Origin of the sequence: Bradyrhizobium sp. HKCCYLS1011, from assembly GCF_051167795.1 — a bacterium.
Classification (GTDB): Bacteria; Pseudomonadota; Alphaproteobacteria; order Rhizobiales; family Xanthobacteraceae; genus Bradyrhizobium.
On the sequence record NZ_JBNPTT010000015.1, the window covers coordinates 114,189 to 170,896 of the forward strand.

Here is a 56,708-nt window from a genome sequence, read left to right on the forward strand (position 1 = left end):
GCTGACGGCGAGGCCGATATTGGAGAGGAAGGTGCCCGCGAGCATCGCGACATTCTCGCTCGACACCAGTTCGTTAGCCGCGGTCTGCGCATCCGCCGGCTTGCCGCCGTCATCCTTGGAGACAACGACGAGCTTCTTGCCGTTGATGCCGCCGGCCGCGTTGATCTCTTCGACCGCAAGCTGCCAGCCCTTGCGATAGGGCTCGGTGAAGGCCGGCAACAGCGAGTAGCTGTTGATCTCGCCGATCTTGATCACGTCCTCGGCGGCGGCCGTCCTTGCCATGCCGGCCGCGGCGATGGCCAGGCCCGCCGCAAGCAGAAATCTCCGTCGCATCCCTTCAGCCTCCAAATGTTGAACGATTATTCTTTTGAACACGCTCTGTTCGGAAAACCGGTGTCCGCTTTTCCGGAGCATGCTCTCACTTAGCGCAAACCATCGTCGCCCTTGATCTCGCCGACCGTGAGACCGCCAACCCGCGGCAGCGGCCGGCCGCTGTCGGTCACCGCCAGCGCCACCACGATCTCGTTGGCACGCGGCGCATCGTTGATCTGCACCTCCATGCCGTCGAAATGGCTGCGCACGAAGGCGGCATCCTTGTGCCCGAGCGGAATATCGAGCGTGCAGCCGACCCCGCCGCGCTTCTTTGACGACGGGATCAGGGCCGCGCCCTTGCCGAGCACGTTCCGCACCGGCGCGCCCATCTTGGGATGCAAGATCGCTGCCGCATGCTCCAATTCGCCGTCGGCGCCGACTGCGGCCGCCTTGCCGTAGCTATGCGCTGAGGGCCCCTCAATGCCGAGCGCCGCGACGGCCTTTTTCGCCAACAGCTCGCCGAGTTCCTCGCCGATCGCGATCAGCGGCGAGAGATCCTCGACATAGCGCCCGGCGAAGGGATTTTCGATCACGGCAACGGCTGCGGCGCGGCGGGTCGGCGGCGCCACCGCCTGCCCCATTTCGCGATGGGTCTCCTCGACCACGGTGACGATCTTGCGGATGATGGCGCCCATCGTTCGTTACCCTGTCCTTGAGCCCGGCTGCATCAAACCTTACGCCGCGCTCGCCTGCAACTGTTGCGGACGATTGATCTCGAGCGGCTTCGCACAGATCAGGCGGATTTCGCCACAAAGCTGCAGCACCGCCCCCTCGATCAGCTCGCCCTCGAGCAACTGCCTCGCCCGCGGAGCGCCCTGCGCCAACGCCTCGGCAACCTCATCGCCGCTCAGTGCGCCGACCTCGCAGGTGACAAGGCGGTGACCGAGATCGGAATCCGGCTGCAATTCGTTGGCGGGCCGACGGACGACCGCGGGATGGCCGGGCAGATCGACCGCATTGGCAATGATGGTTGCGGCGGCGTCGGCCTGCGACGCCGTGCGCGCCAGCACGGTGACGGCATCGGCAATGCCGAGCGAGAAGCTGCGGCCGTGGCGGCCGGAGGTCGCGACGCCGCGGACGGTGTGCTCGGCGCGAACAGTGATGCTGCGCATCACGCCTGTTCCATCCGGACGGTCCATCAGGCCGACACTGAAGCGCGAACGATCGGACAGATGCAGCGCGATGTCGCCGCCATTGTTGACATAGGCGCGCGTGAGCTTGGCGGCACCGCGCATCGCGCCGAGGATTTCCTCGGCGACGGAACCTGCAACGGCCGCCATGGGGGTAATGAAAGTGTCCGCAGCATAAGGCGCGACCGCGCCGTACATGCGGCGGGCCACGATGCCCCGCAATCCGCAATGATCGGGCGCAGCTGCCTGGCGCAGCTCCGGCAGCTCGGCACAGAGCTCGTCGAGCAGGCCGGTGAAGCGCTGCACCGCCGCCTGGTAGGCAGCGCGAATCTCACCATCCGCCCCATCTGCTCCGATGATCAGATCGATCGGCCCGTCCTGCAGATGCAGGCGTCGACTGTCAGAGAGCAATGCGATCTCCGGGCGTCTCATCCCGCGCTCCGCGCCGGCCACGGCAATTGACGGATGTCCTTGGACACATCTTTCAGCGAGCCAAGCGGCTGCACGTAATCCATATGGCCGCCGAGCGCCGCATAGTCGGACAGCCTCAGCGTGAATTCGATCGGCGCCACGATCGCCGGCGTCGGCACATAGCCGAAGGCGCCAGCGGGCATCTGCGTCACATCGACCATGAAGGTGATGCCGCCGCCCGGCCAGACATAAACCGGCGCTCCGCCTGATGTCACGCGCGTCAGCGCATCCTTGACCGAGCGCGTCAGCCGCACCGGATTGTCGGTGACGCCCGCGCGCAGCGATCCGCCGGCACCCGCCATGAACAACACCGTGCACAGCGCCGGCTCGCAATTCTCCTGGATGCGCTCGACCGAGAATTTCAGGTCCGGCGGCATGTCGTGCTCGACCGGCTGCAGGGCCTCATCGAGCACGTAATAGCCGGCATGCTCACCAGTGGTGGAAACCATCAAGATCGTCGTGCCCGGACGCGCGGTCTTCGGATCGAACGGCCCAAGAATCGCAAGCGGGTCGGAGATGTCGGTCCCGCCCCAGCCGGTGCCGGGCTGCGCCACCTGGAAGTAGCGGCCGGGTGTCGAGCGCCGTCCCTTCATCTTGATGCCGGTTGCGGGGATGTCGAGCAGCTTGCCGGCCTGATGCTCGGACAGGACGCCGGTGATGTGGTCGTCGACAACGACGACCTCGTCGACCTTGCCCTGCCATTGCTTGGCGAACATGCCGATCGTTGCCGAGCCGCAGCCGACCCGCATCCGTTCTTCCTTGACGCCGTTGACGATCGGCGGCGCACCCGCCTGCACGATCACGCTGGCGCCGCCATCGATGACGAGCTCGACCGGCTTGCGGTTGCTGAGATCCATCAGCGCGTCGCAGGTGACACGGCCCTCCTTCTTCGAGCCGCCGGTCAGATGATGCACCCCGCCGAGGGAGAGCATCTGCGAGCCATATTCGCTGGTTGTGACATGGCCGACGGCCTCGCCGTCGACGCGGACGGTTGCGGTCTCCGGGCCGAGAAAACGGTCGGTATCGATCTTCACCTTGACGCCGCAATAGCTGAAGATGCCCTCGGTCACGACCGTGACCATGTCCACGCCGTCCACCTCGGACGAGACGATGAACGGCGCCGGTTTGTAGTCGGGATAGGTGGTGCCGGCCCCGATCGCGGTGACGAACAGATCGGGCTGCTGCACGATCTTGCCATCCCAATCGCCGCTCGCCTGGAACGGCACCAGCCTGCCGCCATGCGAGACGGTGCGCTCCAGCAGGATATGCGGGTCGACGCGCACCAGCACGCCATCCTGATTGGCGTAGCGGTCACAGGCGCCGGCGGCGCCCGGCTTGATGTAGCACATCACCGGACAGGCATCGCAGCGGATCTTGTCGCCGGCACTCTCGCTCGCCGTATCAGTCGTCATGCGGTCGCTCAATCAAATCCGAAATCGCTTCCCAAGGCCTCGAACGAAGCGGCTCTTGCAATTCATTCGTACACGAATGATGCTGTCCGTCGCTCGGAACTGTCAAGCGCCGGCACGCAGGAAAAGCTGCACTGCCGGATAAACGATCAGTTTGCCTCGCACAATGACGAGAAATCATGCACGCGCTGCAGCGCGAAACGTGGCACTTGCATGTTAGTATACAAACGATACGCTTCCGGCGCCGGTTCGCGCCGCAACCTTTGTTAACGATAGCAGATATCGAGACCGCAGGGATGACCCCAGCAACGCTCCGCCTGACCGTCAACGGCCAAGCGCATGATGTGGCGGTCGGGCCCGACACGCCCCTGCTCTATGTGTTGCGCAACGACCTCGGGCTCAACGGGCCGAAATATGGCTGCGGTCTCGGCCAATGCGGCGCCTGCACCGTGCTGGTCGACGGCCAAGCGGCGCGCTCCTGCGTGTTTCCGGTCGGAGGCTGCCTAGGCCACGACATCACCACGCTCGAAGGTCTCGGCTCGCGGGAGCAGCCTGATGCCGTGCAGCAGGCCTTCATCATGGAACAGGCGGCGCAATGCGGCTATTGCCTCAACGGCATGATCATGACCACCAAGGCGCTGCTCGCCATCAATCCGCACCCGTCGGAGGAGGAGATCCGCGAAGCGTTGCGCTATAATCTGTGTCGCTGCGGCGCCCATGTCGAGATCGTGCGCGCTGCGATGCGGGCGGCCGGCCACACGCTCGAGGCGCTGGACTGATGACGGACGGAACCCTGGGAGCCAGCAAACCGCCTCGCGGCTGCCTCTCGGTGGTACGGCTGGCGGCCGCGAACGCTGAGACCTTCATCCGGATCACGGCCGCCGGCGAGGTCACGGCCTACAACGGACACGTCGATCTCGGCACCGGCATCCGCACTGCGCTCGGACAGATCGTGGCGGAGGAGCTCGACGTCTCCTTTGCGCGCGTGGTCGTCGTGCTCGGCGACACCGCTCGGGTGCCCAATCAGGGCGCGACCATTGCCAGCGAAACCATCCAGATCACGGCGGTGCCGCTGCGGAAGGCGGCGGCGCAGGCGCGGCAATTCCTGCTGGCGCGCGCCGCGGAGCGGCTTGGCATCGCATGCGCTGAGCTCAGTATCGAAGACGGCCTGATCCGTGGCCCCGACAACCGCACGCTCAGCTATGGCGAACTAATCGAGGACGAGACGATCCGGCTCGAGCTTGCGGATGACGCCCCGGTCAAGGCCGCAAGCAGCTACACACTCGTCGGCACCTCGGTGCCGCGGGTCGACCTGCCGGCGAAAGCCACCGGCGAGCTGACCTATGTGCATGATGTCCGTGTGCCCGGCATGCTGCATGGCCGCGTGATCCGCCCGCCTTACGCCGGCGTCGATGCCGGTCCGTTCATCGGCACCAGCCTGCTCGGAATCGACAGGGATTCGGTCCGAGACATTCCGGGCCTCGTCGATGTCGTCGTGATCGGCGACTTCGTCGGCGTCGTCGCCGAGCGCGAGGAGCATGCAGCGGCTGCCGCCGAACGGCTGAAGATCGACTGGAAGCCGATGCCGTCCTTGCGCAATCTCGACGACGTCGAGAACGCGCTGCGCGCCAATCCATCGCGCCCGCGCAAGCTGCTCGACAAGGGCGACGTCGAGGCTGCAATCGGCACCGCCGCGAAACCGATGCAGCGCAGCTATCTCTGGCCCTACCAGATGCACGGCTCGATCGGTCCCTCCTGCGCCGTCGCCGACTACCAGCCCAGCCACGTCCGGATCTATTCCGGCACGCAGAACCCGCACATTCTGCGCAGTGATCTGGCGCTGCTGATCGACCGTCCCGAGCATGAGATCGAGGTGATCCGGCTGGAAGCGGCCGGCTGCTACGGCCGCAACTGTGCCGACGACGTGACTGCGGATGCGCTGCTGCTGTCACGCGCGGTCGGCCGTCCCGTGCGCGTCCAGCTCACCCGCGAGCAGGAGCATCTCTGGGAGCCCAAGGGCACCGCACAGCTGATGGACGTCAATGGCGGCCTCAACGCGGACGGTTCGGTGGCGGCCTACGACTTTGCCACACGCTATCCATCGAACGGTGCGCCGACGCTGGCGCTGCTGTTGACCGGCCGCATCGCCCCGGAGGCGATCGTGTGGGAGATGGGCGACCGCACCGCGATCCCGCCCTATGATTACGACCATATGCGCGTCACCGCACATGACATGCCGCCGATCGTCCGCGCCTCCTGGCTGCGCGGCGTCTCGGCGCTGCCGAATACGTTCGCTCATGAATCCTATATCGACGAGCTTGCCGCGGAGGCCGGCGTCGATCCGATCGCATATCGCCTGCGCTATCTGAAGGATGAGCGCGCCAGAGACCTGGTCAATGCGGTCGCCGAGCGCGCCGGCTGGGTGCCGCGGTCCGTCAGGCAGGAGAAGACGCCCCAAAACGACGTCGTGCGCGGCCGCGGCTTTGCCTATGCGCTGTACGTGCACAGCAAGTTTCCCGGCTATGGCGCGGCCTGGTCGGCCTGGATCGCCGATGTCGCGGTCAACACCGCAACCGGCGATGTCAGCGTCACGCGCGTGGTCGCCGGGCAGGATTCCGGCCTGATGATCAACCCGGATGGCGTGCGGCATCAGATCGAAGGCAATGTCATCCAGTCGACCAGCCGCGCGCTCATGGAGGAGGTCCCGTTCGCGCGCGGCAAGGTGGCGGCGCGGGAATGGGGCGCCTACCCCATCATCACCTTCCCCGACGTGCCCAAGATCGACGTCTTGATGCTGCCGCGGCCGGATCAGCCGCCGCTCGGGGTCGGCGAATCCGCCTCGGTGCCGAGCGCGGCTGCAATTGCGAACGCGATCTATGACGCGACCGGGGTCCGTTTCCGTGAGCCGCCCTTCACGCCCGAGCGCGTCCTGCAGGGCTTGCGCGGCGCGCAGGCGGAGGCGCCGCCGCCTAAGCCGCTCGCGCCTCCCGTTGCGGACAAGTCTCGCACCGCCTGGATCAAGCCGTTCGCCAAGCGCACCGGGCTTGTCGCAAGCGTCGCGGCCGCATGTACCGCCGCCATCGGCGTCGCCGCAGCCCTGCTACCCGGACGGGCCATCGCCCCGATTTCACGTCCCGATGCTTCCGTCTATTCCACCGCGACGATCGCGCGCGGCGAACAGCTCGCGGCGCTCGGCAATTGCGCGGTCTGCCACACCGCCGACGGCGGCATCGTCAATGCCGGCGGCCGCGCCCTGGAGACGCCGTTCGGCACCATCTTCAGCACCAACATCACGCCTGATGTCGAGACCGGCATCGGAGGGTGGTCATACCCTGCCTTCGAGCGCGCCATGCGCGAGGGCATCCACCGCGATGGCCGGCAGCTCTATCCAGCCTTTCCGTACCCGCATTTCGCGCGAACCCGCGATGCCGACCTGCAGGCGCTCTATGCCTATCTCATGGCACAGGCACCGGTGCGTCAGCAGGCGCCCGAGAACGAGCTGCGCTTTCCGTTCAACCTGCGCCCAGTGGTCGCCGGCTGGAACGCGCTCTTCCACAACGCCGGCGCGTTCAAGCCAGATCCGGCCAAGTCCGAACAATGGAATCGCGGCTTCTACCTGGTCGAGAGCCTCGGCCATTGCAGCGCCTGCCACTCGCCGCGCAACGCGCTCGGCGCCGAGCAACGCCAGGCTTATCTCGCCGGCGGCCTCGCCGAAGGCTGGGAGGCGCCCGCCCTCACCTCACTGTCATCGGCGCCGATTCCCTGGACGGAAGACGAGCTCTTTACGTATCTGCGCACAGGCCAGTCGCGCTTCCATGGCGTGGCGGCCGGCCCGATGGCGCCGATCGTGAATGACCTCGGCCGTTTGCCTGACGCTGATATCAGAGCGATGGCGATCTATCTCGCCTCGTTCCGGGACGCGCTGCCCGACGCCGCCACGCTGGAAGCAAAAGCGCAGCAGCTCGAGACCAGCACCAAGGTCACGTCCGCTTCGTCCCCGGCGGCACGGCTCTATCTCGGCGCCTGCGCGGTCTGCCATGAGGTCGGCGGCCTGCCGCTGTTCGGCAGCCGTCCCTCGCTGTCGCTGAACAGCAACATCCACAGCGCGATGCCCGACAATCTGATCCAGGTGATCCTGCACGGCATCGCCAGGCCGGCGTCACCTGACCTCGGCTATATGCCGGCATTTGCCGAACACCTCAGCGACGCGCAGGTCGTCGAACTCGTCTCTTATCTCCGCGGCCAATTCGCGCCCGATAAGCCGGCCTGGCACGGCATCGATTCCGCGGTCAGCCGGCTTCGCACCGCCGGACAGCACTGAGCCCTCCTCGCCCGCACGTTGATCGCTAGCGTTGCGCAATCGCGCATCAGTTGATGCTGGATATTTCGTCTTGCGGAGGGCGTGGGCCGATCTTAGAATTTGGTACCATGTTCCGAAATTTGGAACTAGAGGACCCAGCCATGAGCGCCCTGACCTCCGCTATCGACATCCTGCGCTGCTTTTCCACGACCCGGCCGGACCTCTCCTTCGCCGACGTCCAGGCGCTGACTGGCAAGCCCAAGAGCTCGACCTCGCGGCTGCTTCGCTCGTTGCGCGACTGTGGATTGTTGGAGCAGGACCCGAACAGCCGCCGCTACCGCCCTGGCCTGCTCACGTTCGAACTTGGCCGGCTGCACCGCGCCCATGACGACCTGATCGCCACCGCGGAGCGCGAGCTGCGCGAGGTCTGCACGCGCACCGGTCACACCGGCTACATCGCGGTGCTCGACGGCTATCAACAGGTCGTGCTGCGCATCGTGCCGGGGTCCAATCCGCTGCGCGTCGTCAATCCGCCGGGTCAGCGCACGCCGGCAATCATCACCTCGAACGGCCGCGCCATGCTGGCGCGCTTGTCCGACGCGGAGATCCGCGCCCGGGTGCCGCTCGACTACCCGAAGGTGCCGGCGAACTCGCCGCAGAATTTCGAGCAGCTGATCGCGCGCCTGAACGAGATTCGCCGCACCGGCGTCTCGGATGCCGCCGACGAAGCGATCGAGGGCGTCGGCTCGCAAGGCTTTGCGCTGGCGAACGGCGAGACCGGCGAGCTGATCGGCATCGCGATCTCCTATTCGGTGCAGGCGACGACCGAAATCGAGCGCGCCATCGTCCGTCGCGAGCTCGGCGCCATGGCCGAGAAGCTTCGGCGCATGACCGGCGATCCGCTCGGGCAGCCGGTCGAGCTCCGCGCCGGATTGGCATCCTGATGGGCCGGCCCGCCGGGTCTCATATCAATGGGCTCGCGCTACTCATCCTGCCCAGCGCGCTGCTGTTCGCGTTGTTCTTCTTCCTGCCGATCGGCCTGATGGCGGTGATGAGCCTGCTCACCGGCAATCCGGTGGTCATGCCGCACGTCGCCTTCACGACCAAGCACTATCAGAGGTTGGCCGACGACAGCTATTATCTCGAGGTGATCTGGACCACGATCCGAATCGGACTCTGGACCACGTTGATCGCGCTCCTGATAGGCTATCCGCTGGCGCATTGGATGGCGCGGATCAAGAGCCGGGCCGGCCACGCGCTGTTATTGATGGCGGTGCTGGCGCCGATGCTGACCGGCATCGTGGTGCGCACCTTTGCCTGGATGACGCTGCTGTCGGACAAGGGCGTCATCAATCAGATCCTGCTGTCGCTGGGGTTGATCGAAAAGCCATTGCAGCTGATGTACAATGAGACCGGTATCATCATCAGCCTCGTCCACATCTATGTGCCGTTCATGGTGCTGACTCTGACCGGCGTGATCGGCCGCATCGACGAGCGGCTGGAGCAGGCCGCGGAAAATCTCGGCGCGAGTCCCTTGCGCGCGTTCTTCGAGGTGACGTTGCCACTGAGCCTGCCGGGCATTCTCGCCGGCTCGCTGCTGGTGTTTGCGCTCGCGATCAGCGCCTATGTCACGCCGATCCTGCTCGGCGGCTTCCAGATCATGACATTGCCGATCCTGATCTATCAGCAGATCTCGGCGAACTTCAATATCGGCTTCGCCGCGGCACTCGGCATGGTGCTGCTCGTGATCTCGTTCATGCTCGTGGTCGCCTACAATCATATGCTCGGCCTGGTTTCCGGGCAGCGCGAGTTGCAGTGAAGGGGGCATCGATGGCGACGTCAGTCACGCCCTCACCAACCCTGGCGCGGCCGGAGCTCGCGGGCGCAAGCCATAGCACGGCTCAAGTGATAGCACATCGCTCGGCGCCCGGCCGCACCGGCCGCGCCATCTACCTCACGGCCAATATCGCCATCCTGGTATTCCTGCTGGCACCGATTGCGATCGTATTCGTGTTCGCTCTCAATCCGACGCCGTTCATCCAGTTTCCGCCCGTCGGCGTGTCGCTGCGCTGGTTCGAAAAGTTCTTCTCGGCGCGCGACTTCATGCATGCGCTGGTCTTCAGCCTGGAAGTGGCCGCATTGACGACGGTGGCGGCCACCGTGCTCGGCGCCTCCGCCGCGCTTGCGATCGCGCGCGGCAATATTCCGGGATCGCGGATCATCGTCGCGACCATGCTGTCGCCTTTGATGCTGCCGGCGATCCTGACCGGGCTTGCGCTGTTCCAGGCCTATGTGCTGCTCGACGTTGGCCGCCCGGTCTGGGGCTTGGTTGCCGGCCACACGCTGGTCACCATTCCCTATGTGGTTCGCACCACACTCGCCGTCCTACAAAATTTCGACGTCAGACTGGAGGAAGCTGCGCAAAATCTCGGTGCCAGTCCGGCGCGAACCTTCTTTGAGGTGACCCTGCCGCTGGTCAAGCCCGGCGTGCTCGCCGGCGCGATCTTCGCCTTCATCGTCTCCTTCGACCAATTTCCGGTATCGCTGTTCCTGGTCTCGCCCGGCAACGAGACCCTGCCGATCACGCTGTTCAACTATCTCAAATTCGATCTCGATGGCACCATCGGCGCCGCCTCCGTGATTTCGATCCTGCTCGCCGTCCTCGTCGTCATCGCGCTCGACCGCACCATGGGCCTGCGCTCCACTGTCAAACTCTAACGGAGATCCCACCATGACATCCGCATCGCGCGCGCATCTGACCCGCCGCCGGCTGCTGGCCGCCGGTGCCTCGCTCGGCCTCGGCGCGGTCGCTGCCCCCTATGTCGCACGTGCCGAGGAGCCGGTGCTCAACATCACCGGTTGGGGCGGCAAATGGGGCGACGTGATGAGCGCCGAGATCGGACCGGCGTTCGAGAAGGAGTTCAAGTGCAAGCTCAGGACCGATACCGCCCTGCCGTTCCTGCCGAAGCTGCAGGCGAGCTCGCGCTCGGCGCCGATCTATGACGTCCTGCATACCAACTCCAACGAACAATGGGCTGCGGCCGAGATGGGCCTGGTCGAGCCCAAGGTTGATCCCAAGCTGGTGCCGAACATCGCCGACCTCTATCCGTACGCTGCGAGCGACAAGATCGTCGGCATCTCGATCTTCACCAGCGCGATCGGGCTCGGCATGCGGACCGACAAGGGCTATGGCCCCATCACCTCCTGGAAGGAGCTGTGGGACGCGAAATACAATGGCGTGCGCGGTGGCTATGTGATCCCGGTCAACAGCCTCGGCCAAGCCTTCGTGATGATGTGTGGCACGCTGTTCGGCAAGGGACAGACCGACCTCGATGCGGCCTATGCGGCGCTCGAGAAGCTGAAGCCGATCAAGCTGGTCGACTTCACCGGCGCGATGGAGAAGCTGTTCCTCTCGGGCGAGGTCGGCCTCGGCGTCATCCACGATTCCGGCATCTACCGCTATGACGGCCAAAATCAGCCGATCGACTTTGTCACCCCGAGCGAGGGCGTGCTGTCGCTGGAGCAGGTGCTGACGATCACGCCTGGCAGCAAGATGAAGGAGCTCGCCAACGCCTACGTCAACTACATGCTGCGCCCCGAGGTGCAGAAGCGGCTGGCCGAAACCGTCTGGTACTCGCCGGCGAACGAGAAAGTTAAGCTCGAGGCCAAATACGACGCCAAGCTCCTGACCACGCCGGAGAAGGTCTCGAAGCTCATCCAGGTCGATTGGAAGTGGTACAATGCGCAGAAGGATGCGATCGACAGCCGCATCAACCGGATCTTCCGGGCATGAGCGCGGGCATTGAGATCGCCGAGGTCAGCAAGGTCTATGATGGCGGCGTCCGCGCGGTGGACTCGGTGGCGATGGAGATCAAGGCCGGCGAATTCTTCTCCCTGCTCGGCCCCTCCGGCTGCGGCAAGACGACCACCTTGCGGATGATCGCAGGTTTCGATACCCCGAGCTCGGGCGAGATCCGCATCGACGGCGCCGACATCACTCATGTGCCCGCGCACAAGCGCGACATGGCGATGGTGTTCCAGAACTACGCGCTGTTTCCGCACCGGACCGTCGCCGAGAATGTCGGCTTCGGCCTGCGCATGCGCAAGCTCGACAAGGCGACGATCGCAGCCAAGGTGAAGGCGGCATTGGCCATGGTCGAGCTGTCGGGCATGGACGATCGCCGGCCGGCCCAACTGTCCGGCGGCCAGCAGCAGCGCGTGGCACTGGCCCGCGCCATCGTGATCGAGCCGCGTGTGCTGCTCTGCGACGAGCCGCTCGGCGCACTCGACAAGAAGCTGCGCCAGCAGATGCAGTTCGAGCTGAAGCAGCTCCAGAAGAACTTGGGCCTCACACTCGTGTTCGTGACGCACGACCAGGAGGAGGCGCTGGCAATGTCGGACCGCATCGCGGTGATGAATGCAGGCCGCGTCGAGCAGGTCGGCACGCCGGTCGAGATCTACGACCGGCCGCAGACGCGCTTCGTCGCCGACTTCATCGGCGACACCAACATCTTTCGCGGCCAGCGCGTCACGGTCGACAACAACGGCACCGGGATTGCGGCCGGCAACGGCCTGGTGCTGGAATTGCCCGGCCCGCCTGCTGCCGCCGACGGCGCGGTGCTTTCGGTGGCGCTGCGTCCGGAGAAGATCCGACTCGCACCCAAGGTCGATACACTGCATCCGAAGCACGCGTCAGCCAACGGCACGGTCGAGAGCACCAACTTCCTTGGTGGCGCCGTGCTGTATCGCATTGCGCTCGATAGCGGCCATCGCGTGCTGGCGCAGCAGCCCAATGCGGGCGCTGGCCAACTCTATGCACCGGGCGCTCCGGTCATGCTCGGCTGGACGCCTGCCGATCTCGTCATCCTCAAGGATTAGTAACTGATATGAACAAGCCACTCCAACACCGACGCATGGGCGTCGTGGTGATCGGGCAAAGTCCCCGGCCCTCGATGCAGGCCGAGATCGCGGCGGTGCTGTCGCCTGCCGTTACAATCGAGCTGCGCGGTGCGCTCGACGGCATGAGCCGTAATGAGATCGATGCGATTCCGCCTCTCGACGGCGCCGACGCGCTGTTCACGCTGCTGCCCAATGGCGACAATGTCCGCATCAGCAAGAAGGCGGTCGAAGGCCGCGCCAATGCGCAGCTCGCCCGCTTCAAGCAGGAGGGCATCGACGTGGCGATGCTGGCCTGCACCGGCAAATTCCCCAACCTCGCAGCCGATGGCCTGGTTATCCTGCCCTCGGCGGTGCTGCATCGGATGGTCGAGGCCGTGTTGCCGAAGGGCCGGCTCGGCGTGTTCTCGCCGCTACCCGAGCAGACCGCGCTGATCGCCACCAAGTGGCAGCGCGAGGGTGTCGAGGTCATCGGCGTCACGCTGCAGCCGGGCTCAGACGATGCCACGGTCGATGCGGCCGCGCGCGAGATGGCAAGCAAGCAACCCGATCTCGTTGTGCTCGACTGCATGAGCTACACCAGCGCCAACAAGGCTCGCCTGCGTCAGCATTATTCCGGGCCGGTGATCCTGTCGATTGCGGCCGCTGCACGCGTGGTCGAGGAGCTGGTCTCGTGAGCGCGACCGAGTTGAAGACGATCAGCCTCGACGATATCGAGGCGCTGGCGGTCGGCGCCTGGATCCTCGGCACCGGCGGCGGCGGCAGCCCGTATCTCGGACTACTCAATCTGCGCAGGCTCTACGCCGAGGGCCATCGCGTGCAGCTGATGTCGCCGCTCGACCTCGACGACGACGATTGGGTCGCCGTGGTCTCCAACATGGGCGCGCCGTTGGTGGGCCAGGAGCGGCTCGCCGACAGCCGCAGCATCGCGCGCGCCGTGCGCATGCAGGAGGAGATCAACAACATCAAATTCCGCGCGGTGATGTCGGTTGAGATCGGCGGCGGCAATGGCGTACAGGCGCTGATGGCAGCCGCGCATCTCGGCATTCCCGTCGTCGATGCCGACTGCATGGGCCGCGCCTTCCCCGAAGCGCAAATGACGTCGGTCGCGATCGGCGACCTGCGCCCCTACCCCTGCACACTCTACGATCCTCGCGGTATCGAGGCTGTGGTCACCAAGGTGCCGAGCTGGAAATGGATGGAGCGGGCCAGCCGCAAGATCTGCGTCGAGATGGGTTCGATCGCCTCGACCAGCAAGGCGCCGCGCACCGGACGCGAGGTCAAGGACTGGGGCATTCATTTCACCACCACGAAGGCGATCAGCATCGGCCGCGCGGTGCAAGAGGCCAATCGCCGCCATGAAGATCCGATCGCGGCCATCCTCGCCTGCGAGGGCGGCCAAAGGCTCTTCACCGGCAAGATCGTCGATGTCGAGCGCCGCACCACCGAGGGGTTCTTGCGCGGCAGTGCAGTCATCGAAGGCAGCGACGCCGATCGCGGCACCAAGCTGAAGCTCTCGTTCCAGAACGAATGGATCGTGGCCTGGCGCGACGGCGAGGCGATCGCGATGTCGCCGGACCTGATCTGCGTGCTCGACAGCGTCAACGGCCACGGCATCGGCACTGAGACAGTGCGTTACGGTCAGCGGGTCACCGTCGTGGCGCTGCCCGCGCCGGCGGTGCTGACCAGCCCCCGCGGCCTCGAATTCGTCGGCCCTCGTGCATTTGGTTACGATCTCGATTTCCGGTCGCTTTTCGCGCCCGTAGGAGTTTGATTGATGAAGCGTATTGGTATCGATGTCGGTGGCACCAACACCGACGCCGTCCTGATTGCGGACGACAAGGTGGTTCATTCCGTCAAGTGCCCGACCACGGCCGACGTCACCTCCGGCATTCTTCAGGCGTTGAAGGCGTTGCGCACCAAGCCGGCGGCGGCCGTACCGGTCGATGCAGTCGTGATCGGCACCACGCATTTCATCAATGCGGTCGTGCAACGCCGTCATGTGCAGAAGATCGGTGCCGTCCGGATCGGCATGCCGGCCTCCGCTACACTGCCGCCGTTCTGCGACTGGCCGGCCGATCTCGCCGCGCTGGTCAGTGGCGAGGTGGTCATGCTGGAGGGCGGCCACGACTACGACGGCCGTCCGTTCATGCCGCTCGACCTCGCAGGACTGAAAGCGGCGGCGCGCAGCGTCAAGGACAAGGGCTTGCGCTCGGTGGCCGTGAGTTCGTCCTTCTCGCCGCTCGACCCGAGTTGCGAGATCATCGCGCGCGACATCTTTGCCGAGATCTGCCCGGACGTTGCGGTCACCTTGTCGCACGACCTCGGCCGCATCGGTCTGCTCGAGCGCGAGAATGCCGCGCTCTTGAATGCGGCACTCCATGATCTAGCGGTGACGACGGTCGCCGCCTTCCGCAAGGCGATTGCCGATTCCGGCATCGATGCGCCGCTGTTCCTGACCCAGAACGACGGCACCGTGATGCAGGCGGAGATCGCGACCGCATTTCCGGTGATGAGCTTCGCCTCGGGCGCGACCAATTCGATGCGCGGCGCAGCCTATCTCTCCGGTCTCGACGATGCGATGGTGGTCGATGTCGGCGGCACCACCAGCGACATCGGCCAGCTGCGCCACGGTTTTCCGCGCGAGGCTAATGCGGTGGTCGAGGTCGGCGGGGTCCGAACGCTGTTCCGGATGCCCGACCTGCTCTCGATCGGGCTCGGTGGCGGCAGCCATGTGGACGAGAATCCGGTCCGCGTCGGCCCGCTCAGCGTCGGCTATCGCTTAACGGAGGACGCGCTGGTGTTCGGCGGCAGCAGACTGACCGCAACCGATATCGCTGTCGCAGCAGGCCTCGTCGACATCGGCAACCGCTCGCGTGTGGCGCATCTGGGCAAGAGCCTGATCGAGGCGGCGCTGGCCGATGCCCATCGCAAGCTGGCCGACGACATCGACCGCATGAAGACCGAGGCCGGAGACGTGCCATTGCTCGCTGTCGGCGGCGGCGCGTTCCTGGTGCCCGATCGGCTGCCCGGCATTTCCGAGATCGTCCGCGTGCCCCATGGTGACTGCGCCAATGCGGTCGGCGCGGCCATCGCGCAGGTCAGCGGCGAGGCCGACCAAGTGTTCCGCGATCTTACCCGCGACGAGGCGATTGCGGCCGCACGTGCCATCGCCGAGGATCGCGCCGTGCAGGCCGGCGCCGAGCGCGAGAGCCTGAAGACGGTCGATGTCGAGGACATGCCGATCGCCTACCTGCCGGGCAATGCATTGCGGGTGCGCGTCCGTGTCGCCGGCGCGATCGCCGATCCGAACATCGATGCGGCGGCCTGAGATGCCTCGTCGGATTTCCATTCACGACGCAGAGGAGGAGCGGGTCGCCGTTCCTCGTCACTGATCCCCGGTCACAGCCCTCACCGCGTTGCTGACCTCAATCACGCGCTGTGCGGGGCCCGATTTTGCATCGGGCGCCTCATTGCCCATGCCCAGGCTGAGGACGATCGTTCTGCCCTGATATTCGATCGAGAGCTGATGAGCATTGACCGGCGGAATGTCGCCGATCTGGGACGGAAGGCTGTTGAGGCCCGCGGCGGCGAGCACCTTTGCAAGTTCGGCCTGCTGCTCTGGCGTCAATTGGCCGCGCCGATGTGGCGCGTTGATCTCTGCACCACGGAACTGCGCGACTTCATAGCTGCAGTCCCCATTGATGGTCCAGATCGTCCCGGTCTTCCCTGCAAATCCGTCCTGCGAATCCTTGACCGTAAGCATGGGACCACCCGCGCAGTTGGCGGCGCCCGACGGAACGGGCTGCATCATGATGGCCGCCAACGCCAGCAACACGACACGTGCTGCAGCCAGAGGCCTGATGCTGGTGTTCTGCCGTCTCATGACTTGAACATAGTGACCAAGATCGTTTGCGGAAGGGGCGGACGAACCGTCCGCCCCTTTGGCGCGCTCTATTGCAAGACCGTGATTGCTCGTCCTCCATCGTCTCGCGACAGCGAGATGTTGGGCAGGGGTGGACTGCGCGTCGGGTTCGTCGCGGAAATGCCGACCGTCACGCCGGACTCTTGGGTTTGTCCGAGCGCGACCGTCGTGAGCGCTGCCGGCCCGCCGGCCGCCTCGAAAGCCTCGATCGTCATCACGCCAGAGCTGAGGGAGAGCGATCCTCCGGCAATCCACACTTTCCAGTAGATCGTGTGGTCGCCAGCCGGGAGATCGATCGCGAACTTGGTCTCCATCGCTGCCCACTGATTGGCAGCTGGCAGGCTGAAGCTGCGATAGGAGTCGGTCCAGACGACATTCGGCTGCGCGCCGTTGTAGACGCCGCTCTCGAACTGAACCGGTCCGGTGCTGCTGGCGCTGGTATCAGCCGAGATGTGGACCTGACCCGGCTTGTCCAAATGAATGGTCGCCTGCAGGATATTGCTGTTCGCATTGACGGTCTTCACCGGCGTCCATGGGAACGAAGCCGATGCGCCAACCGATGGTCCACCGACAGGGGGATCGGCCGGCCGCGGAATCTTGCGGGAGTCGGCCGCGTTCGCGAGCGCACGGAAATGCGGCGTTCCATTCGCGAGGTTGCCGTCGTTGTCGTCGACGATAAAGCTCAGGCGAACGGCGTCGGCGACATCAGCCGGATTGGCGGCAGCTGCGCCGAGCACGAGGCGTGCTGCGATGGCATAGGCCTCGTCATCCGAAAACGTCTGCTTGAGTTGCTGCACGAGCTCCCAGGTGAAGCCCGCATAGGGCCGGCCGACCACGTGCGGGTCAGGACTTGCGGCAGGCCACAGCACGACGTCGCTCGCCGGCCTGAGGCAGGTGCCCGGTCCGAAGAAGTCGCGGCCGACGCAGGGTTGACGCGTCGCAAGGACCGCCATGGAATCGCCGAAGCCTTCGCTGTAGCCGGCGTGCACGATCCCGCCCTTTGCGGCATCGATTCCATGACCATACTCGTGCATCACGACGTCTGAATACGCCGTGTTCGGGCAGTTGTTGCCGGCCTTGAAGAAGTTGAGCGATGACCCGTTCCAGAAGGCATTGCAACTATTGTTGATGTTGGTGAGCACCGGCAGATTGGCGAGATCGGTCGGAGCAAGGATGTTGTGGGCGAGATCGCGCGCGAAATTCGCCCAGTAGAATGCGGATGTCTGAGCAAGCTGGTCATCTCCGCCGGCACCGAAATTTAGATTGATCGGCGGCGAAGACGGTCCGGTCTGCGCCGTCTCCATGCTGGGGCCGGACTGATTGTTGATGACGAAGAATGGACCACGCAGCTTGTCGCGAATTTCGGTACTGCCGGCAGCCGTGGTGAATCCGTAGCGCCCGTCGGCTCCCGTGATCTGCTTGGCATTGTCGGATTGACGTGTGACCTCAACCTCCGACATCGGCCGATTGGCGGTCGGCTGCGATGGGCTCGTCGCCCAGATGTTGCCGGTCACGATGCCGCTGTGCGTGTGATAGACCTCGCTCTCCCAGTTCAGGACACGCGGTTCACCAACCGCAGCGACCCAGTATTTGCGCACATTGGCGTCGCCGGGCGCGCCGGAGCTGAGTGTGAATGTCCAGCTCAGATTGCCCTTCTGCTGATCGTCGACCCAAATCTGCAGTTCGGGCCTCGGATCGGGACCCGCGAAGGCAGCGCCGGCATCACGGCGTGCCGCCTGGACCGCAGCAGCTGGTGCGACCGTCGGCTGCGTGGCGTCGAATGTGTTCGGCATGCCGCGCTTGCGCGTCACCAGAATACGGCCATCACCCGCGACGACAGTGAGATAGTCGCTTCCTTTCGACAAGGGCACGCCATGGTAAGCCAACGGAAACACCGTGATAAATTTTTCCGTTGCAGCCGCGGCAGCGGCGGTCGGGTTCGCCCCAGGCGCCACGCTAGCCTGCCGCTCGGTGGCGCCGATATGGCTCGCCGTCGCCGGCAACAGTGAATACCCGTCCGGAAGATCCGTCTGCACCGCGGCGGCAGACGCAAATCCTGCAGCCGCGGCGCGCACCGCGGCCGACGCCGCCGGCAGCGCGACCGACTGATTGACCGACTGATTGACCGACGCATACTGCGCCTGCAACCTGCTTCCATCGGGATAGCGATTGTCGGCGGGCGCCGCTGCCAGCGGGCTTGCGGGCACTTGCTGCGCGGAAGCCGGGACGACGGTCGTAGCAACGGCCGAAATCATTCCAAGGACCTTGACTGAGTCCCACATCAGATCACGTGGACACATTTTGGTCTCCCTCCGTGGATTTGGATTCGCATCGTGCATTGGCGCGACGGGCCTCGCTGACGGGATTCCCAAACGTCAGGCGACCGAGAGAACCTTGAAGTCCTATCGATGTCGGAAGCGATTGGAGTCCGACAGCGACGCTCTCGCGGATGCTCCAATAAACAGACCACTCAAGGTTGTCCTATGAACAGCTTCACAAGTTCGGCGTATTTGTCCCTGTCAGCCAACAACACCCAGATGTGGGTTGTGCAAAGCCCATTGCATTTTCATTTGCGACTTGAGGTAGAAAGCGCTCCACTACCCTGATGCGGCCTCGCAAGCTGGGACCGGACTGCGTCATTGCGCCGCGCTTTCTTCTGTGTGCGCCGTCCAAGCGATGCGCAGCCAGGCACGGGTCCGCATTGCCGGCGCGATTGCTGATCTCCGAACGTCCCCCGCTTACGGGAGATCCGCAATCCGCTGCACGCCGGCCTCCGCCATCTCGGCATAAGCGCGCGCCAGCGAACCTCCGAGATCGATCGCCCGGCAGCCGGCGTCGATCACGACGGCTTCGAAGCCGAGCCGCCGCGCATCCATTGCCGAATAGTGGACGCAGAAATCCGTGGCGAGCCCGACAAGGAACACACGCGTCAGACCACGCTCGCGCAAATAGCCGGCAAGCCCCGTCGGCGTCGTTTTGTCGTTCTCGAAGAATGCGGAATAGGAGTCGATCGCCCGGCGAAAGCCTTTGCGGATGATCAGCTGCGCCTTGTCGGTCTTTAGGCCGGAATGGAACGCCGCACCCGGCGTGCCCTGCACGCAGTGGTCCGGCCAAAGGGTCTGCGGGCCATACGGCATGGTCACCGTCTGGAATGGCTCGGCATCCGGATGGCTCGAGGCAAACGAGCTATGGCCGGCAGGATGCCAGTCCTGCGTCAGCGCCACCTGGTCGAATTTCGCAGCAAACCCGTTGACGACGGGCACCACCGCATCGCCATCGCCGACGGCGAGCGCGCCCCCGGCGCAGAAATCATTCTGCACATCGATAATGAGCAGCAGGTCTTCGCTCAGCTGTATCTGCATCAAGTCCAATGTCCGCGTTGCCCGACATCCGGCTGGTAGCATGGCGTCCTGCTGGCCTGATCTCAAGCGGGACCGCTTAATATTTCTGTCAAGTGGCGGTCATAAGACACTGCTGCACGACACGGGATGCGCCGCAGGCCGCAGCGTGCCGCTGTGAGCTCACCAAAGCATCGCTATGACCACCATCTCCTCTGATACCGACCGCAACTCGGCAGCGCCGCAGAGCATCACAGCGACTGGGCTCGCCACTGAGGCATCGGCGCGACACACAAGTCCGGCAAGCTGGGCGCTGATCCCGATCGTCACCGCCTCGGGCTTTGCCGGGCTCGGCTATGAGATCGTGTGGACGCGGCAGCTCAGCCTTGCGCTTGGCACCGAGATGATGGCCGTGCTCGGCTCCGTCGCAGGCTTTTTCGCCGGACTTGCGCTCGGCGCCTTCGCGCTCGATGGACTGATCCGCCGTACCCGCTCGCCTGCACGGGTCTATGCCGCGCTGGAAACCGTCATCGGGCTATGGGGCGTGTTCGCGGTCTGGCTGTTGCCGGCCGCAGGCCGCACCCTCGCCCCGCTGCTCGGCACTGAGCCGGCGCCGGTGCTGCTGTGGGCCGCGAGCTTCGCACTGCCGACGCTGGCGCTGCTGCCTGCGACCATCGCGATGGGTGGCACGCTTGCCGCGCTGGAGCGGATCACGCGCGAATGGCGCGGTGCGAGCCGCGTCAGTGCGGGCGTCTACGGCGCCAATACCGCGGGCGCAGTTGCGGGTACGCTGGCCTCCACCTTCCTGCTGATCCCTGCGCTCGGCTTCTCCGGCACCCTGCTCGCGCTCGCCTGCGTCAATCTGCTCTGCGCGCTCGGCGCGCTTGCGCTCGGTCGGACCATGCGGTCGACCAAGCCAGACGTCGAGAATTTGCCGCGCACGATCGATAGCCCGCGGCTTACGCTCACGCTGTTTGCCACCGGCTTTCTCGGTATTGCCTTCGAGATGCTGGTGGTGCGCCTCGCAGCCCAGGTGCTCGAGGATACGGTCTTCACCTTCGCCGGCCTGCTTGCGGCCTACCTGCTGGGCACCGCTGCAGGCGGTCTGATCTGGCAACGGATGCCCAGCCGCGCGCGCGAGAGCGGAGAAGGCTGGCTGCTGGGCGGGACGGCGTTGGCCTGTCTGGCCACGGCATTCCTCGTGCCCGCAATCCCTGACATTGCCGAGTTCGCGCGGGAGTCCGGCATCATCGGTGAACTTGCGGTGGCGATGGCGCTGTTCCTGGTGCCGTCAGCGGCGATGGGCGCGCTGTTCGGTCAGCTGGCTCAGCGCGTCCGCGATCAGCGCGGCTCGCTGGGCTGGGCGGTCGGCATCAACGGCGCGGGTGCCGCGCTGGCGCCGTTGGTCACAGCGCAAATCCTGATCCCTGGCTTCGGCGCCTGGACCGCTCTGTTGCCTGTCGCGCTCGCCTACCTGCTGCTTGTGCCGGTACGCCGGACCGCATTGGTGTGGTCTGCCGCCCCCTTGCTTGCGGCACTCGTGCTCTGGCTCCGCCCGACTCCGCAGCTGACCCGCGTTCCCGGCGGCGGCTCGCTGCTCGCAATGCGCGAAGGACCCATGGCCACCGCAAGCGTCGTCGATGATGTCGCCGGCACGCGCTATCTGGAGATCAACGGCCACTTCCGGATGGGCGGCACCAGTTCGGCTCGCTCCGACTATCGCCAGGCGACACTGCCGCTGCTGCTGCACCCGGCCCCGAAGCGCGCGCTGTTTCTCGGCATCGGCACCGGCGCCACCGTGATCGGGGCCGCGCACGTGCCTAACGTCAGCGTCCACGGCGTCGAGCTGTCGCGCGAGGTGGTCGCGCTGTTGCCCTACTTCGCCAATCCGGCCGCCAACGACCGCATGCCACCGATCACGGTCGCGGATGCGCGGCGCTATGTGGTTGCGGATCAGGCCTCTTACGACGTCATCGTCGCCGACCTGTTTCATCCGGCGCTCGACGGCAGCGGCGCGCTCTATACGACCGAGCATTTCGCGGCCGTGAAACGGCGGCTCGCGCCCGGGGGCATCTTCTGCCAATGGCTGCCGCTGTATCAGCTCGATCTGCCGTCCTTGCGCGCGATCATCCGGAGCTTCCTGGCGATTTATCCGAACGGATCGGCTTGGCTCAATCACTACAGCGTCCGCACCCCGATGCTGGCTCTGATCGGCCCTGGCGATGCGAGCGATCTCGATCTGAATGCGCTTGCCGCGCGGTTGCGCGATCCCACCACGCGCGCCGTCGTGGAACCGCTGGGATTCGAGGCTCCGATCGACCTGCTCGGGCAGTATGTCGGTGGTCCGCATGCTCTCGCCGCCTTCGCCGGCGAAGGTCCGCGCAACACCGACGACTATCCATTTGTGAGCTTCGACGCGCGCCGCAATGTCGTCGCGCTGACCGCGCCGCCCTGGTCGCTGCTGCTGTCGGTGATCAGAACCATGCAGCCGGATCCAGCCGAACTGCTGACCCAACCTGACGCTCTCTCCGAACGGCTACCTGCTTACTGGCGCGCCCGCGACCGATTTCTCGAGGCCGGCGCCGCGCTGCCGGGTGATCCCCGCGGCAAGGCGCTGATCGAGGCGGCCTCGCCCGGCCTGCTCGAGGCGCTGCGCGCGAGCCCTGAATTCGATCCTGCCTATGTGCCGCTGATGGGCATGGCGAAATCACTGCTTGGCTCCGACCGGGCTGCAGCACAACAGTTGCTGCAGGCGATCGCGGCGGCAGCGCCAGCGCGTCGTGAAGCCAGCGAGCTGCTGGCCCGTGAATTCGGCCGCTAAATCCCTTCGCGCCTAGGGAGCGAAGGTGACCCGATAGCCCCAGCAATCGAGATGATCCGGGATCGCGTTGAAGGCGATCGTGATCCGCTGCTCGCCCTGGTTTCGCGGTACCTCATGATAGAGATAGCTCGGGAACAGCACGAGGTCGCCCGGCTCGGCCTCCGGCAACATGTACTTGCCGGCGTTATACGGACCGACGGCAGCGCCACGCGTATGGTGGCGGAACGAGAAGTCATAGCCGCCCGGCGGGCGCACGAACACGGTGTTGCTCGCCGGATGCGACGGCGTCAAATAGAACACGCCGGAGATGAAGCTGTTGGCATGGGCGTGCAAAGTCTGGTTGCCGCCGGTCTCCAGCATGTTGGTCCACATCTCCTTGACGGTCCATTGCAGCTTCTCGCCGAACAGCAGCTCGCCGAAGTCCGCCAGCTTCGGCACCGCGAGCTCCGCGATCGCTTGAAACAGGTTGTTGTTGCGGGGATCGGCGACCTGGGTGTGGAATAGCTGGCCCGAGCGGAGATTGGTCTCGATCTTTGCGCTGCGGATCGCCGCGACGACCGCGTCCTTCAACTCCGTGTTCAAGAGACCAGGGGACCGCATCAGCGGAATCGGGAAAAGCGGCTCGATCGTATCCATGGCTCAAGGCATCCAGCGTGTCTGAAATCCGGCGGACAATGTGCCCAGGAGCATGACAGGCGAATGACAACACGGCGCTGGCGCCCGTCGGTACGTGGTCAGCGCGGCGGCAGCTCGTCGGCCTGCAGCACGTTGAGACGCTCGCCCGGCTTCAGGACATGGCGGTGCTCGCGTAGTTCCAGCGTGGCACGCTCGACCGCCTCCAGACAATCGTCGAACTCGCCGTTCCCCGCTTCGACCAGCGCCTGATGCAGGTGGCGCTCGGCGAAATAGCGCGAGGCGTCATCCGCAGGAAAGGTTGCGGCCAGCCCCCTGGCCTCAGCAACAGCGGCCTCGCAAGCCTCGCGCGTCGGCTCTTCGGCCGATGCCGGCAGCGCACCGCCAATTAGGACCATACTGCAAACACCGCCGAAGAGGAGGCGAAAGCCAAGACGATCATATCGACGCAAGACATACCTCCAAGAGAGAAGCACCGGTTTTAGAACCGGTGCTTCATAATCGTTGTCTTGGCGGGACACCGAACACGGTGCCCTGCATTGAGGATGCGACTCAATCAGTCGTTCCAGGCCCAGTGACCCCAGTGGCCCCAATGGCCCCAGTGATCCCAGTTGTTCCAGTGATTGTGCTCGAACGCCAGCTTGCGAGCGAGCTCCGCATTCTTCTCGACCAAAAGTTTCGGCGTGCCGAAAGGCCGCACAAAGATCGGGTTCGCGTAGAACCAGAGGTTCGAGTAGGCCTGGACGTCGTAGGTCACCTTCTTGACGCCATTGACCACATCGAGATGTGCCGGGCATGCCGCATCGGTGCAGCTGACGTTGGCGTTGTTGAGGTCCAGCAGCGGGTTGCCGGCGCTATCCGTCACGTTCGGCGTGGCAACAGGAATATTGGTGCCGCGCGCGCGGATGTAGAACGGCGTCCTGGTTGCAGTGAAGGTGGTCGTGAAGCTCAGCCGGACGGACCCGTCCTTCTGCTTCTCGCTCTTCATCTTGGTGGCGTTGATCTGCTTGGCGATCTTGGCCGACGTGTTGTAGACGATCGCCGCACCGGCAGTGCCGGCGGCGTTCGCCACCGCGTAGCCCGGAGCGCCCGGCTGGATCACGCCGGTGATGTCGCTGGTGATCAGGTCGACGTGGTCAAGCGACGGCTTGTTCAGCGGCTGATTGATGCCGACCTGCGCCAACAGCGGGTTGTTGAAGCTGTAGGGGCTGTTGTTCTTGGCTGGGATCGTCAGCTGCATCTCGACCACGATCTTCTCGCCCGGATAGACTTCGAGCGTTTCGCCCATGGTCTTCCAGTCGAAATCCCACTCGCCCTTGGCGCGGAACTTCAGGTCGGGTCCGATGATGTCGCCGTTGACCGAGTAGGAGTTGCCCGAACGCATGCCGTCGATGATCGACTGCGCGCGGAAATCATCCTTGTTCGGCACGTAGAGCTTGGTGTACTCGCCAGGGATGAAGTCACCGGTGGTCGCAGCGTCGCGCGCACCGAACGCACCGCGGTTATGCCAGTCGGAGCTGACATAGACGAAGGTGTTGCGGCCTTCGCCGAGCATGCCGTCCCACAGACCGCCGACCTTGGCGGTGTAGATGCCGGCCATGCCGTAGGTGCCGCCACCGACAGCGCCCGAGCCGTAAGATCCCGAACCGCCGCTCTTCGAACCCTGGGCCATGTGGCCGGGCGATTCGATGCCGAACGCCACGGTCGGGCCGGCATTGTTGAAGTCGCGGAAGTGCTCGATGTTGTAGCCGGCGGTGCCGCTGGCATTGAACGGACCCTGGCGCTCGGTGTGCGTCGGAATCGCGTAGGAGGTCAGCGGATAGTTCGCTTGCAGCCACTGGATACCGGCGACAGCCTTGCCGTGTCCGGCGGTACCGGAGTTGTTGACGTTGTCCTTGCCGGTCCAGATCTGGTTATTGCTGGCGTCGACAGGGCCGATCGCGTCGGTGTCGGCGCGGTCGAAGCGGAATTCATATTCGGCCATCTTGTCGGCATTGCCGTAGCCGCGCGGATTCTGGCCCGAGATCACGGCCACGTCGGTGTGCTCGTGACCGGGGACGATCCACTCCAGACCTTCGACCAGCACCTTGTCGTACATCGAGGTGCGGTTGACGATGATCGGGTATTCTACTTCCTTGATCGACTGCCAGCGCCACATCGCGGCGCTGCTGCCGGTGCCGTTGGGCGTGCCCTTCAGGCTGGTGATGGTGATGCCGTCGATGGTCTGGCCGAGCGTCTGATTCCAGGTGGTCGTGGTGTCGCCCGGAATATTCGCGCTGGTATCGCTGAAGCGGCAGTCGCGGTTGCCGGAACCGCCGTGGTTGCCAAGCGTGAACCAGTCGAGATTGAAGTTGTTACCGCCCGCAGCCGCCGTGCCGGTACCGACCGAACGATCGATCGAGTAGCCCGCGGCAACCGAGCCGTCGGTGCAGGTATTGTGATTGTGCATATCGCCAGCGACATAGGGATTGCCCCTATGCTTTTCGCCGAACCGCTCGTCGGCGGTGGCGCCCTGCGTCAATGCCAGCGACACCGAGGCCGCTGTCAGCAGGATCTTCTTGGAAGACGGAACCATGTAGTTGCCCCTACAGAATTTTCACGAGTGCAAAAATACGAAAATGCCCACCGCTGACGCGGCACGCCAATTTCTTCGCAGCTCGGACCAAATCAAATCTCGGAGACAGTTTGTTGAAGGTTTTATTAGGGATCACTGCTTTGGGGAAAAATGCACTGCCGCATCGGCGTGCGAAATTTTTGTGACAGCACGGATTGCCGGGTGACAACAGTAAGTTGGCCGTTGCATATACGCGCCGCACTTGCTGTCCCGCAGAATTGTAAGAAGTATGGCTTCGCCCGCGATGTCGAACGCGACACACACTCTTGATATTGCCTCCGCAATTCCTTCCGACCACGGCAGCAGCAAGCCGAGCGAGCGCGACGCGAGCAATGCACGCTCGCCGCTTTCCGCGCTGCGGAAGCTCGCTCGCGAGCCGCTCCTGCATTTCGCTGTGCTGGGCGGCCTGATCTTCGCGGGAGACCGGATTCTTCATCCGCCGGCGAAAGACGACAAGGTGATCGTGGTCACCAAGGCGATGCGGCAATCCTTCATCGACAATTTCGACGAGGACAAGGAGCGCAAGCCGACCGAGGCCGACATCCAGAAGATGATCGAGGCCTGGGTGGCGAGCGAAATTCTGTATCGCGAGGGCAAGGCGCTCGGCGTCGATCGCGGCGATGAGATGATCCGTGATCGCGTGGCGTTCAAGCTGCAACTCCTGATCTTCGACCAGGTTCGTGTGCCGCAGCCGACCGACGAGCAGCTCCAGACCTGGTTTGCAGAGAATCATGCCCGTTTCGACGCGCCGGAGCGTGTTGGCTTCTTTCTGACGCCCGCCACCGATCAGGCGACTGCGCAACAGCAGCTCGAAGACATCCGCGCGCAGCGCGAAGCCGAGGATCTGCGCGACCAGACCCGCGCCATTCTCGGCCGCCCGGTCGCAAGCCTCGCCGGTGCTTTCGGCCAGAGCTTCAGCGACGGGCTGTTGAAGCTGCCGCTCGGCGAATGGAGCCTGTTGCAGTCGAAGGACGGCTGGCACGTGGTGCGGCTCGATTCCCGCGAGGCGGGCACGCCCGCGAAATTCGAGGACGTGCGCGACGACGTCGCCAAGATGTGGCACACCGAAGAGACCCGCAAACAGGCGTGGGACGCCGTGACGCGGCTCAAGGCCAACTACAAAGTGCGGTACGAGCAGTGATCGACCTCCGTTATCTGCGGATCGCGCTGCTGCTTGTGACGGCGCTGATCCTTCCTCGCGCCCTGTTCGCTCATGAAGCGACGCTGGGGGTGCTCGAATTCCGTGAAGTGCGGCCCGGCGCCTTCATCGGGCTCTGGACCATGGAGCCCACGGTTGGGGCCGATCGCGTCGACCTCAAGGTCCCGCCGCATTGTTTTTTGCGTCTGCCGGAGCTGAACTGCGGTGAGAAGGGCCTGGTCGGCCAGATCACCATCGGCAATCTCGGCGCCGACATGTCGGCGGCGCTGATCAAGATCATTCCGCTCAAAGGCGAGCCGCGCAGCTACACGATCTCGACCGCCAACCCGGTCGTCACGGTGCTCGGCACCGATGCGCCGACGCTCGATACCTGGCTCGAGCTGGCCAAGACCTATATCAACTACGGCATCGACCACATCCTGCTCGGCGCCGATCATCTGTTGTTCGTACTGGGCCTGATCTGGATCGTGAACGGCGGCTGGCGGCTGGTGAAGACGATCACGGCTTTCACGGTCGGCCACTCGGCCTCGCTCGCTGCGACGGCCTTCGGCCTGATCGGCGTGCCGGAACGCCCGCTCAATGCCTGCATCGCGCTCAGCATCGTCTTCGTCGGCGTCGAGATCGTGAAGCAGCAGCGCGGCGAGATCGGATTGACTGCGCGCTATCCCTGGGCCGTCGCTCTTACCTTCGGCCTTGTGCATGGCATCGGCTTTGCGAGCGCACTCGCCGGCCTCGGGCTGGAGCGCCGCCTGCTGCCGCCGGCCCTTCTGTTCTTCAACGTCGGCGTCGAGATCGGTCAGCTCGCCTTCGTGCTCCTGGTCCTCGCATTGATCTGGGCGCATCGCCGGCTCGACGCGGTCCTGCCGCGCTGGGGCGAGGCGCTGCCGGCCTACGCCATCGGCTCGGTGGCTATGTTCTGGTTCATCGGCCGCCTCCTCATCGTTCTGTCCACATGACCCGCGATCGAACCATGTCATTGCGCTCCCTCCGCACCCTGCCGCTCGCCGCAGCCGCGATTCTGCTCGCGCAACCGGCGCTTGCCCATGAACAGGCCGATGTCGGCGGTGGCCTTGCTGCCGGGCTCTTGCACCCGCTGACCGGCGCCGATCATCTGATCGCGATGGTCGCGGTCGGCATCTGGGGCGCGCAGCTCGGCGCGCCTGCGATCTGGGTATTGCCGATCACGTTCCCGCTGGTGATGGCGTTCGGCGGCGTGCTCGGCATCCTGCACGTGCCGCTGCCGATGCCAGAGGTCGTGATCGCGCTGTCGGCGCTGGTGCTTGGCGGCGCGGTCGCGCTGCGGCTGAAGCTGCCCTTTGCCGCCGCTGCCGCGATCGTCGCGGTATTCGCCATCTTTCACGGTCACGCCCACGGCGCCGAGTTGCCCCGCTCCGCCAATCCGCTCGCCTATGGCATCGGCTTCGTCGTCGCCACCGGCCTGTTGCACCTCTGTGGCATCGTGATCGGCACGCTGACGCGCTGGCCGGCCGGTGAGCGCATCGTCCAGGGACTCGGCGCCATCATCGCATTGCTCGGCGGTTATTTCCTGCTTCATAGTTTGGGACCCTCCGCATGAGGCGCACGCTCAAGCACGGCCTGATCGCCACCGCGTTGCTGCTCGCGCAGGCGCCTGCGGCCGAGGCCCACATCGTCGCGATCCGGCTTGGCGACTTCTATGCCGGGGCGCTGCACCCGTTCACCGATCTCCAGGACGTCCTGCTCTGGCTGGCCATGGGCCTGCTTGCGGGATCGCTGGGCGCAATGAGGGGCCGCTGGCTGGTCGCGCTGTTTCCGCTCGGGCTGCTGGCCGGCCTGGCGCTCGGCGCAAAAGTTGGGGCCATTGCGGCCAATCCCGCGGTCGATGCTGTGATCGCGGTCGTGCTCGGCCTGCTGCTGGCCGCCGGTGCGCGCGTGCCGACCGCTTTGCTGTGCGTAATGGCTTTCGCGCTGGCCGCATTGCGGGGCGCCGCCAACGCCAGCGATCTTGCCCCCAACACCGACCGTCTGCTGTTCGCGGGCGGCCTCGCCTGTGCCGGCTACGCTGCGATCACCCTGATCATGGCGCTGACGCTCGCCTTCGGTGGGCCATCCGACAGCTCCAAAGATATTTCCAAGGATAGTTCGAAGGATTGGCGCGGCATCGCCTTGCGCGCGCTGGGCGGCTGGATTGCCGCGATCGGGCTGATGATGGCCGGCCTCGCCTTCGCGTCCTAGCGGAGGATCGTTCAGCCGCTCTGAAGGGGGACAGACGCAACACGGTCGCGGCCGTCCCGCCCTGCGGTGCAATCGCCGAGAAGCTTCGAACTCGCGGTAATCCGCAATACTCACATAAGTGATTCCACAAGCCAATCGCTCTCCCTTACCCTCCAAGACCGAGCGGGAGATGGAGCCTTGGCCAAGCCGTTCGAACTGCCACAACGCAAGCTATGCCCGACCTGCGGCAAGCCGCTTGCCGTGCGCGAGCGGACAGATGGACGGAAGGAGCTGACCTGTCCGACCTGCGATGGCCCCGATCCGCTGCACTCGCCAAAGGCGATCGGCTGGACCAAGAGCTCGCTGCAGCCGCCGAAGCGGCCGGAATGACTAGCCCCGCAGCTCTTACGCTCCCCTGCTCCGCACCGCGTGGCACCCTCCCCATCCGAGCCCGCTCCGAACTCACGCGATGTCGAACCTCACACCTTGCGCCAGCGGCAGCGTTCGGCCGTAATTCACCGTATTGGTGGCGCGGCGCATATAGGCCTTCCACGCATCCGAGCCGGACTCGCGGCCACCCCCGGTCTCCTTCTCACCGCCGAAGGCACCGCCGATCTCGGCACCCGACGGGCCGATATTGACGTTGGCGATGCCGCAATCGGAGCCGCGCGCCGACAGGAAGATCTCCGCCTCGCGCAGATCGTTGGTGAAGATCGACGACGACAGGCCCTGCGGCACCGCGTTGTGCAGCTCGATCGCGGAGTCGAGATCGCGATAGGGAATCACATAGAGAATGGGCGCAAAGGTCTCCTGCGCCACCGGCCCGGCCTGCGTTGCGAGCTCCACCAATGCCGGCCGCACATAATAGGCCTGCTCACAACCGCCGACCATGATGCGTTCGCCACCGGACACCACGCCGCCCTCGCCGCGCGCCGCGGCCAGCGCGGCCTGCATCGCCTGATGGGCCCGCCCATCGATCAGCGGTCCGACCAGCGTGCCGTTCTCCAAGGGATTGCCAACCGCGACCGAGGCATAGGCCTGCTTGAGCCGCGGCATGAAGCCTTGATAGATGTCCTCGTGCAGGAACAGGCGACGCAAGGTCGTGCAGCGCTGGCCGGCCGTGCCCATCGCGGCGAAGGCGACCGCGCGCAGGGTCAGATCGAGATCGGCGGACGGCGCGACGATCGCGGCGTTGTTGCCGCCGAGTTCGAGGATGGCGCGGGCAAAGCGGCCCGCGAGACGCGCGCCGACCGCGCGCCCCATCGCGGTCGAACCAGTCGCGGAGACCAGCGGCACGCTGGCGTGATCGACCAGCACCTCGCCGGCGTCGCGGCCGCCAAGCAGCAGTGCCGATAGCCCCTCCGGCGCCTGGCCGCCCTGATCCCGATAGCGGACAATCGCGCGCGCCAGCAAGGCATCGGTCGCGAGCGCCGTCAGCGGCGTCTTCTCGGATGGCTTCCAGACAATGCTGTTGCCGCAGACCAGCGCCAGCGCCGCGTTCCAGGCCCATACCGCGACCGGAAAATTGAACGCCGAGATGATGCCGGTCACGCCGAGCGGATGCCAGGTCTCCATCATGCGATGTTCGGCACGCTCGGTCGCGATGGTGAGACCATAGAGCTGACGCGACAGCCCGACCGCGAAGTCGCAGATGTCGATCATTTCCTGGACCTCGCCGAGCCCCTCCGAGACGATCTTGCCGGCCTCGATCGAGACCAGCCGGCCGAGATCGGCCTTGTTGGCGCGCAGCTCCTCGCCGAGCAGGCGCACCAGCTCGCCGCGCTGTGGCGCCGGCACCAGCCGCCAGCGCAGAAAGGCCGCGTGCGCCTGTTCGATCGCGGCGCGCGCCTCCGCGGCGCCGCTCTCGTGCACATGCCCCAGCACCTCGCCCGTGATCGGTGAATGCGCCGCCAAGGTGCCGCCCACGATGGACTGGGGCGCGACGCCGAGCACAGTCAGGATGCCCGCCGCCTCGCGCGCGAGATCGGGGACCAAAGATCGGGCTGACGTTTCCGACATGACAGACCTCCAAGCATAAGACCCAGCAGACGATGCGCTGCGGGAACCAGATCAATGCTGACATCGCACCGCTTCGATGCCGAAACAACATCGTTGGTGATCCCGCCCGGCCGATTTACCCCACCATTCGTTTCCGATAATTTTTGGCACAACCATAAATAACTATTCACAACGGGAGGAGTCATGGGCAAGCAGCGTCTGAAATGGATCCTGGTGTTCGGATGCGTCGCATCTCTCGCGGCGGTGGGGGCCGCACGTGCCAACGACATCATGAACGATCGCGGCGGTCGCGACTACGGCGACCGCGATGATCGCTTCCGGCAGTGCGATCCGCGCAGCTATGGCGCCGTGGGTGACGGCAAGACCGACAACACCACCGCGATCCAGACCGCGATCGATCGCTGCGCCCGCTCCGGCGGCGGCATCGTCCGGATCAGCGGCGGCGGCACCTATATCACCGGGCCGATCGAGCTGAAGAGCCGGGTCTATCTGCGCATCGATGCGCCGACCGTGCTGAAGAACACCACCGACCACAGCCGCTACCAGCCGGCCTTCATCGGCTATCCCTTCCGCTTCGCCAATGATCCCACTGTGAGCGGCACCGGCCCGACCCTGCCGGGCAAGCCCGAGGCGATGATATCGGCCGTCGACGTCGTCGAATCCGGCATCATTGGCGACGGCACCATCGACGGCTCCGGCGCCGACCCGGCGGCGGCCGCGACCAGCGACAATCCGAGCGCGCTGAGCTGGTGGCAGCTCGCCGCCAACGCCAAGACGCTGACCTCCTATCCCGGCTTTCCTGATATCCCGACCTCGAACGGCCTGCCACGCCCCTGGCTGGTCGAGTTCTACAATTCCAAGCACATCCGCATCGAGGGCGTGCTGCTGACCAACTCGCCGATGTGGGACCTCGGCCTGCGCTACGACACCGACGTGATGGTTGAGGGCTTGCGCGTCTACAACAACGCCAATGATACGACCGGCGCGCCCAACACCGACGGCGTCGACCTGGTCGGCTCGACCGACGTGCGGCTTACTCATCTCGACATCGACACCGGCGACGACGACGTCGCGATGAAGTCCGGCCTGCCCGGCATCGATCCTGCCGTTCCCGGCGTCCCGACCTTCGCCTACTACAAGCCACCCTATAATCTGCCGAAGCTCCCGCTGACCCACGTCCACATCGCGAATTCGACCTTCAAGCGCGGGCATGGCATGTCGGTCGGCAGCGAAACCGTCAACGGCGTCAGCCATATTCACGCCCATGACATCACCTTCCTCGGCACCGATAACGGCTTCCGCATCAAGACCGGACGCGACCGCGGCAACGATATCTCCGACATGAAGATCGAGCGGCTGACCATGACCGACGTGACGACGCCGATCTCGATCAGCGAATATTATCCGACCATCCCCACCGCAACCCAGGGCGATCTGAGCCAGCCGCACATTCCGGCGACGCAGCCGCATGTGCATGACATCACGATCTCCGATCTCACCGCCACCAATCCGAAGACGGCGCGCAATGTCGTCACCACCGGCGGCCTCATTATCGGCCTGCCGGAATCGCCGGTGCTGAAGATCGCGCTGAACCGAGTGAGCATCACCTCGGCCAACGCGAGTGGCATTTTCATGCGGCTGCGCAACATCACTGGGCTGACCTGCAATGCCGTCACGCTGACGCCGCTCAATCCCGCCGCGCCGGCCAGCGGCCACACGTTCGACAACGAAGGCGGCCTCTCCGACCTCAACGGCTGTGACGTGCCGCCGGCCTCGATGTAGCGACCAAGAGCGAGAGTCCAACCTGGCGCCGCCTTCCAAGGCGGCGCTTGTCTTTGAGCGCGCAACGTCGCGCCTGCGCATGCAACGTCTCGATCTTCTATCTGTCAGACACCAAAAGCGAAGGTCTGAACGACGGCCGCACGCACCGCAGCGATCTCGCGGCGCATCGGGCGTCCGAGCTTTGCACCTATCTTGAGACCCTCCGCAACGAGGGCGCAGGGAAGACCGGGAGCTCGCCGCCCCCATGGCCCGCCTGCAACAAGAAAAGCAGGCGGCAGTCACCACAGGTTCGGCCGAAACATCCCGGCCTTCCCCGCGCGGCAGGTTTAACGCTTATACGCGCTCTCCCTGGGGACCGGCTTTCTTGCCCCCATCATCAGCGCGATGCCCTCGCAACGCAAAGCGATGTCGAGTTGCATCGTCGCCAACTTGGCGCCAGCACCGGGGCACCAGGACCACACGCTTTCACGTCCGCAACAAACTGCGCTCGTCATCGCGCAATCCATCGCAGCCACCGCATCCCGCACTCCACGTATCGTGACGACGCGTACGCCCCTCTCGATGAGGCAGGACGGCGCATAATAAGCATGATTTCCGAAAAAACGAAAGAGAAAAATTCTGAAATTCGGCGGCATCGTCGCGATCGCGCTGAACGCGCAGGGGAAATCAGCCGGTCGGCGCGCAGTGGACAGCACCCGTGCGAGTGACTGCGCCGGTCAACTCGCATGCCCAACGGTATCGGCCACGGCGGCACCGCGCGTGCCGAGCGGTTTGGCGGCGCCGGTGGTGGTGTCTCGCGCGGTCTGATGCTCCAATTCCGCATCCAGCTCGGCGCCGATCAGAATGACAGTTGCCGAGATCCAGAGCCAGGTCATGAAGCCGACGACGGCGCCCAGCGAGCCATATGTCGCGTTATAGCTGCCGAAATTGGCGGTGTACCAGGAGAACAGGAGCGAGGCGATAAGCCACAGCGCCGCCGCGAGCGCACTGCCCCAGCTGATCCAACGCCATTTCGGCTGTTCCCGATCGGGGCCGTAACGGTAGATCAGCGCCAGCGCCAGCGCGATGCAGACAAAAATCGCGGGCCAGCGTCCGAGCCGCAGCAGGGTGTCGGCCGCGCCCGACAGCCCGACATAGTTCAGAACGATCGGGACCACCACGATCGCGCCGAGCGCCAGAACCGCGAACACGATCGCGCCGACCGTGAACAGCAGCGAGATCGCGTTCAGCCTGATGAAGCTGCGGTGCTCGCGTTCGCCATAGACGACGTTGAGGCTGTCGAACAGCGACTTCATCGCCGCATTGGCACTCCACAAGGAGATCACAAGACTCACAACGAATGTGAGGCTGAGCGCCTGCGAGCCCTTCGAGGAGACGCGCGTGAGCTGGTCGCGCGCGATATCGATCGCACCACCCGGCATCAGCCCATTCAGTTGCTCCAGATGGGCCGAGATGCTGGCGGGATCTGCGAATAATCCGTAGATCGCGACCAGCGCGGCCAGCGCCGGGAATATCGCCAGAAGACTGTAGAACGTCATTCCGGCGGCAAAGGCGAGGATGCGGTGCTCGCTGAGGTCCTCGTAGAGCCGGACCATAATGTCCTTCCAGCCGCGCGCCGGGATCTCGGATGGCGTGCTGGCCAGACGCCCGCGCCCGGGCTCGAGTCCGCCGCCCGAGCGCCTCTCTTCGCGGCTGCCTTGGCCATCGCGATCGGCGGGCCGCCGATCGATATATTGGACCAGGACCGCGATACCGAGCAGCGCCAGCACACTGCCGACGCCCGGCAGGCGGATGGATTGCGTCGATTGCGCGGGCACGTTCGCGCCGCCGCCGGCGCCAGGCTGTTTCGATCCGCCGAACATGGGACAGGTCCGTCTTGATGCATCAAGCAACCGGAGGAGTCCCGGAATGTTCCGACCCCGCAAAGCAGTCATGTTATGCGATGCAACGGACCCGATTTTGCGCGCAAACCAGACCGCAACGGTGTCGCAGCTTTGAACGCAGCTCGGCTTGGCCGACACTACAATGAGCCACCATCGCGAGAGACCGCGCGCCAGGAACGGCGTCGCGGCATCCTGCGTTGAAGCATCGCCATACCGACTGGAGACACCCCATGCGCCGCCTGTTACTTGCTACCCTCTCCGCCGTCACCCTCGTTGCCGGCTTTGCCTCGCTCTCGCCTGCCGACGCCGCGCAGGATCGTTACTGCCTGCAAGGGCGCATCTGGGGCTACCCCGGCAACTGTCAATTCTCGACCTACCGACAGTGCCTGGCATCCGCTTCGGGAACCGAGGCCGGTTGCGGCATCAATCCGGCCTACGCCTATGCGCGCCAGCGCGGCTACTACGGCTATCCCCGCGGCTATTACCGCTGATAGCGCGGCATGGCCGGTATCAATCCGGCACAGGCACGTCGAACGTGTTCAATGTGACCGAGACCATGCAATAGACCCCGACGAGATAGGACAGTTCGGCCGCGCCATGGACGCCGAACTGTTCGACCGCCGCGCGGTAGGTCAGTTCGGGCAGCACGCCGCCATTGACCAGGGCCGAGGCGACATCGTAGGCGACGGCCTCCTGCTTGGTAAGGTCGACCGGCCGCTGGCCGGCAACGATCGTGGACAGTTTCTCGTCGGTCAATCCGCGCTGCTCGGCGACCAGGACATGGGCGTAAAGCTCATAGGCTGAGCGGAAATGCGAACCGGTCACCAGGATCGCGACTTCGCGCACCGCGGCCGGCAAGGATGGCGCCGAGGCTACCGCCTTCACCAGCTCCCAGACGGGCTTTCCGAATTTCGGCTCGCGCAGCCACGGATTCCAGGGCCCAAGCAGCGCGCCGTCGTCGCGCAGGTTGACGAAACCTCTGAAGTGATCCTGCATGCCCTTCTTCATGTCTTCATAGAGGGGCTTCTGCTCGTCGTTGAGTTCGGCCGGGCTGACAATCGGTAGACGCATGATCGCTCTCCTGTTGAGGACTTGAAGCTGACGGCAATTGCACGCGCAGGCAAGTGAAGTTCCCGTGACGCTTGCAACGCGCGGCCGGCCTGCGCGGCATCGATGCGGGCACGATCGGCGATCCCCGGCGCTGTTAGAGGGATTCAAGTCCGGGTGACGTTCTCATCAGCAGCGATGGCTGATAGAGGCAGCGCGTGGTTTCGCTGGACTTGGAAGTGACTTGAAGTGACGACGAAGAAGAATTGCCGGCGCGGCGTACGACGCGCTCGAGCCGGCAAGCACCGCCTGAATGTTCTGGCCGGCACCGTGGTGCTGTTGGCTGATGTCCTCTCCTCCACAACGAGCGCAAGCGCGCAAGCAGCATTGCCGCCGGTGACGGTGGAAGCGCCGGCTCCGAAGCGGAAGCCGCCGCGCCCAACTGATTCGCCAACGCGCCAAGCGCGCGTATCGGCGCAGCGTCAGCAAGGTCGCACCATGCCGGCACCGCAGCCGACGCCGTCCGAGCGCGCAGCCGCTGCGGCCGCTGCCCTGACGGAGGCCAAGCTCGGCTATCGGGCGATGCCGAGTGCAACCACGCTCCGCGGCAGCACCTCACCGCTGGACAGCTCGCAATCGGTCAATGTCGTGCCCGCGCAGGTGCTGAAGGATCAGATGCCGCGCAATCTCGACGATGCGCTCGTCAACGTCAGCGGCATCACCCAGACCAATACGCTTGCCGGCACTCAGGATGCCGTGCTCCGGCGTGGCTTCGGCGACAACCGCGACGGCTCGATCATGCGCAATGGCATGCCGCTGGTGCAGGGCCGCAGCCTGACCGCGGCGGTCGAGAGCGTCGAGGTGCTGAAGGGACCGGCCTCGCTGCTCTATGGCATCATGGATCCCGGCGGCATCGTCAACACCATCAGCAAGCGCCCGGAGCTCTATCAGCACGGCTCGATCACGCTGCTCGGCTCGGCCTATGCCAACAATCGCACCGGCTCTGACGGCACGCTGGACATCACCGGCCCGATCGGCGATGGCGGCCTCGCCTATCGCTTCATCGGTTATGGCGTCAGCGAGGATTACTGGCGCAATTTTGGACGTCACCGCGAAATGCTGGTGGCGCCGTCGCTGGCCTGGTACGGCAATACGACGACGGTCCAGCTCAGTTACGAGCATCGCGAGTTCATTACTCCGTTCGACCGCGGTACCGCCTTCGTCAACGGCGCGCCGCTGGCGATCCCGGCGACGCGGCGGCTCGACGAGCCGTTCAACAACATGTGGGGCAATTCCGACCTGATGCAGGCTTCGGTCGAGCAGAAGCTCGACGACGTCTGGAAGGTCACGGCCGCCTACGGCTACAACACCGAGACCTTCAGTGCCAATCAGCTCCGTATCACCGGCGTGAACGCCAAGACGGGTGTCGAGACCCGCAGCGACGACGGCACGCACAACTCGCTCAGCAATGTCAGCTACGGCACGTCCTACCTGCAGGGTGACGTCTGGCTCGGCGGTCTGCGCAACGAAGTGCTGTTCGGCGGCGACGCGCAATATCGCACGATCTATCGCCAGGACCTGATCCGGCAGGCAACGCCCAGCTTCAATGTCTACAACCCGGTGTATGGGCTGGTCCAGCCGGGCACGACGGTGTCGGCCGCCGACAGCGATCAGACCGACAAGCTCGGCACCCGCTCATTTTTCTACCAGGACACGGTGCACCTGACCAACTGGTTTGCGCTCGTCGGCGGCGTCCGCTGGATGCAATATGAGCAGCTCGCCGGCAAGGGCCGCCCCTTCGTCGCCAACACCAATCTCTCCGGCGACAAGCTGCTGCCGCTCGGCGGTGTGATCGTCAAGCTGAGCGACGAGCTCTCCTACTACGTGAGCTATACGCAATCGCTGAAACCGACGTCGACCATCGCAGCGTTCAATTCCGCGCTGACGAATTTCGTGGTGACCTCGGCCATCGCCCCCGAAGAAGGGACGCAGTGGGAGACCGGCCTGAAATTCGATCTCGACAAGCGGCTGTCCGGCACCTTGGCGTTCTACGACATCGACAAGAAGAACGTGCTGGTGACGCAGCTCAACACCGCGACCGGCCTCAACGAGGCCCACGCCGCCGGCAAGGTCCGCTCACGCGGCGTCGAACTCGACGTGACCGGCCGACTGTCCGACCAGTGGAGCGTGATCGGCAGCTATGGCTACACCGATGCGCGCGTGGTCGACGACCCGACACTTGCCGGCAACAAGCTGCAGAACGCGGCGATGAACACGGCCTCGCTCTATCTCGTCTATGATTTCGGTACCAGTCTGCCCGGCCGTCTCCGGCTCGGTGGTGGCGCGCATTATGTCGGCGACCGGGCCGGCGATGCCGCCAACAGCTTCGTGCTGCCGGCCTATACGGTTGCGGATATCTTTGCGACTTATGAGACCAAATACGACAACCTGCCGGTGGTCTATCAGTTCAACGTCAAGAACCTGTTCGACAAGGTTTATTACCCGTCCGCCAACAGCGTCCTGAACGTGGCGCTCGGCGAGGCGCGTCGCCTGTCGCTGTCGGCAACGGTGAAGTTTTGACGCGCGACGAAAGACGCGCGCAAAACTGGAGCTATTACAAACTGGACAGCGTCGGATCGGGTGGCGACCCGAACGTCACGCCGTTATGGTGCGCCGCGCTGCTCGGTCATCAGCGCTGCGAAACTCGCAATGCCGATATCTCCACTGCCTTCAATCCTCCCGGTTCATGATCAAGTCCGCCCTCAAATCCGTATTGTTGGAACTCCACTCCATCATTGGTCTCCTCCTCTCGCTCGTGCTGGCGGTGATCGGGATCACCGGCGCGATCATGAGTTTCGAGGATGAGATCCAGGCCAACCTGAATGCCGCGATGACCCAGGTCGAGGCCCGCGCGACACTGAGGCTGGCGCCGGACGAGCTCGTGACGCGGCTGCAGGCGGAGCACGGCTTCGGCAAGCTGTCGGGGATGACGATGTCGAGCGATCCGGCCGCCGCGGTGCGCATCCGCTTTGCCCGCAGCGCGGATCGTGCCCGGCCGTTCTCGGTCTATGTCGACCCCTATGATGCGCGCCTGCTCGGCACGCCACACGGCGAAGAGTTCTTCGCCACGGTGCGCCGGCTGCATCGGTGGCTGCTGATCCCCGGCGATGGCAACGGCTATGGCCGGCAGATCACCGGGATCGCGGTGCTCGGCCTGGTCGCGCTGATGATCTCGGGGCTGGTGCTGCGCTGGCCGCACCGCGCCACCAGCATCAAGCTGTGGCTGAAGCCCAATCTGGCCTTGAGCGGACGCGGCCTGCATCGCTCGCTCCACACGGTCATCGGCACCTGGGTGCTGCCGATCTATCTGGTGATGGCGCTGACTGGCCTGTGGTATTCGTTCGACTGGTACAAGAGCGGCGCGACATGGCTGCTCTCGCGGCCCGGCGCAGCCACTGCGACGATGGCGCGGCAGCCGCCGCGCACCACACGCACGAGCGACGGCAGGGCTGGTATCAAGAGCGAGGAGAGGCCGGAGGGCGCGCCGATCAGCCTCGATCGTGCGTGGGAGGCGTTTCTCCACGCGCAAGGCGACCGCTACGCAAGCGCGCAACTGATCCCGCCGCAAGGGGCCGGCACGGTGGTCCGCATCAGATCATGGCCACATGGCGCTGCTGACGGCGCGCGCGATGAATTTCGCATCGATGCCGCGACCGGTCAGATCCTCGCCTCGGAGCTCTATGCGGACAAGACCACCGGCGAGCGCATCCTGGCCCGCGTGCTCGACATTCACCGCGGCAGCGTGCTCGGCTGGCCGGGCAAGCTCCTGTTCATGCTGGCTGCGGCCGTGATGCCGCTGTTCGTCGTCACCGGCCTCCTGCTCTATCTGTCACGCCGGCGCCACCGGCGCCTGGTGCGAACAGCGCCGCGGCCGAGCCTCGTTCCCGGCGAATGAGCGCGCGCTGGCGGGACAACTACGCTCGGACGGACCAGACCTCGCTGATCCGATAATCTGAGCCCGCTCGGCCACCGGCCCCGCATCCTTGCCCAAGCTGCCCAGCCGTGTCTCTAGCCGCCCGCGCGGCCTGCGGGTCGCGCCCGATCCCTAGGATGATTGGGCGCCACCGGCCATGGAGGCAGCCTTGCGCGCATTTATCCATGCGCAGCATCAAACAATGCTCCCGCGCAAACGAATAGCTGCCCGGCACTCTGCAGGTTGACAGGCCGTATCTGCTCAATTATTAAACTATACCGTATAGTTTGACATTGAAGACGACGAGGACGTGATGACCATATCAAAATACAGCCTTGCGGGAATCATACTGGCTGCGGCCTGCATCTGCGGACAGCCGGCCATGGCCCAGGAGGATGATGGCGAGAATCGCGGCACGCCGGAGCAGCAAGCGGCGTGCACGCCGGACGCATTCCGGCTCTGCAGCTATGACATTCCCGATGCCGGCCGGGTCGAAGCCTGCCTGCGGCAGCACAAGGCGGCTCTGAGCAATGCCTGCAGGTCGGTATTCGACGGACGTGCGGCGACGGCCTCGATCAGAGGACATGAGCGCAGATAGCGTGCGCGAATCATTACCTGCGACAGTCAGGGCTGCCGCAGGCGCGGGCCATTCCGGCACGGTGCTCTCGCCTGACAGGCGCCGGAAGAGCGGAGGAGAACGAGCATGAACACCATCTACGTCCCAGCCCTGGCGGCCTTCGGAGGATCGGCCTTCGGTGCGATCTCGAGCATCATCACCAATTGGGCGGCCGAGCGCCGCAAGAACCGCGTCCGCCGCCATTCGCGGTCAGCCGCCAAGCGCGAAAAGCTGTACAAGAGCTTCATCGCGGAAACTTCGCGGCTCTATGCCGACGCGCTGGTCAGCGACGGCTATGAGATTTCGACACTGGTCGACATGTATGCGCTGATCGGACAGATGAAGATTCTGTCGAGTGACGAAGTGATCGCCGCCGCCGAGAAGGTCGCTACCCTGATCATCGCGACCTATGTCTCGCCCAACCGATCCTTCGCCGACGTGCCGGGCTTTGTCAGGGAGGTCGATCCGCTGCGTGACTTCAGCGACGCCTGCCGGCGCGAATTGCAGCTCGCGGGCTCGGACTAGGCGTCCGCCTGCCCTTCTGAGCATGGCGAAAGCCGGGGTGGGACGCATCCCGGCTTTTGCTTGTGTGGTAAGCTTGCGCGGCTTTCGTGATCTCCTGCCAGGCGCCCCGGACCCGCGTGGCGTTCGCCCGGTCTGCTGTGGGGATCCCGTCAGGCTTCGCCGACCGCGGTCCGGATACGCTCCACAGGGCTACGGCCGATTCTCGGTTGCAGCTGCTTGAGGTCGAGGAATTCGTCGGCCTGGCGGCGCAGCTCGTCCGCCACCATCGCTGGCTGGCAGGCGATCGACGAGACGACGGTCACGCGGACGCCGCGACGCTGCACCGCTTCGATCAGCGAGCGAAAGTCGCCATCGCCGGAGAACAGCACCATCTCGTCAATATGTGGCGCGAGCTCCATGGCATTGACCGCAAGCTCGATGTCCATGTTGGACTTCACCCTGCGCCGCCCGTTGGCGTCGATATATTCCTTGGTCGGCTTGGTCACGACCGTATAGCCGTTGTAGTCCAACCAGTCGACCAGGGGCCGGATCGACGAATATTCCTGATCCTCGATCACGGTCGTGTAGTAGCAGGCGCGCATGAGCTGCCCGCGACCCTCGAATTCCCGAAGCAGCCGGCTGTAGTCGATATCAAAGCCGAGGGCTCTGGAGGTTGCGTAGAGATTGGGGCCGTCGATGAAGATTGCGACCCTGTTGGTGCGAAATGACATGATTGATCAGTAAGCTGAACTCGGCTGAATGAAACGAAACTCAAACTGCAGTCGGCTGAGGGTTCTGGCGGCGCGCCGCGCGCCAGTACCCGCAAGATTTTGCCGTCAGTCGGCGTGATGACGGTGCGAACGGACGCGGGCCTTCGGCGCGTAAGCCAGGACCGTGCGGACAGCGCTGGTATCCCCGAGGAACGGGTTGCGGAAGCAGCTGCCGCCGCGGCCGGCGACGGTCGAGAGACACTGCTCTGCGGTGTCGAAGCTGCAGACCCGCGTGCCGCCCGAATAGTCCTGGCGGCAGTACTCGTAGTCCTTGGCCGCGGCCGGTTGCGCAAAAATGGTTGCGGCAGCCAGCGCGGCGGCAATCGCGCTGAAGGTGATCATCTTGCTCATATTGCTCTCCGTGATGCTGGTCTCTGGTGAAGGAGACGGGTGGAGAGCTAGCGCGATCTCCTGAGCTGAAAAACCAGGCGCGGCGCGAAAGACTGTCGCGTGATACGAGCCAATCTGCCATGTCCTGACGGTCAGTCGCGTGCTACACGAACTATATGATCACCTCTTCGGAAGACGCCGACAGCGTCGTACGCATCTGGCGCACTTGTTCGATGACGAAGTCCATGACGAGGCGGGTGCGCGGCGCCAGATGCCGGCGCGACGAGTAGACCAGGCTGAACGGCACCCCCGGCGCTGGATGGTCGCTCAGGACACGCACCAGCTCGCCCTTGCGGAGGTCGTCGACGACCTGGACGAGCGGCAGGAAGGCGATGCCGTAGCCGGTGCGTGCGGCAAGATGGACCGCGACGGTATCGTTCGCGAGGATCGCGCCGGACACTCGGACATCCTGTACGCCATGCGGCCCGGCAAAGGTCCAGGTATCCGAATCGGGGCCGACGTCGTGGACGATGCAGGTGTGGCGTCCGAGCTCCTGCGGGTTTGCAGGCTGCCCATGCCGCGCGATGTAGCTCGGCGCGGCGACAGCCACGCGGGCCGCGATCCCGACCCGGCGCGCAATCACCGAAATATCAGTGATCTCGCCGACCCGCATCGCCAGATCGAGCCGGTCTTCGATCATGTCGCCAAACCGGTCGCTGACCACGAGCTCGACCTTGAGCCCGGGATGGGCCGCCAACAGATCCGGCAGCCGCGGCGCGATGAAATGACTGGCGGCCACCATCAGCCCGACCCGCACCAGCCCGACCGGGGAAGCACTCTGTTGCCCGAGCACAGCCTCGATGGTCTCGATGCCTTGCAACACCGGCTTGGCGAGACCAAGCAGCATCTGCCCGTCGTCGGTCAGGCTGAGCTTGCGCGTCGTTCGATGCAGCAGGCGAACGCCGAAATGCTGTTCCAGGTAGGAGATCTGGCGGGCCACCGCCGCCTTGCTGACGTCACGCTCGCGCGCCACGGCCGAAAACGAGCCGGTCTCCGTGACCCGGACCAATGATGCCAGCGCGTCGACGAGATCCATCGCCATGTCAGCCCCGACGGATCAGGCCGCAGCCGGCGCGGCATGGACGGCCGCGACGACGGGCCCGGTCGCCGCTTCATCATGCGGCTCCTCCTTGATCCGGAACCACGCCACATAGAGCGCCGGCAGGAACAAGAGCGTGAGCAGCGTGCCGACGATGATGCCGCCCATCATCGCATAGGCCATCGGCCCCCAGAAGATTTCCCGCGCGATCGGGATCAGCGCGAGGCTGGCCGCGGCTGCGGTCAACAAAATCGGCCGCATCCGGTGCTCGGTCGCCTCCACCACTGCGTCCCAGGCTCGCCGCCCCTCCTTCTTCAGGTCCTCGATCTGGACAATCAGGATCACCGAGTTGCGAACCAGAATGCCGATCAGCGCCAATACGCCGAGAATGGCGACGAAGCCCAGCGGCGCACCGCTCGGCAGCATCGCCATGACGACGCCGATCAGGGCGAGCGGGGCGACCGCAAACACCAGGAACAACCGCTGGAAGCTCTGCAGTTGAATCATCAGCACGGTCGCCATGACGAACAGCATTAAGGGCACGACAACGATGATCGGCGCCTGGCTCTTGGCGCTCTCCTCGACCGAGCCGCCGATCTTCACCCGATAGCCGGCCGGCAAGTCCTTGGCGAAGGCCGCCACCTGCGGCGCCAGCTGATCGACGATTGTCTTCGGCTGCACATTGTCGACGACGCCCGCCTTCAGCGTGATGGTCGGAATCCGCGCGCGCCGCCAGATCGTCGGCTGCTCGATTTCGTAGCGCAAATTGGCGACGGCACCGAGCGGCACCGACTGGCCATTCAGCCCGCTCAATTGCAGCCCCCGCAGGGTGTCGATCGAGGCGCGCTCCGGCGCGGTCGCCCGCCCCGTCACGTTGACGAGATAGATGCTGTCGCGCACCTGGGTCACCGGCGAGCCCTCCAGCACCCCGTTCAGGGTGGTAGCGATATCCTGCGAGGTCACGCCGAGCTGACGGGCCTTGTCCTGCAGCACGTCAACCTTGACGACGCGCGCCGGCTCCATCCAGTCGAAGACGACGTTGCCGAGATGCGGATTGCCGCGGACGATGCCGGCAAGCTTCTGCGAGAGCTCCCTGACCTTCGCGATATCCGGTCCGCTGACGCGGTACTGCACCGGACGCCCGACCGGCGGGCCGACCTCGAGCAGCTTGACGTAGGTGTCGGTGCCCGGGAAAGTCGTCTTCAGATAGTCCTCGAACTGCGCCTTGGCGCGGTCGCGCGCCTTGATGCCGCCCTTGGTCACGACGACCATCTGGCCGAACCAGGTGTTCGCCGTCTGCACGTCGAACGACAGCACGAAGCGCGGCGCGCCGGTGCCGACATAGGTGGACCAATGCTCGACCGAGTCATTGCCCTGCAGCTGCTCGCGCTCGAAGCGCGCCATCTGCGCATTCGTGTCGGCGATCGAGGCATTCTGCGGCAGGTTCCAGTCGATCACGAGTTCGTCGCGGTCCGACGACGGGAAGAACTGCTGCTGCACGAACTGCAATCCGACCAGCGCCAGGAGGAAGGCACCGACCGTCACGGCAACGGTGCTCCAGCGATGGCGCATGCAGAACAGCAGCAGGCGCGAGAACATCTGCGCCACCCGGCCCTTCCCCTCATGATGGCCTTGCATCTTGGCGGGCAGGATGGTGACGCCGAGCAGCGGCGTGAACAGCACCGCGACGATCCACGACACGATCAGCGAAACCGCGATCACCACGAACAGGGTGAACGTGAACTCGCCGGCGTTGCTGCTGTTAAGCCCGATCGGGATGAAGCCGGCCACGGTGACCAGCGTGCCCGTCAGCATCGGAAACGCCGTCGACGTATAGACGTGGGTCGCCGCCTTCTCCAGGGGATCGCCGATCTCGAGCCGCGCCACCATCATCTCGACCGCGATCATGGCGTCGTCGACCAGCAGGCCGAGCGCGATGATCAGCGCCCCCAGCGAGATCCGCTGCAGCGAGATGCCGTCATAGGCCATGACGACGAAGGTGATGGCGAGCACGAGCGGAATGGCGATGGCGACCACCAGCCCTGCGCGCAAGCCCAGGCTGAGAAAGCTGATGCCGAGGACGATGACCACGGCCTCGAACAGCGCCTCGGTGAAGCCCGAGACTGCATGCTCGACGACGACCGGCTGATCGGCGACCTGATGGACGCCGACGCCGATCGGAAGGTCCGCGGTGAGCTTCGACATCTCCGCCTGCAGTGCCTCGCCGAAATGCAGCAGGTTGGCGCCGGACTTCATGCCGATCGCGAGCGCGATCGCGGGCTGGCCGTTGAACCTGAACAGCGTCTTCGCCGGATCGACATAGCCGCGCGTGATGGTCGCGACATCGGTCAGCGGAAAGAAGCGGTCGTTGACCCGCAGATTGACCGCCTTCAGGCTCGCCTCCGACGTGAACGCGCCATTGACGCGGACACTGATCCGCTCCGGTCCGGCCTGGAACATGCCGGATGGCGTCACCGCATTCTGCCCTTGCAAGGAGGCCATGATCGATTGAACGTCGAGGCCCAGGGCTGCGACCTTCCGGGTCGAGAATTCAAGATAGATCACCTCGTCCTGCGCGCCCAGAATGTCGACCTTGCCCACATCAGGCACGGTCAGGACCTTGGCGCGGATGTCCTCGACCTGGTCGCGCAGCTGGCGCTGGGTCAAGCCATCGGCGGTGAAGGCATAGACATTGCCGAACACGTCGCCGAAGCGGTCGTTGAATCCCGGCCCGACGACGCCTTGCGGAAAGTCACCCTTGATGTCCGCAATCATGTTGCGGACCCGCGCCCAGGTCGGAGCGACGTCAGCCGCTTTGGTCGTGTCGCGCAGATAGACGAACACGGTGGTCTGGCCGGCAACCGTCACGCTCTTGGTGTAATCGAGCGATTCCAGCTCCTCGAGCTTCTTCTCGATCCGGTCGGTGACCTGACGCGTCATCTCCTCGGGCGATGCGCCGGGCCACTGCGCCTGGATCACCATGGTCTTGATGGTGAAATCAGGATCTTCCTGCCGCCCAAGCTGGAAATAGGCAAACAGACCTGCCGCCATGAAGGCGATCATGAAATACCAGACGAGCGAACGATGTCCGAGCGCCCAGTCGGACAGATTGAACGACTTCATGAGTTCTGATCCTGTTGGATGCGGACTTGCTGTCCTTCCTTGAGACTGTGCACGCCGGCGCTCACGATGCGAGCGCCCGGCGCGATTCCGCCGGTGATCCGGATGCCACCTTCATCAGTGGCGATATCGACCTTGTGCAGCGACACGGTGCTGGCGGCGATGTCGACCACCCAGACGAAATTGGCACCGTCTTTGGCCAGCACGGCGGTTTCAGGCACGCGAAGGATCGGGCCTTGCTGCTCGCTGAACTTGGCCGTGATGGTGGTGCCGAGATGAAAGCTCGACGGCGGATTGTCGAGCGCGATGCGGACCCGCCAGGTGCGCGTCACCGGATCGGCCTGCGGCGCGATCTCGCGGATCTTGCCTTCGACCTGAACCGAGGGAAGCAGCTGCAGGCTCACCGTGAACGGCAACCCGGCCACCAAGGGAAGCGGAAAATCCGCACCGATATCGACAACGGCTTCTCTCACGTCTGGCCTTGCGACCGTGACTACGCTCTGTCCGGGGGAGACCACCTGTCCGACCTCTGCGCCGACCGCGGTGACGACGCCGGCGAAGTCCGCCTTGAGCTGCGCATAGCCAAGCTGCTCGATCGCCTTGGTCAAACTGGCCCGGGCGCGCGCGACCGAGGCCTCGGCGCCCGCCCGTGCCTGCTCGGCGTTGTCGACGGTCTGCTTGGTGGTGGCGTCGCTGGTGATCAGCGTCCGCTGCCGCTCTTCCGTGGCGCGTGCGCTTGCAAGTTGCGCTTCCGCCTTGGCGAGCTCGGCCTTGGCCGCGCGCACGGCAAGCTCGAGCGCCGTGGCATCGATGGTGCCGACGGTCTGTCCTTCCGTGACGAGGTCCCCGACATTGATCGGACGCGAGGTCAGGCGCCCGAGCACGCGGAAGGCAAGGTTGGTCTTGAACCGTGGCTCGATGATGCCCACAGCGAGCGTAGCATCCGAGGAGCTCGGCTCAAGCGCCATCGACAGCACGGGCCGCACCGGTTCTGGAGCTTTCGTCTCCTGCTGACAACCAGCCAGCGCCAGCGCCGACACAAGCAGGCCGGCTGCATATATCGCGCGCCTCTTCATGAGCGGTCCCCTTCATAAGTCACGCGCTGGCCTGCGCTCAGAAGCTTGCCCCCGTCGACCACGATGCGGTCACCGGGCTGAAGCCCGGCCTTGATCAACACCTCACCGGCCTCATAGCCGGCCACCGTGACCGGCTTCAGCGACGCGGTCATGGTGGCGGGATCGACGGTCCAGACCGCAGGCTTTGCCCCCGCCGCCATCAAGGCGGTCCAGGGCAATGCGATCTGCTGCTGCGGCTTGCCTTTTCCGGTCCCGGCAACCGGGCTTCCCAATGTCATCGCCGGCGGCGGATCTTGGATGGTCACCTTGACGCGGATCGTCGCGCGCTTCGCATCGATCGCGGGCGAGACCTCCCTGACATAGCCGGTCGCGGTCACGGCGGGATCGGAGATCAGTGCCAGAGACACGCGATTGCCGTCGAGGTCGCCGAAGAAAATCGATTCATAGACGTCGAACACCGCATCGCGCGCCCCGTCTTGGGCCAGTGTGAAGACGGGTTGGGCAGCCTGGACCACCTGCCCCACTTCCAGATTGCGCGCGGTGATCACGCCGGGCGCTTCGGCACGCAGGCTGGTGTAGCCGAGCGCGTCCTTTGCCGATCCGAGCTGCGCCTTCGCAGACTCAAGAACCCCTTCGGCGGTTCGCAATCCCTCCTGCGCCTGATCGTAGCTCGGCCGGGTGGTGAAGCCACTGGTGATCAGCGCCTTCTGACGTTCGAAAGTCGCTTTCGCCACCCGCAACTGGGACTCCGCTGCGGCCAGTGCCGCCGTCGCGGCATCGACATCGGCCTGTTGCTCGGCAGGATCGAGCAAAGCCAGCACCTGCCCGGCCTCGACATGGCTGCCGACCTCCACCAGTCGTGAGATCACTCGCCCGCTGACGCGGAACGAGAGATCGGCGCGGAAACGGGCCTGCACTTCGCCGGTCAATGTGAGCGAGTCCTGCTGCACGCGCGGCTGCACGACAGCCGTGCGAACGAAGGCAGCGCGGGTGGTCGGCGCCGGCGTGTGATTATCGCAGGCGCTCAGTGTTGCCGTCGACAACACGACGACGACCCCACCCAGCCGCCTCACGATGGAAGGAAAGCGGTATGTCATGACAGATCCATGGAGTGACACCGGGACGATGCGGCGCCTCCGGCACCGCGAGAGCAGCAAGTTTTGGCGAGCCTGCCGATGGCGGCCCGCCCCAGGGCCGACCCGCTGATCGGAGTGCTGGCAAACGCGTCGCCGAGGCGCCGCGCAGGCTCGCACGGCCAACTCCTATCCCCAGACACCGGCAAAGCCTGGCTGAACAGAACCACCTTAATCTCCTCACTGCCTTCGGCAGGCGGACGGCGCCCTCCTGCACTTCCCATTGGAGGTTCGCACTTGAATTATCAAACTACACTGTTTATTTTCTTTTCATTGAAGCGAGGCCGTGTCAAGTGAATTTCGGCGTGCGCCTCACGCAGAACATGCGCAAGGAGGAGATCGGAGAATGGCGAAGACCAACGAGCCCAAGCTCGGACGGCCGCCCAAGGATCTGGCCGGCAAGGTTCGGGAGCGGATTCTCGATGCCGCCGAGCAACTGTTTCTTGAAAGAGGCTTTCGAAGCACCAGCATCGACGAGATCGCGGAGCGGGCTCCCGCGAGCAAACCCACCATCTACGCGCATTTCCCCGGCAAGGAAGCACTCTTCACTGCGGTCGTTGGCCGCGCGATCGCCGAACTGACGGATTTCGAGGGCTTTGTGCCCCAGGGCCGATCGACCGAGGACAAGCTCGCCGCACTCGGCACGGAGGTCGTGGAGCGTTTTTTTGCCGACACGCTGGACCTCATTCGCGCCATGATCGCCGAGGCGCAGCGCTTCCCCGGATTGAGCCGAGACCTCCACGATGCCGCGCAAAGGCGCGTCGCCACTGCGGTTTCGGAATTCCTGGACGACGCGACCCACGCAACGGCATGCGCGGCAAAAGCGCGGCTCAACGGCAGCCACAAGCTCGCAATCGCGCAGCTGTTCGTGGATATCATCCTGCTTCCGATGCTGATGAGATCGCTGCTCGGCGCGGAGTTGAAGGACCTCAAAAGAGAGCTGCCGTCGTTCCTGGATGAACGCGTGCGCTTTTTTCTTGCTGCTTGCGAGTCGCTCGGAGCGCAGGAAAGACCGGAACGGCTGCCCTGCCCTGACGGTTCGATGTAAATTCCAGCCTCAGAGGACCACAAACGAGTTCATAAGTAACTCACCACCGGCTGAACGCCAATGCACGCATTAGCTTTGGCCGAACGAACTCCGACGCAGCTCGGCGCGGCTGTCGACGTCTCGGCCCGATATCGGCAGGCACAACGCATCGACGCAGAAATCAAGCATCGCATTGAAGGTCGGCCGGCCCCGCCCATCGCCGGCGTCGCGCACGATCACATGATCATCCATCGCCTCAAGCAGGCACCGGGCCAGCGTGGCGGAATTGCCGCCGCGAATCTCGCCGCGAGCCTGCCCGGCGGCGATGATCGGCGTCACCAGGCCGTCGATACGATCGATGTAGTGGCGGACCATCGGCCGGTTCGCGCGCGTTGCCGCGGCGACGAGCTCATGGAGTTTTCTGTCGTTCGTCCTTCGACCTTCGTGCAGCTCCGCGATGGTCCGGAACACGGCCCCGAGACGATGAACGGCCGAGCCGCCGGCACGAGCGGCATTCGCCGCGGCCTGAAACACCTCGTCCAGCAGCTCCGCGACGACTGTCTCCTCGATGTCCTTCTTTGAACGGAAGAAGCGGTAGATGTTGGCCGGCGACATCGCGGCACTGAGCGCGATGTCGACGACATTGGTCTTGTTGTAGCCGATGTCCCGGTAAAGCTGGGTGGTGGCTTGCAGGATACGGCGTCGCGTGCGCGACGATTTGGTTTGACCAGCAATGTTTCCATGCATGTTGGCGATCTCCTGATGAGCACTCTGCATTGCGACCTGCGGCAGCACGCCGAACCCGTCGGTTGTCCGGCACCTAGGCCGTCGCCTCGCACCGCCGAGTTCACGCCTGCTCGCATCACCCGGCCATTGACAATGCCGCCGGTCGGGTCTAATTCAAACTATACGGTTTAGTTTATACAAGGAGCGACGGATGTCAACATTCGTTTCATTTTTCGCAGAGGGGCCGGTCGCAGGCCTTGCGATCGTCGGCGTCAACCTGATGGTGGGGCTTGGGTTGATCGTCACCAGCCTGGCGTTGGGCATGGCCGTATCGCTGCTGATCGGCCTGCCTGCCCTGGTGACCCAGCCCCGGCACGCCGTCCAGATTCGCATCCCCCGGAGGGTGCCTGAATGACGCCCGCCCTGCTCATCGCGCGCGATTTCATCATCTACTGGGTCAACGTCTCGCTGCTGCCGGTCGAATTTACCTTCGACGCGATCGAGACAGAGCTTCGGCGGCGCGGCGTCAAAGTCTGAGCCGGCCGGAGCGCCCGGGCGAATGCCCGCTGAGACAGCCGACAAGGAGATGAAGGTGAGGCGCAGTCCTTTTCGATTAATACGCAGTGCCGCGCTGGATGGGCCTGTGATGCCCTTGCGCAGCTATCTGCTCTGGGTCGGCGGCGCCTTGCTGCTGCTGTTTGCCGCGGATGGTCTGCTGCCAGAAACGGCCTCGAGCGCAGCCCTTAGTGCGGCGACGAACCTCCCGCCGATCCGTATCCGCTCCGAGGTCAAGGGGCCGGAGGCGGTGGTGATCGACACCGGCCACGCAGCACACCTGCCCGCGCAGCCGAATGACGAGGCGGCCACCTCAGAGCCAGGCTCTCCGACGCCTCGATCAGAGCAACTGTCAGGTGGCGTGCGCGCGCCCGACGAACCGCCGACAAACGAAGGATCTACGTCGTCAATACAAGGCTCAAATGTGCGTGAAACGTTCGCGCAATTCGTCCCACCTGATCGCTCGAAGCCGCCGAAGGCCAGCCGGCACTCGCATCGGCCACATGCCGGCTTAATCGCCCGGCACAAGGGAGCACGTGGCCCGCGAGCGCTTCAAGCCCAACGCACGACTGCGCCATTCGAGCTGCCGAGAAGTTAGGGACGCCCGGAATCGCGCCCGAGAAGGTGGCGCTTCCGGTCGCTCAGAACCCTTCGGCCTGACTTCGGTAGAACGTGTTCAGGATCGACATCCGCGGCTTGGTGGTCGCGATCGGCGGCCGCCCGTGCCAGCTCATCCCAAGCAGCGAGTGATAGGCCTTCAACACGACGAACGCGTACCCCGTGTTCGGCAGGAACGGAATCGTCTTCACCGGCTCCAGACAATACGAGCCGACATGCAACAGGCCCTTCAGCGATGACCGGTACAGCGTGGTGCCGAGAGCTTCCTGGCTGGCATCGGTCGGACAATACAGCTGCATCGTCACGACCTTCTTGCGCGTATCCGGGTGCGGCTTGATGCGGTAGCCATCATTGTCGCGATAGATGACCGGCTTTGCGAACAGCTTGAGCTCATCGAGCGGAATCTTGTCGCCTCGCGCGCGAATCTCGAGCCCGTCGCGGAGCTTGAGCGCAATCGCCTCCGCGAGCTCCTCGGACGTCAGCATGTGCGAGACTGCGGTCCATAGCGCGCGCAGATCAGGCGAGATCTTTTCCAGATGATCGCCATAGAGCCGAAGCGCTACGCGGCTCTCGGTGATCGGGTCGTACCCCGTGGTCGGAAACGCGCCAACCAGCTCGCGGTAGAGCGAGGCGGGAAAGAAGTCGCGAAAAACGATATGCGGAAACGGATCCGCGGAATGATCTGCAGCGCGAATGCTCGCGACAGCGTGATCGGTGAGTTCATCAGCGAGGCTGCGCTCGACCGTCGCCAGATCTGCATTCATACGAAACCCCCATGGCCCCCAAAGCCAAGTCCAAGCCAAGTCATGGGTCAGCAGTATGATGCAGGAAAAAACAAAGGTAAATCGGAAGCCGGCCTGGAACCTGGGGGTCCCGGCGCTTGTGAGCATTGCTATTCTCGGCCTGTCCGGGGAACTCCGAAACCAATTTCGACGCAGATCCCGCGGAAACCGCGCGTCGGCGATGCGGTGGCAACGGATAAGTCGAGGCCGTCCGGGCGCGCCAAGCAGCCCGGGAGCGTGGTGATCACTACCTGTTGATGGCCGCACGATCCGACATGCGATCGGTGCCCCTCGCGGATGCGGCAGAACTCTCGCACGAGGCGCGGCCGGCCGCCGGCGCAGTCCCCCGACAAGCTCCAGTTTGGATCGGTTCGATTGGGCCAGCGATCCAGCAACTGACCAGTCGCCGCGCATTTTCTTCGCATGCCCTGCGCCCGCAGGAACCGCATGCCGCACAGGACATTCATCCATGAGGCAAATAGGCGGAGGATCTCATGTCTGAAGTCACAACCGACCACAAAGCGATCCGCCAATGGGCTGAGCAGCAAGGCGGCAAGCCGGCGGCGGTGGATCGGACGCATAAGGGCGACGATGTCGGAATCATCCGCATCATGTTCCCGAAGGCGCCGAACTCCGAGCACGGCAACCTTGTCGAGATTTCGTGGGAAGAGTTCTTCAGAGAATTCGAGGAGCGAAACCTGGCGCTGGTTTACGACCCCGATGGACTGTTCAGCAAGATTGTCGGGCGCGACACGGCGGAACGTCGCGAGCATGGTGACCATCGTGCGGCCCGGCATTCGCATGAATGAAACGGGAGCCAGAGCAAAACTCGCGCGCAGACCAAAGCATCCAGCGGCGATGCGTCGCTGAAACAACGGGACTACCGCGACAGCGACGGCACGGTACACCATCACACCAAGGCCTATATGGCGCAGCACGGCAAGAAGGAATGATTTCCGCTCCTGCCGTGCAGCTGATGTTTGTTGGATCGCATCGCTTCGTCTTGCAATGCACACTGGAGATGAAAGCCGCCGTCGTTGGGAACATTGCAGTCCGACATTGCTTATAGGGACCGAAACGGTCTTGAGGAGGACAACATGGACGGACTGATTTATTTGATAGGCCTCATCGTGGTCATCATGGCCATCCTGTCTTTCTTCGGTCTCCGCTGAGGCATCGGCATGACGATCGAAGCAACTGCGCCGGACGTGACTGCAGCGTCCCGGCCCGCGCTGGATAGTTGGACGCTGCAATGGACGCCCGTCGTGGCGGGAGCTCTCACCGCGGCAGCGGTCACTTTCATTCTCATTACCTTCGCCGCAACGGTCGGCCTCGGCGTGAGCTCGGCCGCCCCCACCTGGCGCGACGCATCGGTTGCGCTCTGGCTGCTGTCGGGCCTCTATCTGGTGCTGCAATCGCTGGTCAGCTTCGGCTGCGGCGGCTACATGGCCGGCCGGATTCGCACGCCCTATGAAGCGCCACGCGGTGACGACACCGAGCGGCGTGACGGCCTTCATGGCATCGCCGCCTGGGCGCTTGCGGTCGTGCTGGGCGCAGCTCTTTCGGGATTGATCGCTTCCGCGATCAATCATCCGAATGATTGGACCCGACCGGCTTCGGCCAACGAACCGTCGGTTCTCAGTTACGAGCTGGACCACTTATTCCGCTCGCCACGGCATCCGCCGACGGCCGAGCTCGCACCTGCGCGTGCGGAAGCCGGGCGCGTGCTGCTGACGTCCTCGAGCCATTCGGGCGTCAGTTCGGATGATCGGGCCTACCTCGTGCAGCTGGTGACGGGCGTCACCGGGCTCGCCGGGCCCGATGCCGAACGTCGGGTCGACAGCGTCATCGCGGCATCCAAGACCGCGCTCTCTCATGCGCGGGCGGGGACCGTCATCCTTGCGTTCTCGGTCGCGACGGCGCTGCTGCTCGGAGCGGTCGCCGCCTGGGCCGGCGCGGAAAGTGGCGGCAGGCATCGCGATGGCCTGCCGGTCTCCGGCTGGATGCTGCACGCCAATCATCGCTTCGGCCGGCGCCGCGGCCTACTAGGCGACATGACCTCGTAACGGCATAGTTGGTCGCCCGGGGCACAGCAGCCGGGCGACCAGCTCTCTTTGTCTCTGATAAAAGCCGCTCATCGGACCAAGCTCACCCAGCCTTCGGTCGCGGTAAAGGCCTTCGCAAACAGCGCCTCGGTCGGCTGCCCGCGATGCAGCGCCTTGCCGACCTCGCAGATCGCGAGCAACGCGCTGGCACGCGCTTCATCGACCTCCATCGACTCAGTGCCGCCTGCGCTCTTCGCCAGACCGATCACGCCGTTCAGGAGCTGCAACGCGGTCTGCGGTGCAGCCGCTTGCGCTGATGTCAACACACTCAGGAAATGCTCGGCCTTTTCCAGTTCAGTCACCTCGATCTCCCGCTTGAAGAATGCTCCGCGCCGTCCCCAGGCCGCTCGCCAGCGCAGCCTCGACCGTCCCCATCTCCGCTCCGCGGTAGAGCGCCTCGCCGGAAAAATGGATCGGCCGGCCATCCGCCTCCGAGAGCCTCGCCTGCGCCGCACGCGTGCCGGGTGTCGCGTAGGAATAGGCGCCACGCGCGAACGGATCGCGCGCCCAGTTGATCGCGTAGGCAGCTGTCAGCATCTGCCTCAGCTGCTCAGGCTCGCGATCGAAGATCCCAGCGAGCGAGGCAAGCCCGACGTCGACCAGATCATCCGCATCGAGATCAGCCAGAGCGGCAGTCTTGGGACCGGCGAACCAGCCGGTGAGCACCGAACGATCGGTCGGATACTGTGTCCACCACACCGGGATCCGAGCCTCCGACAGCAGAAACATCAGATCGGCGAGATCCTTTCGCTGCTCGAGCCACCAGCGCCTTTCGAAGCGCAACAGGATCTTGATGACGTTGCCGAAGCCGATATCGGCGGCAGCCGAGATCCTGTCGCGTTCCGGCGCCGGCATCGCGATGCTCGTCAGCAGCGGGATCGGAACGGTGACGATGACAGCATCGCCCTCGTGATGATCGCCATTTTCGCAGCGAACCCGGACGCCCCTGTCATCCGCTTCGATTCCCGCCACCGGACAGCCGAGATGGAGCGCAACCCCATGCTTGCGGCACTCCGCGACGAGGAAATCGATCAGCGCCCCATAGCCGCTGACGATGCGGCCGGCCTGCCGGCTTTGTCCGCCCCCCATCCACTCCTCACGCAGCGCGAAGGTGCTGGCTCGTTCCGGCTCGGCCGCGTCGTAGCTTTCGACCATGCGCTGCACGCTGTGCCGCAACCGGTCATATTGCGCGCCGGCAAAATGCCGCCGCAGAAACTCGGCTATCGGCAAGTCGTCAGTCAATTGCCGCAACGCATCCTGCAGCGCGGCCTGATCAACGTCCCAGGATTCCTGCAACAGGAACTGCCCGTCGTGGGCCGTCCATCTCCGGCCGTCGACAGGACGCAAGGCGAGCCCGGCCTCGCGCAGCAGGCCGTGCGTGACCGAGGCCTCGCCGTGCACGAATTCGGCACCGGCTGCCGCGCTGTATCCGAAGCTTGCCTCAGCAAGTGTATGGATACGCCCTCCGCACCTGTGTTGTGCTTCCACGATGGTCACCCGCCTGCCCGCGCGGGCCAGTTCGCGGGCGGCCATCAGGCCGGCAGCCCCAGCTCCGATGACGATGATGGTGTCTGATTGTGGTCGAGTCATACCGGAAGCTATCGTGAGGCCTCATTCTCGAGCCTATATCGCAGCAAGATGGCGCCGCCGTCCAGGAGCTGGCTGCTTTCGAGCGTCATCGCAGCGACAGGCGCGCGCTGATCAGCTTCCGCCTCGGTGGAATCGAACACGCTGGGCGCCCCCTTGGCACCGTCGACCGCCGGACAGATGATCAGGTTGAGCTCATCGACCAGGCCGGCGCGCAGGAAGGCGCCGTTGGCACCGCCGCCGCCTTCAAGCAGCAGCCTGTTCACACCGAGGTCACGATTGAGGATGTCGAGCGTCAACGCGAGATCGATCTGGGTGCGCCCGGCAAAGATGTAGGACACGCCTTCGCTGCGCAGGCCGGCAAGATGCGCGTCCGGCACCGCCTCGGTGAGCACGACCACGATCGGATCACCACCGATGTCCGAGCGACCCCACGCGATCTTGCCGTGGGGGTCGAGCACGACGCCATAGGCGTCGGCATCGCGCCTTGCGAACCAGGGCGTTCGCGGGAAAGTCGCGTCCGTCGTGGCCGGATAGGATTTGCCCTTGGCGAACTCCTGGCCGGTGACGCGGCCGACCAGCCAGCCGTCACCGTCGAGCTGATCGTGCACACGCTCGAACAGATCGCCAGCCGACCCCTTCGGACGCCAGCGGCTGTGCAGCGTGCGCCCATCGACGCTTGCGACCATCAGACA

Annotated in this window: 52 protein-coding genes (2 of these 52 cut by a window edge); 28 read left to right on the top strand and 24 right to left on the bottom strand. The window is 64.8% G+C overall.

What is annotated here, in order from left to right; translation table 11 throughout:
* The 4 genes from ACQR1W_RS36880 to ACQR1W_RS36895 form a co-directional block, all read right to left on the bottom strand.
* Positions 1–333 carry the start of an ABC transporter substrate-binding protein gene (locus tag ACQR1W_RS36880; protein ID WP_434855362.1) on the bottom strand. 870 nt of this gene lie to the left of the window's left edge, so the window shows 333 of its 1,203 coding nt (coding positions 1–333); the start codon lies at positions 331–333; its stop codon lies off the left edge, out of view.
* 89 nt (positions 334–422) lie between these two features.
* The gene (locus ACQR1W_RS36885; protein ID WP_434855363.1) at positions 423–1,007 is read right to left on the bottom strand and encodes an amino acid synthesis family protein; all 585 of its coding nucleotides are present in this window, start codon (positions 1,005–1,007) and stop codon (positions 423–425) included.
* Between the two features lie 39 nt (positions 1,008–1,046).
* Positions 1,047–1,934, bottom strand: a complete 888-nt coding sequence (locus tag ACQR1W_RS36890) for a UPF0280 family protein (protein ID WP_434855364.1) — start codon at positions 1,932–1,934, stop codon at positions 1,047–1,049.
* On the bottom strand, positions 1,931–3,385 hold the full coding sequence (locus ACQR1W_RS36895) for a 6-hydroxynicotinate reductase (RefSeq protein ID WP_434855365.1): 1,455 nt from the start codon (positions 3,383–3,385) through the stop codon (positions 1,931–1,933). Before ACQR1W_RS36895 ends, ACQR1W_RS36890 begins: the two co-directional genes overlap by 4 nt.
* 293 nt (positions 3,386–3,678) lie before the next feature.
* Between ACQR1W_RS36895 and ACQR1W_RS36900 the strand changes: the two genes are divergently transcribed.
* The 10 genes from ACQR1W_RS36900 (at position 3,679) to ACQR1W_RS36945 (ending at position 15,909) form a co-directional block, all read left to right on the top strand.
* Positions 3,679–4,161 (top strand): (2Fe-2S)-binding protein, encoded by a 483-nt coding sequence (locus tag ACQR1W_RS36900; protein WP_434855366.1) that lies wholly within the window; start codon positions 3,679–3,681, stop codon positions 4,159–4,161.
* On the top strand, positions 4,161–7,703 hold the full coding sequence (locus ACQR1W_RS36905) for a molybdopterin cofactor-binding domain-containing protein (RefSeq protein WP_434855367.1): 3,543 nt from the start codon (positions 4,161–4,163) through the stop codon (positions 7,701–7,703). The genes ACQR1W_RS36900 and ACQR1W_RS36905 overlap by 1 nt, the downstream gene beginning before the upstream one ends.
* Before the next feature lie 140 nt (positions 7,704–7,843).
* Positions 7,844–8,626, top strand: a complete 783-nt coding sequence (locus ACQR1W_RS36910) for an IclR family transcriptional regulator (RefSeq protein WP_434855368.1) — start codon at positions 7,844–7,846, stop codon at positions 8,624–8,626.
* Positions 8,626–9,501, top strand: a complete 876-nt coding sequence (locus tag ACQR1W_RS36915; RefSeq protein WP_434855369.1) for an ABC transporter permease — start codon at positions 8,626–8,628, stop codon at positions 9,499–9,501. The genes ACQR1W_RS36910 and ACQR1W_RS36915 overlap by 1 nt, the downstream gene beginning before the upstream one ends.
* An 11-nt stretch (positions 9,502–9,512) precedes the next feature.
* Positions 9,513–10,400, top strand: a complete 888-nt coding sequence (locus ACQR1W_RS36920; RefSeq protein ID WP_434855370.1) for an ABC transporter permease — start codon at positions 9,513–9,515, stop codon at positions 10,398–10,400.
* A gap of 13 nt (positions 10,401–10,413) precedes the next feature.
* Positions 10,414–11,475 (top strand): ABC transporter substrate-binding protein, encoded by a 1,062-nt coding sequence (locus ACQR1W_RS36925; protein ID WP_434855371.1) that lies wholly within the window; start codon positions 10,414–10,416, stop codon positions 11,473–11,475.
* Positions 11,472–12,560, top strand: a complete 1,089-nt coding sequence (locus tag ACQR1W_RS36930) for an ABC transporter ATP-binding protein (protein ID WP_434855372.1) — start codon at positions 11,472–11,474, stop codon at positions 12,558–12,560. Before ACQR1W_RS36925 ends, ACQR1W_RS36930 begins: the two co-directional genes overlap by 4 nt.
* Before the next feature lie 8 nt (positions 12,561–12,568).
* A complete protein-coding gene (locus ACQR1W_RS36935; protein ID WP_434855373.1) occupies positions 12,569–13,255 on the top strand; it encodes an AroM family protein in 687 nt (228 codons plus the stop codon).
* Positions 13,252–14,352, top strand: coding sequence for a DUF917 domain-containing protein (locus tag ACQR1W_RS36940; protein WP_434855374.1), 1,101 nt, complete (start codon positions 13,252–13,254; stop codon positions 14,350–14,352). Before ACQR1W_RS36935 ends, ACQR1W_RS36940 begins: the two co-directional genes overlap by 4 nt.
* Before the next feature lie 3 nt (positions 14,353–14,355).
* The gene (locus ACQR1W_RS36945; protein ID WP_434855375.1) at positions 14,356–15,909 is read left to right on the top strand and encodes a hydantoinase/oxoprolinase N-terminal domain-containing protein; all 1,554 of its coding nucleotides are present in this window, start codon (positions 14,356–14,358) and stop codon (positions 15,907–15,909) included.
* 57 nt (positions 15,910–15,966) lie between these two features.
* On the opposite strand, the gene ACQR1W_RS36950 is transcribed toward ACQR1W_RS36945, so the two are convergent.
* The 3 genes from ACQR1W_RS36950 to pncA form a co-directional block, all read right to left on the bottom strand.
* Positions 15,967–16,404: a hypothetical protein gene (locus ACQR1W_RS36950; protein WP_434855376.1), complete on the bottom strand. Its 438-nt coding sequence runs from the start codon at positions 16,402–16,404 to the stop codon at positions 15,967–15,969.
* 128 nt (positions 16,405–16,532) lie between these two features.
* Complete coding sequence (locus tag ACQR1W_RS36955) at positions 16,533–18,803, bottom strand: hypothetical protein (protein WP_434855377.1); 2,271 nt, start codon at positions 18,801–18,803, stop codon at positions 16,533–16,535.
* Between the two features lie 438 nt (positions 18,804–19,241).
* Positions 19,242–19,865 (bottom strand): bifunctional nicotinamidase/pyrazinamidase, encoded by a 624-nt coding sequence (gene pncA / locus ACQR1W_RS36960; protein ID WP_434855378.1) that lies wholly within the window; start codon positions 19,863–19,865, stop codon positions 19,242–19,244.
* 175 nt (positions 19,866–20,040) lie between these two features.
* Between pncA and ACQR1W_RS36965 the strand changes: the two genes are divergently transcribed.
* Positions 20,041–22,662, top strand: a complete 2,622-nt coding sequence (locus ACQR1W_RS36965; RefSeq protein ID WP_434855379.1) for a spermidine synthase — start codon at positions 20,041–20,043, stop codon at positions 22,660–22,662.
* Positions 22,663–22,674: 12 nt separating this feature from the next.
* On the opposite strand, the gene ACQR1W_RS36970 is transcribed toward ACQR1W_RS36965, so the two are convergent.
* From ACQR1W_RS36970 to ACQR1W_RS36980, 3 genes are all read right to left on the bottom strand, one after another.
* Positions 22,675–23,298: a 2OG-Fe(II) oxygenase family protein gene (locus ACQR1W_RS36970; RefSeq protein WP_434855380.1), complete on the bottom strand. Its 624-nt coding sequence runs from the start codon at positions 23,296–23,298 to the stop codon at positions 22,675–22,677.
* 98 nt (positions 23,299–23,396) lie between these two features.
* Positions 23,397–23,693: a hypothetical protein gene (locus ACQR1W_RS36975; protein ID WP_434855381.1), complete on the bottom strand. Its 297-nt coding sequence runs from the start codon at positions 23,691–23,693 to the stop codon at positions 23,397–23,399.
* A 158-nt stretch (positions 23,694–23,851) separates the two neighbouring features.
* A complete protein-coding gene (locus tag ACQR1W_RS36980) occupies positions 23,852–25,870 on the bottom strand; it encodes a hypothetical protein (protein WP_434855382.1) in 2,019 nt (672 codons plus the stop codon).
* Positions 25,871–26,153: 283 nt separating this feature from the next.
* Between ACQR1W_RS36980 and ACQR1W_RS36985 the strand changes: the two genes are divergently transcribed.
* The 5 genes from ACQR1W_RS36985 (at position 26,154) to ACQR1W_RS37005 (ending at position 29,651) form a co-directional block, all read left to right on the top strand.
* On the top strand, positions 26,154–27,050 hold the full coding sequence (locus tag ACQR1W_RS36985) for a peptidyl-prolyl cis-trans isomerase (RefSeq protein WP_434855383.1): 897 nt from the start codon (positions 26,154–26,156) through the stop codon (positions 27,048–27,050).
* The gene (locus tag ACQR1W_RS36990; RefSeq protein ID WP_434855384.1) at positions 27,047–28,024 is read left to right on the top strand and encodes a HupE/UreJ family protein; all 978 of its coding nucleotides are present in this window, start codon (positions 27,047–27,049) and stop codon (positions 28,022–28,024) included. The genes ACQR1W_RS36985 and ACQR1W_RS36990 overlap by 4 nt, the downstream gene beginning before the upstream one ends.
* Before the next feature lie 14 nt (positions 28,025–28,038).
* The gene (locus tag ACQR1W_RS36995) at positions 28,039–28,644 is read left to right on the top strand and encodes a HupE/UreJ family protein (RefSeq protein ID WP_434855385.1); all 606 of its coding nucleotides are present in this window, start codon (positions 28,039–28,041) and stop codon (positions 28,642–28,644) included.
* Positions 28,641–29,282, top strand: coding sequence for a HupE/UreJ family protein (locus ACQR1W_RS37000; protein ID WP_434855386.1), 642 nt, complete (start codon positions 28,641–28,643; stop codon positions 29,280–29,282). Before ACQR1W_RS36995 ends, ACQR1W_RS37000 begins: the two co-directional genes overlap by 4 nt.
* Before the next feature lie 177 nt (positions 29,283–29,459).
* Positions 29,460–29,651 carry a hypothetical protein gene (locus tag ACQR1W_RS37005; RefSeq protein WP_434855387.1) on the top strand — a complete coding sequence of 64 codons (192 nt, stop codon included), beginning with the start codon at positions 29,460–29,462 and terminating at the stop codon, positions 29,649–29,651.
* Positions 29,652–29,723: 72 nt separating this feature from the next.
* Here ACQR1W_RS37005 and amaB read toward each other — a convergent pair whose 3' ends face one another.
* Positions 29,724–31,280, bottom strand: coding sequence for an L-piperidine-6-carboxylate dehydrogenase (gene amaB, locus ACQR1W_RS37010; RefSeq protein ID WP_434855388.1), 1,557 nt, complete (start codon positions 31,278–31,280; stop codon positions 29,724–29,726).
* 183 nt (positions 31,281–31,463) lie between these two features.
* On the opposite strand from amaB, the gene ACQR1W_RS37015 reads away from it, so the two are divergent.
* A complete protein-coding gene (locus ACQR1W_RS37015; RefSeq protein ID WP_434855389.1) occupies positions 31,464–33,062 on the top strand; it encodes a glycoside hydrolase family 28 protein in 1,599 nt (532 codons plus the stop codon).
* Between the two features lie 716 nt (positions 33,063–33,778).
* Here ACQR1W_RS37015 and ACQR1W_RS37020 read toward each other — a convergent pair.
* A complete protein-coding gene (locus ACQR1W_RS37020; protein WP_434855390.1) occupies positions 33,779–34,924 on the bottom strand; it encodes a YihY/virulence factor BrkB family protein in 1,146 nt (381 codons plus the stop codon).
* A 251-nt stretch (positions 34,925–35,175) separates the two neighbouring features.
* On the opposite strand from ACQR1W_RS37020, the gene ACQR1W_RS37025 reads away from it, so the two are divergent.
* The gene (locus tag ACQR1W_RS37025) at positions 35,176–35,436 is read left to right on the top strand and encodes a DUF3551 domain-containing protein (protein WP_434855391.1); all 261 of its coding nucleotides are present in this window, start codon (positions 35,176–35,178) and stop codon (positions 35,434–35,436) included.
* Between the two features lie 19 nt (positions 35,437–35,455).
* Here ACQR1W_RS37025 and ACQR1W_RS37030 read toward each other — a convergent pair whose 3' ends face one another.
* Complete coding sequence (locus ACQR1W_RS37030; protein WP_008970905.1) at positions 35,456–36,016, bottom strand: carboxymuconolactone decarboxylase family protein; 561 nt, start codon at positions 36,014–36,016, stop codon at positions 35,456–35,458.
* A 225-nt stretch (positions 36,017–36,241) separates the two neighbouring features.
* Here ACQR1W_RS37030 and ACQR1W_RS37035 point away from each other — a divergent pair, with 225 nt between their 5' ends.
* The 4 genes from ACQR1W_RS37035 (at position 36,242) to ACQR1W_RS37050 (ending at position 41,106) form a co-directional block, all read left to right on the top strand.
* Positions 36,242–38,572 carry a TonB-dependent siderophore receptor gene (locus ACQR1W_RS37035; protein ID WP_434855392.1) on the top strand — a complete coding sequence of 777 codons (2,331 nt, stop codon included), beginning with the start codon at positions 36,242–36,244 and terminating at the stop codon, positions 38,570–38,572.
* Positions 38,573–38,738: 166 nt separating this feature from the next.
* Positions 38,739–39,947, top strand: a complete 1,209-nt coding sequence (locus tag ACQR1W_RS37040; RefSeq protein WP_434855393.1) for a PepSY-associated TM helix domain-containing protein — start codon at positions 38,739–38,741, stop codon at positions 39,945–39,947.
* A 331-nt stretch (positions 39,948–40,278) separates the two neighbouring features.
* Positions 40,279–40,563, top strand: coding sequence for a hypothetical protein (locus tag ACQR1W_RS37045; RefSeq protein WP_434855394.1), 285 nt, complete (start codon positions 40,279–40,281; stop codon positions 40,561–40,563).
* A gap of 105 nt (positions 40,564–40,668) precedes the next feature.
* Positions 40,669–41,106, top strand: a complete 438-nt coding sequence (locus tag ACQR1W_RS37050; RefSeq protein ID WP_434855395.1) for a hypothetical protein — start codon at positions 40,669–40,671, stop codon at positions 41,104–41,106.
* A 149-nt stretch (positions 41,107–41,255) separates the two neighbouring features.
* Here ACQR1W_RS37050 and ACQR1W_RS37055 read toward each other — a convergent pair whose 3' ends face one another.
* The 6 genes from ACQR1W_RS37055 to ACQR1W_RS37080 all read right to left on the bottom strand — a co-directional run bounded on the left by ACQR1W_RS37055 (position 41,256) and on the right by ACQR1W_RS37080 (position 48,577).
* Positions 41,256–41,816: an NYN domain-containing protein gene (locus tag ACQR1W_RS37055; RefSeq protein ID WP_434855396.1), complete on the bottom strand. Its 561-nt coding sequence runs from the start codon at positions 41,814–41,816 to the stop codon at positions 41,256–41,258.
* 105 nt (positions 41,817–41,921) lie between these two features.
* Positions 41,922–42,206: a DUF3551 domain-containing protein gene (locus ACQR1W_RS37060; RefSeq protein ID WP_434855397.1), complete on the bottom strand. Its 285-nt coding sequence runs from the start codon at positions 42,204–42,206 to the stop codon at positions 41,922–41,924.
* A 151-nt stretch (positions 42,207–42,357) separates the two neighbouring features.
* Positions 42,358–43,287 carry a LysR family transcriptional regulator gene (locus tag ACQR1W_RS37065; RefSeq protein WP_434855398.1) on the bottom strand — a complete coding sequence of 310 codons (930 nt, stop codon included), beginning with the start codon at positions 43,285–43,287 and terminating at the stop codon, positions 42,358–42,360.
* 15 nt (positions 43,288–43,302) lie between these two features.
* On the bottom strand, positions 43,303–46,407 hold the full coding sequence (locus ACQR1W_RS37070; protein ID WP_434855399.1) for an efflux RND transporter permease subunit: 3,105 nt from the start codon (positions 46,405–46,407) through the stop codon (positions 43,303–43,305).
* On the bottom strand, positions 46,404–47,480 hold the full coding sequence (locus ACQR1W_RS37075) for an efflux RND transporter periplasmic adaptor subunit (RefSeq protein WP_434855400.1): 1,077 nt from the start codon (positions 47,478–47,480) through the stop codon (positions 46,404–46,406). The genes ACQR1W_RS37070 and ACQR1W_RS37075 overlap by 4 nt, the downstream gene beginning before the upstream one ends.
* Positions 47,477–48,577, bottom strand: a complete 1,101-nt coding sequence (locus tag ACQR1W_RS37080; protein ID WP_434855401.1) for an efflux RND transporter periplasmic adaptor subunit — start codon at positions 48,575–48,577, stop codon at positions 47,477–47,479. The genes ACQR1W_RS37075 and ACQR1W_RS37080 overlap by 4 nt, the downstream gene beginning before the upstream one ends.
* 382 nt (positions 48,578–48,959) lie before the next feature.
* On the opposite strand from ACQR1W_RS37080, the gene ACQR1W_RS37085 reads away from it, so the two are divergent.
* The gene (locus ACQR1W_RS37085) at positions 48,960–49,661 is read left to right on the top strand and encodes a TetR/AcrR family transcriptional regulator (RefSeq protein WP_434855402.1); all 702 of its coding nucleotides are present in this window, start codon (positions 48,960–48,962) and stop codon (positions 49,659–49,661) included.
* Positions 49,662–49,730: 69 nt separating this feature from the next.
* On the opposite strand, the gene ACQR1W_RS37090 is transcribed toward ACQR1W_RS37085, so the two are convergent.
* The gene (locus tag ACQR1W_RS37090) at positions 49,731–50,387 is read right to left on the bottom strand and encodes a TetR/AcrR family transcriptional regulator (protein ID WP_434855403.1); all 657 of its coding nucleotides are present in this window, start codon (positions 50,385–50,387) and stop codon (positions 49,731–49,733) included.
* A 190-nt stretch (positions 50,388–50,577) separates the two neighbouring features.
* Here ACQR1W_RS37090 and ACQR1W_RS37095 point away from each other — a divergent pair, with 190 nt between their 5' ends.
* The 3 genes from ACQR1W_RS37095 to ACQR1W_RS37105 are packed head-to-tail and all read left to right on the top strand — an operon-like array spanning position 50,578 to position 51,519.
* Complete coding sequence (locus ACQR1W_RS37095; RefSeq protein WP_434855404.1) at positions 50,578–50,781, top strand: hypothetical protein; 204 nt, start codon at positions 50,578–50,580, stop codon at positions 50,779–50,781.
* Positions 50,778–50,903, top strand: a complete 126-nt coding sequence (locus tag ACQR1W_RS37100; protein ID WP_434855405.1) for a hypothetical protein — start codon at positions 50,778–50,780, stop codon at positions 50,901–50,903. Before ACQR1W_RS37095 ends, ACQR1W_RS37100 begins: the two co-directional genes overlap by 4 nt.
* A gap of 22 nt (positions 50,904–50,925) precedes the next feature.
* Positions 50,926–51,519 carry a hypothetical protein gene (locus ACQR1W_RS37105; protein WP_434855406.1) on the top strand — a complete coding sequence of 198 codons (594 nt, stop codon included), beginning with the start codon at positions 50,926–50,928 and terminating at the stop codon, positions 51,517–51,519.
* 43 nt (positions 51,520–51,562) lie between these two features.
* Here the strand turns inward: ACQR1W_RS37105 and ACQR1W_RS37110 are convergent, their stop codons facing one another.
* The gene (locus tag ACQR1W_RS37110; RefSeq protein ID WP_434855407.1) at positions 51,563–52,303 is read right to left on the bottom strand and encodes a hypothetical protein; all 741 of its coding nucleotides are present in this window, start codon (positions 52,301–52,303) and stop codon (positions 51,563–51,565) included.
* 512 nt (positions 52,304–52,815) lie between these two features.
* On the opposite strand from ACQR1W_RS37110, the gene ACQR1W_RS37115 reads away from it, so the two are divergent.
* Together ACQR1W_RS37115 and ACQR1W_RS37120 are read left to right on the top strand one after the other, a co-directional pair.
* Positions 52,816–53,130 carry a hypothetical protein gene (locus ACQR1W_RS37115; protein ID WP_434855408.1) on the top strand — a complete coding sequence of 105 codons (315 nt, stop codon included), beginning with the start codon at positions 52,816–52,818 and terminating at the stop codon, positions 53,128–53,130.
* Between the two features lie 372 nt (positions 53,131–53,502).
* Positions 53,503–54,387, top strand: a complete 885-nt coding sequence (locus tag ACQR1W_RS37120) for a hypothetical protein (protein WP_434855409.1) — start codon at positions 53,503–53,505, stop codon at positions 54,385–54,387.
* Between the two features lie 68 nt (positions 54,388–54,455).
* Here ACQR1W_RS37120 and ACQR1W_RS37125 read toward each other — a convergent pair whose 3' ends face one another.
* The 3 genes in view from ACQR1W_RS37125 to ACQR1W_RS37135 are tightly spaced (at most 8 nt apart) and all read right to left on the bottom strand, a layout consistent with a single transcriptional unit that may run on beyond the window.
* Entirely contained in the window at positions 54,456–54,728 is a 273-nt protein-coding gene (locus ACQR1W_RS37125) for a hypothetical protein (protein WP_434855410.1), read from the bottom strand.
* Positions 54,721–56,016, bottom strand: coding sequence for a flavin monoamine oxidase family protein (locus tag ACQR1W_RS37130; RefSeq protein ID WP_434855411.1), 1,296 nt, complete (start codon positions 56,014–56,016; stop codon positions 54,721–54,723). The genes ACQR1W_RS37125 and ACQR1W_RS37130 overlap by 8 nt, the downstream gene beginning before the upstream one ends.
* 8 nt (positions 56,017–56,024) lie before the next feature.
* Positions 56,025–56,708, bottom strand: partial view of a RibD family protein gene (locus ACQR1W_RS37135; RefSeq protein ID WP_434855412.1) — the 3' portion only. It continues 18 nt past the right edge of the window; 684 of the gene's 702 nt are visible here — the last part of the coding sequence; its start codon lies beyond the right edge, outside the window; the stop codon is at positions 56,025–56,027.

Coding starts and splice junctions, on each gene's coding strand:
- ACQR1W_RS36885 (WP_434855363.1), bottom strand. CDS start 1,007: ATGGGCGCCATCATCCGCAAGATCGTCACCGTGGTCGAGGAGACCCAT.
- ACQR1W_RS36890 (WP_434855364.1), bottom strand. CDS start 1,934: ATGAGACGCCCGGAGATCGCATTGCTCTCTGACAGTCGACGCCTGCAT.
- ACQR1W_RS36895 (WP_434855365.1), bottom strand. CDS start 3,385: ATGACGACTGATACGGCGAGCGAGAGTGCCGGCGACAAGATCCGCTGC.
- ACQR1W_RS36900 (WP_434855366.1), top strand. CDS start 3,679: ATGACCCCAGCAACGCTCCGCCTGACCGTCAACGGCCAAGCGCATGAT.
- ACQR1W_RS36905 (WP_434855367.1), top strand. CDS start 4,161: ATGACGGACGGAACCCTGGGAGCCAGCAAACCGCCTCGCGGCTGCCTC.
- ACQR1W_RS36910 (WP_434855368.1), top strand. CDS start 7,844: ATGAGCGCCCTGACCTCCGCTATCGACATCCTGCGCTGCTTTTCCACG.
- ACQR1W_RS36915 (WP_434855369.1), top strand. CDS start 8,626: ATGGGCCGGCCCGCCGGGTCTCATATCAATGGGCTCGCGCTACTCATC.
- ACQR1W_RS36920 (WP_434855370.1), top strand. CDS start 9,513: ATGGCGACGTCAGTCACGCCCTCACCAACCCTGGCGCGGCCGGAGCTC.
- ACQR1W_RS36925 (WP_434855371.1), top strand. CDS start 10,414: ATGACATCCGCATCGCGCGCGCATCTGACCCGCCGCCGGCTGCTGGCC.
- ACQR1W_RS36930 (WP_434855372.1), top strand. CDS start 11,472: ATGAGCGCGGGCATTGAGATCGCCGAGGTCAGCAAGGTCTATGATGGC.
- ACQR1W_RS36935 (WP_434855373.1), top strand. CDS start 12,569: ATGAACAAGCCACTCCAACACCGACGCATGGGCGTCGTGGTGATCGGG.
- ACQR1W_RS36945 (WP_434855375.1), top strand. CDS start 14,356: ATGAAGCGTATTGGTATCGATGTCGGTGGCACCAACACCGACGCCGTC.
- ACQR1W_RS36955 (WP_434855377.1), bottom strand. CDS start 18,803: ATGTGTCCACGTGATCTGATGTGGGACTCAGTCAAGGTCCTTGGAATG.
- pncA (WP_434855378.1), bottom strand. CDS start 19,865: ATGCAGATACAGCTGAGCGAAGACCTGCTGCTCATTATCGATGTGCAG.
- ACQR1W_RS36965 (WP_434855379.1), top strand. CDS start 20,041: ATGACCACCATCTCCTCTGATACCGACCGCAACTCGGCAGCGCCGCAG.
- ACQR1W_RS36970 (WP_434855380.1), bottom strand. CDS start 23,298: ATGGATACGATCGAGCCGCTTTTCCCGATTCCGCTGATGCGGTCCCCT.
- ACQR1W_RS36975 (WP_434855381.1), bottom strand. CDS start 23,693: ATGGTCCTAATTGGCGGTGCGCTGCCGGCATCGGCCGAAGAGCCGACG.
- ACQR1W_RS36980 (WP_434855382.1), bottom strand. CDS start 25,870: ATGGTTCCGTCTTCCAAGAAGATCCTGCTGACAGCGGCCTCGGTGTCG.
- ACQR1W_RS36985 (WP_434855383.1), top strand. CDS start 26,154: ATGTCGAACGCGACACACACTCTTGATATTGCCTCCGCAATTCCTTCC.
- ACQR1W_RS36995 (WP_434855385.1), top strand. CDS start 28,039: ATGTCATTGCGCTCCCTCCGCACCCTGCCGCTCGCCGCAGCCGCGATT.
- ACQR1W_RS37000 (WP_434855386.1), top strand. CDS start 28,641: ATGAGGCGCACGCTCAAGCACGGCCTGATCGCCACCGCGTTGCTGCTC.
- amaB (WP_434855388.1), bottom strand. CDS start 31,280: ATGTCGGAAACGTCAGCCCGATCTTTGGTCCCCGATCTCGCGCGCGAG.
- ACQR1W_RS37015 (WP_434855389.1), top strand. CDS start 31,464: ATGGGCAAGCAGCGTCTGAAATGGATCCTGGTGTTCGGATGCGTCGCA.
- ACQR1W_RS37020 (WP_434855390.1), bottom strand. CDS start 34,924: ATGTTCGGCGGATCGAAACAGCCTGGCGCCGGCGGCGGCGCGAACGTG.
- ACQR1W_RS37025 (WP_434855391.1), top strand. CDS start 35,176: ATGCGCCGCCTGTTACTTGCTACCCTCTCCGCCGTCACCCTCGTTGCC.
- ACQR1W_RS37030 (WP_008970905.1), bottom strand. CDS start 36,016: ATGCGTCTACCGATTGTCAGCCCGGCCGAACTCAACGACGAGCAGAAG.
- ACQR1W_RS37040 (WP_434855393.1), top strand. CDS start 38,739: ATGATCAAGTCCGCCCTCAAATCCGTATTGTTGGAACTCCACTCCATC.
- ACQR1W_RS37045 (WP_434855394.1), top strand. CDS start 40,279: ATGACCATATCAAAATACAGCCTTGCGGGAATCATACTGGCTGCGGCC.
- ACQR1W_RS37050 (WP_434855395.1), top strand. CDS start 40,669: ATGAACACCATCTACGTCCCAGCCCTGGCGGCCTTCGGAGGATCGGCC.
- ACQR1W_RS37055 (WP_434855396.1), bottom strand. CDS start 41,816: ATGTCATTTCGCACCAACAGGGTCGCAATCTTCATCGACGGCCCCAAT.
- ACQR1W_RS37060 (WP_434855397.1), bottom strand. CDS start 42,206: ATGAGCAAGATGATCACCTTCAGCGCGATTGCCGCCGCGCTGGCTGCC.
- ACQR1W_RS37065 (WP_434855398.1), bottom strand. CDS start 43,287: ATGGCGATGGATCTCGTCGACGCGCTGGCATCATTGGTCCGGGTCACG.
- ACQR1W_RS37070 (WP_434855399.1), bottom strand. CDS start 46,407: ATGAAGTCGTTCAATCTGTCCGACTGGGCGCTCGGACATCGTTCGCTC.
- ACQR1W_RS37075 (WP_434855400.1), bottom strand. CDS start 47,480: ATGAAGAGGCGCGCGATATATGCAGCCGGCCTGCTTGTGTCGGCGCTG.
- ACQR1W_RS37080 (WP_434855401.1), bottom strand. CDS start 48,577: ATGACATACCGCTTTCCTTCCATCGTGAGGCGGCTGGGTGGGGTCGTC.
- ACQR1W_RS37085 (WP_434855402.1), top strand. CDS start 48,960: ATGGCGAAGACCAACGAGCCCAAGCTCGGACGGCCGCCCAAGGATCTG.
- ACQR1W_RS37090 (WP_434855403.1), bottom strand. CDS start 50,387: ATGCATGGAAACATTGCTGGTCAAACCAAATCGTCGCGCACGCGACGC.
- ACQR1W_RS37095 (WP_434855404.1), top strand. CDS start 50,578: ATGTCAACATTCGTTTCATTTTTCGCAGAGGGGCCGGTCGCAGGCCTT.
- ACQR1W_RS37100 (WP_434855405.1), top strand. CDS start 50,778: ATGACGCCCGCCCTGCTCATCGCGCGCGATTTCATCATCTACTGGGTC.
- ACQR1W_RS37105 (WP_434855406.1), top strand. CDS start 50,926: ATGCCCGCTGAGACAGCCGACAAGGAGATGAAGGTGAGGCGCAGTCCT.
- ACQR1W_RS37110 (WP_434855407.1), bottom strand. CDS start 52,303: ATGAATGCAGATCTGGCGACGGTCGAGCGCAGCCTCGCTGATGAACTC.
- ACQR1W_RS37115 (WP_434855408.1), top strand. CDS start 52,816: ATGTCTGAAGTCACAACCGACCACAAAGCGATCCGCCAATGGGCTGAG.
- ACQR1W_RS37120 (WP_434855409.1), top strand. CDS start 53,503: ATGACGATCGAAGCAACTGCGCCGGACGTGACTGCAGCGTCCCGGCCC.
- ACQR1W_RS37130 (WP_434855411.1), bottom strand. CDS start 56,016: ATGACTCGACCACAATCAGACACCATCATCGTCATCGGAGCTGGGGCT.